Here is a 57,671-nt window from a genome sequence, read left to right on the forward strand (position 1 = left end):
AATTTGAAGAAGCCCACTCGAAAGAGTGGGCTTTTTTGCATTTGGAGCAAAGTAAATTTGAGAACGCCTCTATAAAGGCACATCACTTTCTAAAGTCTGTATATCTTTCCTGTTTACTATATTTATCATGAGATAGTGCTAACGCACTACCTAGTCTCTCACAATGTCACCACCTTCCACGCCTCTAGAACAGCCTTAAGCTCGTTGTTAAAACATATTGGGCATGCCTAGCCTCATACTAGATGTAGGTATAAGAGCTAAGTGTGAGCGTTTTAAGGGAGACGTGGGACGTTGGGTAGTATGGATGATAAAGCTGAGGGGTTAAGAAACTTTTTGGATTCTTAAGTTGGTAGAGTGCTGAAGTTTGACGTCAGGAATATTGCCATGATACAGAGTGACTTGATTACGTCCGGAGTGTTTTGAGTAATACATGGCTTTATCTGCGTTAACCATTAACTCTTTTGCGCTCAATACTTGCCCGTCATACTCCGCGACACCAATGCTAACCGTTGTACTGATTTCGATACCATCTATTTTGCATGGCGCGTTTTGGATCGCTTGTCTGATCCTTTCTGCTATCTCGTAGGCTTGTATTGCGCTGGTGTTGGTTAGGATCACGGCAAATTCTTCCCCTCCTAAACGACCAATAAAATCAGTTCCACGGATTGCACGTTGGCAAATCTTGGCCACATGATTGATCACTTGATCGCCGGAGAAGTGCCCAACCTGATCGTTGATCTCTTTGAAGTGATCAATATCAATCATAACGCAAGTTAGGGTTTGAGATGGATGCGAATGCGAGCTCAGAGACCTATCTAGGCTTGTTAGGAATGCTCGGCGATTCAACACACCTGTTAATTCATCTGTCTCTGAGAGCTCTTTGAGGCGCCTTTCTAGCAGATGCGTTTTGGTGACATCACGCACGGACCAAATCACCAAGTCTTCATCACCTTGAATGCTTTCTACGGGTTTAATGATCGCTTCAAACCACGTTTCTTCTGGGTTCTCTAATGCTTCTAGTTCTTCTATTGGCATTAAAAGGTGGTCTTGCAGAGCGATACTGTATTTGACGACCTTAGGCTCGTTAGAGTGAAGCACATCGTTAATATAACCGATTAACTCAGCGGCTTTACTCGGCGATAAAACATCGTTTAACGTGAGGTTGGTGTAGCTTTGTGCATTGAAGTGTTTTGAATGGTAAGTACCACCGAAACTTTCGATATAGCGGCCTTGCTCATTGAGGATAAAGACATGATCAGGGAGGGTATTCAAAATGGCATGAAGCCAATCGTCCCTTTCTTTGTAAATCATGAGGTTAGTTCCTTTATCCAATGTAAGTTGTTGATTATATCTGTTTGTATTGAGTTCACAATCAATACTGATCACAGTTCAAAGCATCAGACTTGACTAATGTTTGTACAAAGGTGAGGGAGAAGCGTTTGGAAGAGTTGAAGTGTCAGGAGCTTGAAGCTAATAAAAAAGGCTTAGCCATTGCTGACTAAGCCTTTTTTACAAAATTACTGTATGAACTGATATTAGTTCATGCCGTACTTTTTAAGTTTTTTGCGAAGAGTACCGCGGTTGATGCCCATCATAGTTGCTGCGCGAGTTTGGTTACCGCGAGTGTACTGCATGATGGTATCTAATAGTGGCTGTTCAACTTCAGCTAGAACTAATTCGTATAGTTCAGTTACTTCCTGGCCGTTTAGTTGAGCTAGGTAGTTTTTAAGAGACGCTTTAACAGAGTCACGTAAAGGCTTCTGAGTAATCTGGTCTTGTGACGTTACTGTAGTTACTGTTAATGCTTCTGAAGTCAGATTTTGTTCGAACATATTCGGTCTAGCTCTTCTCTTAATTATGATGCAACGTTATCAAAATAACCCTCTAATGCCTCAAGCTGCAGCTCAGCTGCATCGATAGCATTGAAGGTACGGCGAAACTCACTCGCTTGTTCATGCTCTTTTAGGTACCAACCAACGTGCTTACGCGCGATACGTGGACCTAAGAACTCTCCATAAAAATCATGCAGAGCGTTAACATGACCAAGCATAATGGTTTTCACTTCCTCACTTGGAAGCTCATCCATTGTGGTGCCGTTTTCCAAATAGTGATGGATTTCCTGGAAAATCCAAGGACGACCTTGGGCAGGGCGTCCAATCATTAAAGCGTCTGCACCGGTGTACTCCAGTACAAACTTCGCTTTCTCCGGGCTATCGATATCACCGTTTGCGATAACCGGAATGGATATAGCGTGTTTAACCGCTTTAATGCTGTCGTATTCGGCCTCACCTTTGTACATACACGCTTTTGTTCTGCCATGCAGTGCAAGAGCCTGTATGCCGCAGTCTTCGGCTAATTTAGCGATGTGAACACAGTTTTTATTTTCTGTGTTCCAGCCAGTACGGGTCTTTAACGTTACAGGAACGTCTACCGCGTCCACTACCGCAGTCAAAATCTCTTTGATGATGTCTGGATATTGAAGCAGTGCAGAACCCGCCAGCTTCTTATTCACTTTCTTTGCTGGGCAGCCCATGTTGATGTCGATGATTTGCGCACCGTTTTCAACACTGAATTGAGCCGCATCGGCCATAAGCTGTGGATCGGAACCGGCAATCTGTACAGAGCGAATGCCCGATTCGCCTTCATGCACCATGCGCTGTTTCGACTTTGACGTTCCCCATAGTTTCGGGTTAGCAGACATCATTTCACTGACGGCCATTCCCGCACCATAGCGAAGACACAACTCGCGAAACGGTCTATCCGTTACACCAGCCATAGGGGCTACGATTAGATTGTTCTTAAGTTGATAGTTTCCGATTTTCAAAACGTCATCACAGTTCTGTACCAGCAAGGGCGCGCATTTTACGCATTTTTTTACTGCGTGAAAAGACTAATATTTGAGCATTTACAAATTGTTTTTGTAATTTGTATGAAATTCAAACAATTAGCCCTGAAAACCTTGTCTAGCCTTGCTTACGACCGGAGATACGACACCATTCGCTTTGCTCTGCGATTGGATCAATGTGAAGCTCATCACGGTAATAGTTCGCCACGTCTTCTGCTTGAGTGTCTAAAACACCAGACATAGCTAGGTCACCATTTGGTTTAACCAAACCTTTAATGATAGGTGCAAGTTCACGTAATGGACCAGCAAGAATGTTAGCAACAACCACGTCAGCGATTAGGCCTTCAGGTTGGTTTTGAGGAAGGTACACTTCTAATTGGTCAGCAACACCATTGCGCTCTGCGTTATCGCGAGAAGCTTGAAGAGCTTGAGGATCAATATCGATCCCGATAACTTTGCCTGCGCCAAGTTTGATCGCTGCGATCGCAAGGATGCCTGAGCCACAACCAAAGTCGATAACTGTTTTACCAGATAGATCTAAACTCTCTAGCCATTCAAGACAAAGTGCTGTTGTAGGGTGAGTGCCCGTACCGAAAGCCAGACCAGGATCAAGCATAACGTTAACTGCGTCTGGTTCAGGAACATCACGCCAACTTGGACAAATCCATAGACGTTCGCCGAACTTCATTGGGTGGAAGTTTTCCATCCATTCGCGTTCCCAGTCTTTGTCTTCTAGCTGTTCTACTTTGTAAGCAAAATCGTCCGCTAGCATGCCGCTTGCTTTGATTTGAGTGATGATGAAGTTTGTATCTGCTTCTGCATCGTACAGTGCCAGAATGTCAGTATCGCCCCATAAGCGAGTCTCGCCTGGTAGAGGTTCGAATACGGGCGTATCCTGCGCGTCTAGGAATGTTACAGACAGCGCACCAGTCTCTTCCATTAGCATGTCGCCGATTTGCTCAGCGTTTTCATTGGTCGCGTTGAGTTTGATTTGAATCCAAGGCATTTGTTTTTGCTCTTAAAGTGAATGAAGTGGCGCAGAGTTTACCAGAACTCTACGATTTGTTTGAGTATAGACTTTATACAAAACAAAAATGCCCACAGATGTGGGCATTTATTATGAGGTTAGCGAAGGCTTATTGTAGGCCTAGCTTCTTCTCTAGGTAGTGAATGTTCGCACCACCGTGCTGGAAGTTCTCATCATTCATGATTGACTCTTGTAGAGTAACGTTAGTCTTGATGCCTTCAATTATCATCTCGCCTAGTGCGTTCTTCATACGTGCAATCGCTACATCACGGTTCTCACCGTAAGTGATCAGTTTACCAATCATTGAATCGTAATGAGGTGGTACTGTGTAGCCTGTGTAAATGTGAGATTCCCAACGAACACCCATGCCGCCTGGCGCGTGGAAGCGTTCAATCTTACCTGGTGAAGGTAGGAAACGCTCTGGGTCTTCTGCGTTAATACGACACTCAATCGCATGGCCGCGGATCTTGATGTCATCCTGAGTGAATGACAATGGCTGACCTGCTGCTACGCGTAGCTGTTCTTTAATTAGGTCAACACCAGTAACCATTTCTGTTACTGGGTGCTCAACCTGAATACGAGTGTTCATTTCGATGAAGTAGAACTCACCGTTCTCGTATAGGAATTCGAACGTACCTGCGCCGCGGTAACCGATTTCTAGACATGCACGTGTACAACGTTCACCGATGTACTTACGCATTTCTTCTGTGATACCTGGTGCTGGAGCTTCTTCAACAACCTTCTGGTGACGACGCTGCATAGAACAGTCACGTTCACCTAGGTGGATAGCGCCGCCTTGGCCATCAGCAATTACCTGAACTTCAACGTGACGAGGGTTTTCTAGGAATTTCTCCATGTAAACCATGTCGTTGTTGAATGCCGCTTTTGCTTCTGCACGCGTCATAGCGATAGCTTGAACAAGTTCCGCTTCAGAACGTACAACACGCATACCACGACCACCGCCGCCACCAGAGGCTTTGATGATTACTGGGTAGCCGATACGTTTAGCGTGAGCTTTGTTTTTGTCTTCGTCGTTATCTAGTGGACCGTCAGAGCCTGGTACACAAGGAACGCCTGCTTTTTTCATTGCGTTGATTGCTGACACTTTGTCACCCATCATGCGGATGGTGTCTGCTTTAGGACCAACGAAGATGAAACCGCTGCGCTCTACTTGTTCAGCAAAGTCTGCGTTCTCAGATAGGAAGCCGTAACCCGGGTGAATCGCAATTGCACCCGTCACTTCTGCTGCAGAAATGATACGAGGGATGTTTAGGTAGCTGTCGATACCACGAGCAGGACCGATACATACTGTTTCGTCTGCAAGCAGTACGTGCTTAAGATCGCGGTCAGCTGTTGAGTGCACTGCCACAGTCTTAATGCCTAATTCTTTACAAGCGCGAAGGATACGAAGTGCAATTTCACCTCGGTTCGCGATGACTACTTTATCTAGCATAAGGCAAGCCCCGCTTATTCGATTACAACTAGTGGTTGGTCGAATTCAACTGGCTGGCCGTCTTCAACTAGGATTGCAGTTACAACACCTGATTTGTCCGCTTCGATTTGGTTCATCATTTTCATTGCTTCAACGATACATAGAGTGTCGCCAGCATTTACGCTCTGACCAACTTCAACGAATGACTTTGAATCTGGACTTGGAGAGCGGTAGAAAGTACCAACCATTGGAGAAAGAACTTGGTGACCTGCAGGAACTGCTGCTGGTGCTTCTGCTGCCATTGCTGGTGCGTCTGCTACTGGAGCTGCTACTGGCGCAGGTGCTGCTACTGGAGCTGCTGCGTAATGAACTGGTGCTGGAGCAGATGCAGGGCCATTACGGCTGATGCGTACTGACTCTTCACCTTCAGAGATTTCTAGCTCAGCAATGCCAGATTCTTCAACTAACTCGATTAGCTTCTTGATTTTACGAATATCCATCTTTTCTTTCTCTTTTATCTTGTGATTAAGACAACCCCAAAGGGCTGCAGAGTGTTTGGTTTACTTTGCCTGCAATTTCGCGATTGCTGCAGACAGAGCGAATTCATAACCTTGTGCGCCTAAGCCACAAATCACCCCTTCTGCTTTATCAGACAGATAAGAATGATGACGGAACGGCTCACGAGCGTGAACGTTCGATAGGTGCACTTCGATAAATGGGATGGCTACGCCAAGTAATGCATCACGCAGCGCCACACTGGTATGAGTGAAAGCTGCTGGGTTGATGATGATGAAGTCCACTTTGCCGTACGCAGCGTGGATAGCTTCAATCAGTTCGTACTCACGATTCGATTGCAGGTGTTCAAGTTCCACCCCAGAGTTGTGAGCTTGTTCAGTCAATGCATCAACAATCTGTGCTAGGGTGTTGTTACCGTAATGTGTCGGTTCACGCAGACCTAATAGGTTAAGATTTGGTCCGTTTAGAACTAGAATCCGTGACTTTGCAGACATTATGTTGCTATCTTCCTTTATCGTGAGTGGAACGTTTATATTCCCAAATATACGATAATTCAGCACGATTTTTTTGTTAAAACCGAGCAAATTTTAAAAAATCGACCAAGATTATAGCTAATTCACAGCAATTAGCAGCAATTTACTGGTCTAATCTCCCAATAGCCCCCGCCGTTTCTGTAACCAAGTTAACAAAAACAACATAATTGCCACGTGCTTTCTGTGGTTTATTTTGCGTCCACGCACAAAAAAGCCACCATATGCAATGGTGGCTTTTAGGGCTAGCGTTTAAAACAGGGGCTGGGTGTTATGCCAGTTCTGCCTTCTCTGCAATTAGCTTGTCTACAACGCTTGGATCGGCCAGTGTCGAGGTATCACCTAGGTTGCTGGTATCACCCGTTGCAATCTTACGTAGGATGCGGCGCATGATCTTACCAGAGCGAGTTTTCGGTAGAGAGTCTGTCCAGTGCAGTACGTCTGGTGTCGCGATTGGACCAATCTCTTTACGTACCCAGTCTTTCACCTCTTTGTGCAGCTCGGCTGATGGGAATTCACCGTCATTAAGCGTGACGTATGCGTAAATTGCCTGACCTTTGATATCATGAGGAATACCGACAATCGCCGCTTCCGCAATCTTATCGTGTGCAACCAATGCTGACTCAATCTCTGCGGTACCCATACGGTGACCTGAAACGTTCAGCACATCATCTACACGACCTGTAATCCAGTAATAGCCGTCTTCGTCACGACGAGCACCATCACTGGTGAAGTACATGCCTTTGAAGGTAGAGAAGTAGGTTTGCTCAAAGCGCTCGTGGTCGCCGTAAACTGTACGCATCTGACCTGGCCATGAATCAAGGATCACCAAGTTACCTTCTGCTGCCGTTTCTTCGATGATGTTACCCATGTTATCTACTAGTGCAGGTTGTACGCCGAAGAATGGGCGAGTTGCTGAGCCTGGTTTTAGATCGGTTGCGCCTGGCAGTGGCGCAATCAAGATACCGCCTGTCTCTGTTTGCCACCAAGTATCAACGATAGGTGAGTTTTCATTACCAATGGTCTTGTAGTACCACTCCCATGCTTCAGGGTTGATAGGTTCACCTACTGAGCCCATTACACGCAAGCTTGAACGAGATGTTCCGGCTACCGCTTCGTTACCTTTTGCCATTAGTGCACGAATCGCAGTTGGTGCAGTATAGAGAATGTTTACTTGATGCTTATCAACCACTTCACTCATGCGAGCCGTGCTTGGGTAGTTTGGTACACCTTCGAACAGAATGGTTTTCGCACCGTTCGCCAGTGGGCCGTAAATTAAGTAAGTGTGACCTGTAATCCAACCCACATCCGCTGTACACCAGAACGTTTCGCCTTCTTGGTAATCGAACACGTATTTGAAGGTCATGGTTGCGTACACTAGGTAACCACCTGTGGTGTGCAGCACGCCTTTTGGTTTACCTGTTGAGCCTGAAGTGTAAAGAATGAATAGAGGGTCTTCCGCTTTCATCTCTTCTGGTGGGCACACATCAGAAACGACAGCCGTTGCTTCGTGCCACCAAACGTCACGGTGCTCGTGCCAATCAATGTCGCCGCCCGTGCGTTTTAGAACGACAACTTTGTCGATGGTCTTCACTTCTGGGTTCGTCAGTGCTTCATCAACGTTTTTCTTCAGTGGTACTGCACGGCCACCACGAACGCCTTCGTCAGCGGTGATAACGATTTTCGCATCTGAGTCGATGATACGACCGGACAGGGCTTCTGGTGAGAAACCACCAAATACCACGGTATGAACCGCACCAATACGGGTACATGCCAGCATTGCGATAGCCGCTTCTGGCACCATTGGCATGTAAAGACAAACCACGTCGCCTTTGTGCACGCCTTGCTCTTTTAGTGCGTTAGAGAACTTACACACTTCTTTGTGTAGTTCATTGAATGTGAGGGTTTTGTCGTCAGCAGGATCATCGCCTTCCCAGATGATCGCGACTTCATCGCCACGCTCGGCAAGGTGGCGGTCAATACAGTTTGCAGATACGTTCAGCGTGCCGTCTTCGAACCAACGAATGTCGACGTGACCAGTATCGAAAGAGGTGTTTTTAACTTGAGTGAATGGCTTAATCCAATCGACAACTTTACCGTGTTCGCTCCAGAAGCCTTCAGGGTCGCTTACCGACTGCTGATACATGGCTAGGTAAGTGTCATTATCCGCATGCGTATGGTTTTTAATATTTTCTTTTACCGGATAAACGTGGGCTTCGCTCATGGCTTCTCTCCTTGTGCCTTTAATTCTTGACCTTCGTCTTTTGTAGGGCTGTTTCCGTTCTTTAGTCTGTGATTCATCAAGAACGTTGCTGTGCATATAACTGTCAGTCACAGCGCGTATTTCCACAATTAGACTTTAGGATGAGAGTGAGGAATGCGCCGCGATATTGCTGAATTTAAAGCGAATGTGGGAGGTGGATCGAAAGCTGAGTCTTAAGCCTATTGGGTATAAGGCACACTCAGGTTTGGTAAATCGCCTTTGGTTAGACGCACATACACCAAAGCCGCGGATTTTGCGTCTTGCAGGGCATCGTGTTTGTCTTGAATCGGTAGCTCGAGGTGCTTACAAATTGCATCAAGACTTAAGTCGAAGTAGGCGTTAGGCAAATGACGTTCGAGCTTGTCGTGATAAATCTGGCTCACTTCGATAAGCGGGTTAGGGAGTGGGAAGCCTAAATGCCTCAGACAAGCGAGGTCGAGGATTTTTTTGTCATAGCGAATGTGGTAGCCAACCAAAGGGCGATTACCGATAAAGTCGAGTAACTTGATGAGCGCTTCTTTTTCGCTGATACCATCCACCAAATCTTGGTGGCGGATATGGTGAATTTTTACCGAGCCTGAATCGAGTGATTGTGGGGCGCGCAGTCGAACTTCGAACGGTTTGCTGGTGATGATGCGATTGTCGATGATTTTTGTCGCAGCGATGGTGACCAGCTCGGCTCGATTTGGGTCCAAGCTGGTGGTTTCGCAATCGAGAGAGATAAATTCGCCTTTTTGCGGCGAACAAAACAGTGGCTGATAAGGTGAGCCCTTCAGCTTGTAATGCCAGTATTTCCTTTGTAGCCAATTCATCCCTGTTACCTCTCGTCTTATTTGCCTAAAAGACTCTAATCACGGATTTGATAATGGAAGCCTAAGAACTGCTTAAACTTCTTCACCACATGTAAGCTGTGGCGTAGCAAGTCTCGTTCTGTCCTGTCTAACTGTTTGATGTCGATGTTGTTCAATGCTTCTTGCTTACTCAATTGCTGGTTCAAACGAATCTTAAAGAACAGCTTCAGTGCCTCATTGAGGTTATCTGCGGTTTCTGGTTCTAAGATGCGCTTGTTTCTCAGTGCTTCGATACGTTCGAAGGTGTTCTTCTCTTCAATTGCGTATTCCAATGCCAAGGTGCGAATACCATGCACGATTGGGAAAATGCCACCACGCTTAATATCCAGCCCGTCTTTAGCACTTTTTACGTTACCAAATAGAGTAAGAGGCACGGAAAACTGCAGAGCGGGGCGAGTGAAATCGGACAGAATCAACATGCGATCTTCCATGCTGTCTCTGAGGTGCTCGGCGATAGGTGTGAGCAACTCTCGATTGCCTGCGACCGCATGAGCGTCGCTGAAGATGGCTAAATCCATGATTTGTTCTGGCTGTGCTTTAGCAATCCAACCATCGAGCGTTTTAATCCAGTCTTGCTGCGTTCGGACCCACTTCGGATTGTTAACCATGACTTTGCCAGGGCAGAGTGGATAACCCAGTTGTTGCAAGGTATGGGTGAGGGTTTGCATCACTTCGGCGCAATGTTCCCATTCCAGCCCATCTTGGATGATCAATGCATTATCTTGATCCGTTTTAAGGATTTGCTCTCCACGACCTTCCGAGCCAAGCACAATCAGACAGCAGTGATCGTGCAGTGCTGGTGGCACCACAAGCTCAAACGCTTTTTCGATGATTTGTTCGTTTACGGCAGATATCAGCTCCATGATAAAGCGAGTACGGATGCCATTGGTTAGCAAGCTGTCCACCAACTGACGCTGTCGATTAGAAGCAAGGGCTAACTCTCCCACGCTGCTGGCTCGAGCAATACTGAGTGTCAGTACGTGTGAGTGAGTGGAAAACGCACTGAGGATTTGCGTCATGTCCAACATACCGACCGCTTGACTGCCTTCGCACACCATTAGACGCTTCATGCGATTGCGTGTCATGGTGATCATGGCGTTAAACAAGAAGTCACCATCATCCACGTGATAAACCGGGAAGGTGGCTATCTCACTTACTGGCGTATCGAGTGAGTGGTCGTCAAGCATTACGGCATGGAGCATATTGGTTCGCGTCACTATCGCGTAGGGATGCGCCGATGGATATTGCTCTAAGCGCGGGTCATCTTGGTTAAGCTGAACCAAAGCGGCATCAATGCCATTGTCTTTAAGTGTTTTGGTGACTTGATTAATTGGCATATCAGGTGCCAATAGCATCGGTGGATGATAGATGCTGCTATCGACTTTAGTCAGAATGAATTCCGCTAGGTTTTGCTGTTGTTGAGCGGCTTCAATGAGGGCTTGGCGTTTGGATAAGTTGTTATCGAAGTAGGCAGCGAACTGTCCGTTCTCGTTATACAGCTCAAGAAACACTTCTTTGGGCAGCAAGTACGAGAGGGTATCTTCCAGTGCCACATACTGATGGCGCACGCTTTCTTCAAACAAAGAGCGTACATCAAACATGTCGTCGTTAGCGTAGTGAGCAAACACTTCGTCTTGATCTTTTGAGCGCTCTTCTACAGCGCCTTTAATCAGCACGTGCAGGTGAGGGTTGTCTTGCCCACAAGCTAAGATGACATCTCGCGTTCGGTAGTACGCCACATCAAGAGACGAGCGCAGTCGATTTTGCTGTGCGTCAGTCAGGCGGTCGAACGGTTGAGATTGCATATTAAATTTGTCAGGCATTAGAGCACCTAAATTTGGTGGGAACACATTCTAAGTCTGACAAATTTCCCTGTCGAAGCCAGACGACTTTGGTCTAAATCGTCACAATCTAATTTTGCATTTCGAGACCCTGTGCCATTGAGGAAACGGTAAGTTGCCGATTCTTCCCTTTTTCTATTACGCATTGCGATCCATAATTCCGCGTCCCAAACGTTTACGTGGCGGAAGTCGTTAGTTTTTGTCGTTTTTTAGGATGTCAGTGATGTTGAAACCCTCTCCGTATGGCTGGATTTCCCAGTACTTTCTCGGATTCTTTTTTGCGTATGGCGTGTATCTGCCATTTTGGTCGTTGTGGTTTAAAGAGCAGGGCGTTTCTCCAACAGATATTGGTCTGTTAGTTGGTCTAGGTTTGGCGACGCGCTGTGTGGCGAACATGGTACTCACCCCACGTCTACATAAAGTCGAACACATCATGCCTGCCCTACGTTGGTTGAGCTTTGCTGCCCTCATTTTTGTTGGTTTCCACTTTTTCACTGGTGGCAACTTTTGGTTAATGGCACTCGCTACCATCTTGTTTAACTTGTGCTGTGGCCCGGTGGTACCTTTGTCGGATGCGATGGCGAACTACTACGCGCGTTTGAAAATGCTCGATTACGGTCGTACCCGTTTGTGGGGCTCGGTTGCCTTTATTGCAGGCTCGACTGTGGTGGGTTACTTGGTGGCAGAGTTTGGCTCTGACATGATTTTGTACACGGCGATGGTCGGTGTCTTTATCTCGCTCTTATTTGCAATGCGTAACACCAATCCAATGCCAGTGACACGCGAAGGTCAACATTCTGAGCGTCCAAAACTTTCTGCATTGCTTACGGATAAGCCGGTCGTGAAGTTCCTTGTGTTGATGGCGTTAATCCAAGGTAGCCACGCGGCGTACTACGGTTTTAGTGCGATTCACTGGAAAGCGGCTGGTCACTCAGAAGATGTGATTGGCTACTTATGGAGCTTGGGCGTGGCAGCTGAAGTTGCTGTGTTTGCTCTGAGTAAGCGTCTATTCGCTGGTTGGTCTTTACGCACTCTGTTTGTGGTTGCGGCTGGTGGTGTGATGCTACGTTGGGGCATGACTGCGTCTACGACCTCTATTTTGGCGTTGGTGGTAGTGCAAATGCTTCACGGCGTGACGTTTGCAATGGCGCACATTGCCGCGATTCAATACATCCAGAACTCAGCTGAGAACAAGATGGTGGCATTGCAGGCACTGTATAACGCAATCCCACTTGGTGCGTTTATCGCGTTGATGACGGTGATCAGTGGTTGGGGCTATGAGCACTGGGGGGCGAATATCTTCTGGTTGATGGCGGCGATGGGCTTTATTGCACTGTTTATCAAAGTTGAGCCTCAAAATGATGAAAGTAATGTGGTTGATCTCTCAGCTAATGCTTCCGAAGCACAGAATTAAGCTTCTGTGACAGAGATTAAAAACTAACCTTTGTCTCTGTTGTGAAAGCAGTGTTAAATGAAACCTCTCCCTTATGGAGAGGTTTTTTATTCCTTGCTTTAAAAACAGCAAGAAAGGCAAGAAAAGTAAGAAAGGATATCGGATGCAAGGATGGCTAGTGATTCCCGTTTCTTTGGCGTATTTGGGAATCCTGTTTTTAATCGCTTGGTACGGTGACAAACAAAAGAGATGGTTAGCGCGTTGGCGACCATGGATCTACAGTTTGTCGATTGCGGTGTACTGTACGTCATGGACCTTCTATGGCACGGTCGGACAGGCGAGCAACAACCCTTGGTCCTTCCTACCCATCTATATTGCGCCGATCATCGTGTTTACCATCGGCTGGCGCGTCCTCGCTCGGCTGATCTTGATTGCTAAACGCGAGCACATCACCTCCATTGCCGATTTCATTGCCGCCCGCTATGGCAAATCACAAGGCTTGGCGGTGGTTGTCACCTTAATCGCGGTGGCAGGCATCCTTCCATATATCGCTTTGCAATTGCGTGGCATCACCATGGGGTTGGAGATCATCGCGCCAGATTTAGCATCTGATCTCAGTTATCAAAACTACAGCGTATCTTGGTTTGTGGTCGGGGCGATGGCGATCTTCACCATGCTGTTTGGTACGCGTCATATCGATAACACCGAGCATCACCGCGGCATGATGATGGCGATTGCGTTTGAATCAGTGCTTAAGTTGGTGGCGTTTTTAGTGGTGGGCGTATTTATTGTTTGGCTCGCGATGGATACCGAGAGCTTCCTCCTCGCTGATATCGCCGCTGAAACCTATGAGTCCCCTAACATTCCGACCTTGCTGATTCATACCATTCTGACCATGCTGGCGATTGTCTGTTTGCCACGTCAATTCCATACCATGGTGGTCGAGAATGAACGCGCGCAAGACTTGCACGTTGCGCGTTGGTTGTTCCCGTTGTATCTGATTCTGATGGGCATTTTCGTTCTGCCAATCGCATGGGTAGGGCAAAGTCTACTGAGTGGCAGCCCTGCCGATACGTACGTGATCAGCGTGCCGATGGCGGTGGGCGCGAATGACATCGCCTTACTAGCATTTTTGGGCGGTACTTCCGCGGCAAGTGGCATGGTCATCGTCTCGACCATTGCCTTAGCGATCATGGTATCTAACGATTTGGTGATGCCGTTGATTCTGCGCAGAATGAAGTTATCAAAACGCAATCATCATCACTTCTCTACACTGTTATTACGTATACGCCGTGGGCTTATTCTGCTTCTTTTGATTGGTGCATGGGGCTTTTATCAGGCTTTAGATAGTATCCACTCACTCTCTGCGATAGGTTTTCTCTCGTTTGCAGCGATTACCCAATTTGCTCCGTCTCTGCTTGGCGGTATGTACTGGCGTCAGGGCAACAAGAAAGGCGTGTATGTCGGTCTGCTGGTGGGGTTCACCATTTGGTTGATTACTTTAATGAGCCAAACCGACATGCTGGCGGGCGATGCAAGTAACAACTTGCTGATTTGGTTGATCACTCCGCCTGATTTATTGGCAGGTTTTGGTATTGCTGTTTCTGACTGGGGCATGATCCTCAGCGTGGTGGCGAATACCGCGTGTTTTGTCGCGGTATCACTAGCTACGCGCCCAAGCATAAGTGAACGCTTACAATCGGCGTCATTCGTTGGTACGCCGTTGCCTGAGAGTGAAAACATCAGCTTGTATCAGAGCCGTGTGACGGTCAGTGAACTGGAGATGTTAGCCTCTCGATTTGTTGGACGCACGCGAGTGAAATCTGCCTTCCAAACCTATTGGAGTCAGCAACGCGAAGAGCTGCTTCCCAATCAACAAGCTCCTTCTACCTTGATTCGACATACCGAGCGCGTACTTGCTGGTGTGTTTGGTGCCTCTTCAGCTAAGTTAGTACTTACTTCTGCTTTGCAAGGCAGGAACATGCAACTTGAAGAAGTGGCGACCATCGTTGATGAAGCCTCAGAGCTGTACGATTTCAGCCGTGGTTTGCTGCAAGGTGCGATTGAACACATTGGGCAAGGCATCGCAGTGGTCGATAAGCAACTGAGGCTAGTGGCGTGGAACCAACGTTATCTGGAGTTGTTTGTCTTCCCGCCGGGATTGATTCAGGTCGGGCGTCCGATTGCGGATGTGATTCGTCATAATGCTGAGCAAGGTTTATGTGGTCCGGGTGACCCTGAAGACCACGTTCGTCGCCGTGTTTATCACCTTGAGCAAGGCACGCGACATACCTCTTCCCGTGTGCGCCCTGATGGTCGCGTAATTGAAGTGCAAGGGAACCCAATGCCCGGTGGCGGTTTCGTGATGAGCTTTACCGATATCACCGTGTTCCGCGATGCGGAGCAAGCTCTGAAAGACGCTAATGAGACACTAGAAGAGCGCGTTCGTGCTCGTACTCGTGAGTTGGAACAATTGAACAAACAACTGGTGGCAGCGACGCAGCGTTCTGAGCATGAGTCACAATCCAAGTCGCGCTTCTTAGCCGCGGTAAGTCATGACTTGATGCAACCGTTGAACGCCGCTCGCCTGTTTGCTTCTTCGCTGTCGGAAGTTGCCAAAGACAGTGAAACCCAAAAGTTGTCGACCCACATTGAGAGTGCGTTAGGGGCAGCGGAAGATTTGATTGGTGACTTGCTGGATATTTCGCGTTTGGAGTCAGGCAAGTTGGACGTTAATGTGCATGGTTTTGCGGTCAATGATGTGTTGGCAAACTTGAATGCGGAATTCAGCGCATTGGCGAAACAACAAGGCATTGAGTTCACCATGATCCCATCGTCTTTGATGGTGAAATCTGATCCGAAATTGCTACGCCGCGTGGTGCAGAACTTCCTTACCAATGCGTTCCGATATAGCCCGAATGGCAAAGTGGCGCTCGGTGTACGTCGCGTACAAGGGCGAGTGCGTATTGATGTATGGGACAACGGCATGGGCATCGAAGAAGAGAAGCAACAAGAGATCTTCGAAGAGTTTAATCGCGGTACTCAAGTTCGTTCTGACCAAGGTTTAGGGTTAGGCTTGGCTATTTCGAAAGGTATTGCTCAAGTACTAGGACATGAAATCTCGATGCGTTCTTGGTTTGGTCAAGGCAGCGTGTTCTCGATTACCTTAGATAAGGCAGAGAAGGTCCACATTCCGGCAGTCAAAGCTGTGAAGAGTGCACAATCCGATTTAAGTCATATTCGCGTACTGTGTGTCGATAATGAGCCAGACATTCTGGTTGGAATGGAAAATCTACTCTCACGCTGGGGCTGTGATATTCGCATTGCGACCGACATCGTTGAGAGTCTGAAAGCGATCGAAGACGATTGGCTGCCGGATGTTATTTTCTCCGATTATCGTTTAGATAATGGTCGAACAGGATTAGAAGTGTTGCAGCAATGCCGCTTGCGTCTGGGTAACCGCTTTGAAGGAGTGATCATCAGTGCCGATCGAACCGATGACATGATGGAAGGCATTAAAGCCAATGGGTTCAGTTTTATCGCCAAACCGGTGAAACCTTTGAAATTACGTTCGGTACTCAATCGAGTCGCCTAGAAAAAAAAGACCTCCGATTGGAGGTCTTTTGCTTTAAGGGGGTGATCGGTCGGTGGCTTATTCTGCAACGCCGCCTTGAGTCAGTTTGGCTGGATCGAGCAATCTTTCTAATGTGGCACGATCTAAGTCCGTTTCTTCTTCCGCTACATCAATGATAGCGTGACCTTGTTTGTAGGCTTTCTTCGCCACTTCCGCTGCTTTTAGGTAGCCAATCACAGGGTTAAGTGCGGTGACCAGAATCGGGTTCTTCGCCAGTGCAACATCAAGGTTGTCTTGGCGCACTTCAAACGTCGCAATGGCTTTGTTTGCCAAAGCAACGGCGCTGTTCGACAGCAGTTCAATGCTTTCTAATACATTGTGAGCTATCACTGGTAGCATCACGTTAAGTTGGAAGTTACCCGATTGACCTGCAACGGTAATGGTCGCGTCGTTCCCAATCACTTGTGCCGACGCCATGGTTGCTGCTTCTGGAATCACAGGGTTCACTTTGCCCGGCATGATAGAAGAGCCCGGTTGTAAGCCTTGCAGTTCGATTTCACCTAAGCCTGCTAGTGGACCTGAGTTCATCCAGCGAAGATCGTTTGCGATCTTCATGATCGCAACTGCTGCTGTTTTGAGCTGTCCTGATAGGGCAACGATCGCATCCTGACTGCTGAGATTGAAGAAGAAGTTTTTGCTTGAAGCAAACTCGATGCGCGTTGATTGCGTTAGGTTATCGGCAAAAAGATCGGCGAAGCGTGGATCGGCGTTGATCCCTGTCCCTACCGCTGTTCCGCCTTGGGCTAACGCTTTCACAACTGGCAGTGTTTGTTCGATGGCTTGTTTGGCGTGCTCGATTTGGAACTGCCAGCCACCAAGCTCTTGGGCGAAGGTAATTGGCATCGCATCCATGAGGTGCGTACGACCTGTTTTCACCACATCTTTAAGCGCTTGTTGCTTGCTCTTTAGTGTTTCACTTAAGTGAGAAAGTGCAGGCAGTAGCTGTTTTTCAATCGCAATTGCAGAGCTAACTTGAATCGCAGTAGGCACTACGTCGTTACTGCTTTGACCCATATTAACGTGATCATTTGGATTGACCGTTCCGCCTAGGTGCTCAGACGCCAATGTTGCAATCACTTCGTTGGCATTCATGTTGGAACTGGTGCCCGAGCCGGTTTGGAATACATCGATAGGGAATTGGTCGAGGTGTTTACCATCAATGATTGCTTGAGCGGCATCGGCGATGGCATTGGCAATATCACCTTCTAGCAAGCCAAGTTGAGCATTGGTGAGCGCTGCAGTTTGTTTGATGTGAGCAAGAGCTTGGATAAAGCCCGTCGGCATGGTGTGTGTGCTGAAAGCGAAGTTATCGACAGCACGTTGAGTTTGGGCTTGATACAAAGCGTTCACAGGGACTTTGACTTCGCCCATGCTATCCGCTTCGATACGGAATTCCGTGGTCATGGTAGGTTCCTTTTGTTTAATCGAGTGGCGTCTGTATCAGACGTAATTGTTGTTGTAATGAGAGAAATTTCACATCGCCATCCTCAAACTGGTAGTAGTAGCGTTTGAGACAAAGTAGCGGAGTGTGAATGGAATCGAGGCAGACTCGGCGGAAGATACGACTACGAGTAGGGTCTTGAATCGCGTCGAGAAGATGGAAGTAGACTTGGCGCAAATACAGCTCGCACAACAACAGGTTTTCGTGCTCTGCATCGTGATCGTAGATGGACGACAGCACCATACCCCAATGGATGTAATCATGAATCACATCGGGTTCGAATCCGCTTGGCGCATACACATGAAGGAATCGGTCTTGCGCTTTAAAAAAGGCGTTGTAGATGGCTTGGCTGCTGTCCATAGTTACCTCGATACTTAGGATAATGATAATTATTATCAATTAATTGTCGATTAGCAACCACAGCTTTTTTGAGGAAATAACACAACAAAAAAAGCCGATACTCGGACTCAGTATCGGCTGAAGTGGGAGAGCTCAATCCCTACAATTAAGCTCGGTATTCTTTCGCGAGATAAGGTCGGCTCAAATGCGTCTTCAAGCCTTATGGAGCAGGTAAGTTATTTATCCGTAAACAGGGTTTCGTATTTTACAAATGCCGTTTGCGTTTCACCGTAGTAGAACGTGCCTTCAGATTGAATCGCAACACGTAACCAACTCTCTGCTGATGCAGGCTTAGGCAAAGTGATGGTCCAGTTTTGTCCGGCTTGATCCGCTGGTTTCATGTCAATCGGCTGTGCGTTTTGCTCTTGGCTATCCACGACTGAAAGCTTAACCCCTTCGAGTGGGTAAGCAGCATGTAAAGACAACTCTAAGCTATCTGGCGTCAGCTTTTCTGAGCGAAACTTCACTTTAAAGTCGCCATTCTCCATATCACACAAGCCACTGGTGTAACGGCAATTCGACTTGCTGGCCAGCTTGTAGCTTTCCCCTTCTTTGGCGGCATGAGGTTTCTCACTCAGAGCCATGTCTGTACCGAAATAAGCGATTAAAGACAAAATTGGGGCGATCAACAAGGCGATAATAAAGTGTTTGTTTTTGAACATAAAATACTAATCCCATCAATTATCTGTTCATTTTTACTGGCTAAAATCGCTAATAACTTCGTTAAAGATTTTGAAGTTAGAGCAACTAGCTTGCTGCAATCTTTGCCTTGTTCTAAGCGATTTTTTCCGCGTAACCCCTGAACATATAATCAATGGCATTGGTATGCTTCCTTGCTACGGTTCAGGTAATATCTAATTATTAGAATAAGTTAAGTGAATAAAAAAGCCCCATGCGGGGCTTTTGTGGTTTGCGTTATATTTTAGTGGTCTACCGCACCGCCAGCGCCTGCTGGTACACGTACGTGCTCGACTAGGTCTTTTACTTCTTGTGGTGTTTCTGCTGTCACTCTTGATACAGCGAACGCCACAATAAAGTTAAATACCGCACCGATTGCACCAAATGCGTTTGGTTCAATACCTAGGAACCAGTTCTGCCCCCAACTTTGTAGGTACGTCCAGTCAGCAACAAATAGAATGCCTTTATGCTGGAATACGTAGAATAGCGTGATACTGATACCTGCAATCATACCTGCGATTGCGCCTTCTTTGTTGATGCTCTTACTGAAGATACCCATCATCAACGCAGGGAAGATGGAGGATGCCGCCAGACCGAAGGCGAGGGCTACCGTTCCGGCTGCAAATCCTGGCGGATTCAAGCCCAAGTAGCCGGCGACTGCGATGGCGACCGCCATAGAGATTCGACTCGCAAGCAGCTCTTTCTTCTCGGATATATTTGGATTGATCACGCCTTTGATTAAGTCATGTGATATCGCGGACGAGATAGCCAATAGTAGACCCGCTGCCGTCGATAGTGCCGCTGCGAGACCACCTGCTGCAACCAAAGCGATGACCCAGTTTGGTAGCTTAGCAATCTCTGGGTTTGCTAGTACCATTATGTCACGGTCAACTTTTAGCTCGTTAGTCGCTGGGCTTGATGTGTACTCAATCAGACCATCGCCATTCTTATCATCAAAGCCTAGCAGACCTGTTTTCTCCCAGTTCTTGAACCAGTCAGGGCGCTCGTCATAAGCAAGATGCTGACCAGGAGCTGGGTTAACCGTATCCATTAGGTTTAGACGTGCCATTGCAGATACTGCCGGCGCTGTTGTGTAAAGGATCGCAATGAAAAGTAATGCCCAACCTGCTGATGTACGCGCATCACGCACCTTAGGTACAGTAAAGAAACGAATGATGACGTGTGGCAGACCCGCAGTACCGATCATTAGTGACATGGTGTAAACGAACATGTTTAACGTATCGCCACGAACTTGAGTAGTGTATTCACTAAAGCCGAGTTCGGTCACCACCTGGTCGAGCCTATCGAGCAGATAGACATCGGTGCCTTGTATGGTACTGCCTAAGCCGATTTGAGGTAGTGGGTTACCCGTAAGTTGCAGAGAGATAAAGATTGCAGGAATAGTGTAAGCCAAAATGAGTACGCAATACTGAGCAATCTGCGTGTAGGTAATGCCCTTCATACCGCCCATTACGGCGTACATGAATACGATACACATACCAATCAATAGACCGGTTGAGTAATCCACCTCAAGGAAGCGACCGAACGCCACGCCTACACCTTTCATCTGACCGATAACGTAAGTCACCGATGCGATGATCAGACACACAACCGCTACGATACGCGCTGCGTTAGAGTAGAAACGCTCACCTACGAATTCTGGCACGGTAAACTTACCGAACTTACGTAGGTATGGTGCAAGCAGAAGTGCAAGCAGTACGTAACCGCCAGTCCAGCCCATTAGGAATACCGAACCGCCGTAACCCATGAAGGCTATCAAGCCTGCCATTGAGATGAACGATGCTGCTGACATCCAGTCTGCTGCGGTTGCCATGCCATTAGCGATAGGGTTTACACCGCCGCCTGCTACATAGAATTCTTTGGTTGAGCCCGCACGTGCCCAAATCGCAATACCGATGTAGAGGACGAATGTCGCGCCAACTACAAGATAGGTAATAGTTTTCAAATCCATCTGAGTTACTCCTTACTCATCCACGCCGAATTCACGGTCGATTTGGCGCATCTTCCACGCGTAGTAGAAAATAATACCGAGGAAGGCATAGATGGAGCCTTGCTGAGCAAACCAGAAGCCTAGTTTGTATCCACCTAATTGAAATTGATTAAGTACGTCGACAAATAAGATGCCGCAGCCGAAAGACACTACGAACCAAATGACCATTAGGGTAATCATGAGTTTCACGTTCTTGTCCCAGTAGGCTTTGGCTCTTTCTTCGCTTTCAAATGCCATTGCCGTCTCCTTACGATTGGTATTGTTGTTAAAAAAATGTTTCAACATGTACATTAGCAAGGCACTGGCAAGAACTCTTTTCAACTTTAGTCGGGACGCTAAAAAGCAAAAACGCCCATTTTTAGGGCGTTTGAGAAGAAGTAGGAATAAAAGTGTGATGTTAATTTGATGTTAAATTAGCCAAAGGTCTAAGAGTTTTATCAATTAACATAGAAATCTTTTATACCAAGCAGCAAATTATTCAGTGCAACAGCGGCAAGGATAAGCCCCATTACGCGGCTGATGATGGCTGCACCTACGTTACCAATCACTTTTTGAATTGTGTTTGCACCCAGTAACAAGAAGAGGGTAACCAGAAGTACCGCAATCATCACGCCTGCGGTCATTGCTTGGTCGACGAAAGAGTAGCGATTGTTATCGGTGAGCATCACGATGGCCATCATTGCACCCGGCGACGCAATCGAAGGAATCGCAAGAGGGTAAACGGCTAAGTCAGCGAGATCCGAGTGGCTGACTTCTTCGCCCAGTTTTTGCTCTTGTTCTGGCTTGCTTTCACCAAAGATCATCGACAATGCAAACAGTAATAGCACTAAACCACCAGCGGCTTGGAAGGCCGGTAATGGGATTTGCATTGCTTCCAGTAACAACTGACCGGCAATAAGAAAGAACAGCAACACACCCATTGAAATGGCAATGGCTTTTAATGCGACGAGACGACGCTGTTTTGCCGTAAGGTGCTGAGTCTGCGATAGATAAACGGGTACTGAACCAATCGGGTCGATGACGGCCCAGAGTACGACGAATTGAGTGACGAGAATACTTAACAAAGTATGACCTCCCAGAGTTAGCGGTTTAACAGAGGGATTAAGAGGCTGTGTGTGACAGCCTGTTTATTTTAACGTCTGTTGTTCTTTTTGCGTCATATAAATGTGAATTAGATATATTTACTAACACATTACTGCTCGGGTTCCATTTGCTGCAGTAGGATGACGGCTTGAGTTCGGTTCTTCACGCCCAGCTTGCGGAAAATTGCCGTCATGTGCGCTTTGATGGTGGCTTCTGAGACATTGAGCTCGTAAGCGATTTGCTTGTTGAGTAAGCCATCCGATAGCATGCCGAGCACCTTGTATTGTTGAGGTGTCAACGCAGCAATCTTTTCTGCTAAGTCATTACATGCTGCGTTATTGGTGATCAAGCCTTCAGGGAAGAATGGGTCGCCGTTCAGCACTTGGTTAAGGGCACTGACAAGTTCACGCATGTCGCTTGATTTAGGAATAAAGCCAAATGCGCCGTGGCTTTTTACTTGGCTAACCACTGCGGGTTCTTCGCTGGCAGAAACCACGACGATTGGTAGGTCTGGGTATTCTGCACGTAAGTGAATCAGACCGGACATGCCGTTTGCACCTGGCATTTTGAGATCCAGCAGCACTAGGTCGGGCTCTTCTTCTTTTTTAAGGAGTGTCAGGAGTGCATCTAAAGAGTCAGCTTCGAGGAGGTTAGCACCACTCACCGCCATATGTACCGATTGGAACAAGGCGTTGCGGAACAATGGGTGATCATCAGCGATGATAATGGTGTAGGTCGAATCCATGACGTTAAACACTTTTGACTATTTCGTTAATGGAATTATTGTCCACCTTTAACAGGGGGGACAATGTTTATGCGCTAAAAGTCTGAACCAAATCGACTTTTATTAGAAAAATTGCATATAAACGCAAGTTTCGAGATTTTATTGAGACAATAAAAAACGCCAGCGAGGTATCACTGGCGTTTGAATTATTCACAATCAAAATTGGTTGATGTGTGCCAAGAAAGGCTCGGCCTGCATAAAACCGGTCAAACGAGCGTTTGAAACATGTTTACCATTCGCATCCCAAAATTCAATCGTCGGTAAACCTAATACATTCATATGCTTAAGAAGTTCGATGTCTTGTACTTGGTTCTTGGTTACATCGGCCTGTAGCAGTACAAAACCTTGCAGTTTTACTTCGACACTTGGGTCATGGAAAGTGTACTTTTCAAACTCTTTACATGCGACACACCAATCAGCATAGAAGTCGAGCATCACGGGTTTACCGGCTTGCTTAGCCAATGCCAATTGTTGTTCGAGCTCTGTTACATTGGAGACGCGCGTAAAGCTTACTGTCACTTGTTGAGTTTGCGTTGTTGTGTGGCCACCAAACCAGTAATTAAGTGCTGGTTGAGCTGACGCAAACAAACCAAGCACAGCGATAATGCCTACTGCACTTTGTTTCCAACCACCAAACTCAAGGCTGTTCTTGATGTGGTATAGCCAACCAAATGCAGCGATACCTAGTGCTGACCACAATGCCGTTGCCCATATTTCTGGCATGATGCGCTCAAGTAGGAAGATAGGCGCTGCCAGCAGAATGAAGCCGAATAGGGTCTTAACGCGATCCATCCAACCCCCTGCTTTTGGTAGAAGTTTGTTGCCGAATACAGCAACAAGAATGAGTGGGATTCCCATACCCATCGCCAGTGCGTAAAGTGCGATACCACCAGTCAGCAAGTCACCGCTTTGTGCAACGTAAAGTAGCGCACCAGACAGTGGCGCCGTGGTACATGGTGAGCACACTAGACCTGAAATCGCGCCCATGGCGAATACGCCTGCGCTGCTTCCGCCTTGTTGTTTGTTGCTTAGGTTGTTTAACCACGTTTGCACGCCACTTGGCAGTTGCAGGTTATAAACGCCAAACATCGACAGTGCGAGTGTCACGAACAGCACACTCAAACCAATCAACACATAAGGGTGTTGCATCGCAGCTTGGAACTGCATGCCCGCAGATGCCACCACAAGGCCAAGTAGGGTGTAAGTCAGCGCCATGCCTTGCACGTAGACAAACGACAAGCCTAGCGCACGGCGTTGGCTTAGTTTGCCACTGCCAAGCACGATGCTGGTCAGAATTGGGTACATCGGCAGTACACATGGTGTAAACGCCAAACCCACACCAAGCGCTAAGAACAGAAGTGGTGTCCACCAGTTATCAGCAAGGTTGGCGGCAAGGCTATCTTGCTGTGTTACTGGAGCCGATGGTGTGTCGCTAGAAGTAGATGATTGCACCGCTGGTGGCGTTGCTGTTGGTACTTGTTCTGCTTTTGGTGCAGTCGTCGCCGCTGTTGAATCTGAGTTCGATGAAGTAAACGCGCTGATAGGAATTACGCGAGTTTCTGGCGGGTAACAGAAGCCAGCTTTGGCACAGCCTTGGTATTGCACCACCACGCGTGCACCGTCTTGCCAGTCATGCATTGGCACGTTAACAAACAGTGGCTGGGTGTAGATATGCACGTCACCAAAGAATTCATCTTTATGCGGCGTGCCGTCTTCCATTTGCAGTTCGCCTAGCGACACATTTTCGCCCGCAACGGACAAGCGCTCTTGATACAGGTAGTAACCATCACGTACCTGCCAGTCCAGCATGAGCTTACCGTCCTGCTGGTAATAGTTGAATTGGAAAGCCTGATCGACAGGCACAAACGTATCGTTGCTGTTGCCAAAAGTGTTGCTTTGGCTGTTCCCTAACTGATCATTGCCAAACAGAGCAAAAGAAGGCGCAGAAAAGGTAATAAGCCCTAAGAGTAAGACGGAGAGTAATGCACGCATAAAAGGTTCAATTCATCTTAGATAATTGCCGTTAGTGTAACTCAATCAGACCTGCTGGCTAGCCAATAAGTTTCATGGAAGTGAAGATTTGTTAACCGTTGTCCAATACAACAGGCAATAAAAAAGGGAGCCGAAGCTCCCCCGAGTAAGACTCTGTTTCTGCTAGATCAGTAGCCCACCGAACGCGAATCCAAGTGCAACTGCTGAAGCGATAGTTGCTACGCCTGGTACGAAGAATGGGTGGTTGAATACGTACTTACCGATACGAGTTGAACCCGTGTCGTCCATCTCAACCGCAGCCAGTAGCGTTGGGTAAGTTGGTAGTACGAATAGCGCACTTACTGCTGCGAAAGACGCAACTGCGGTAAGTGGTGCCACACCGATTGCTAGTGCTGCTGGCATAAGCGCAACGGTAGTTGCACCTTGCGAGTAAAGCAGCATTGAAGCGAAGAATAGAACAAGTGCTAGCATCCATGGGTAGTCAGCTAGTAGCGCACCAGCCACTTCTTTGATGCCGTCAACGTGCGCGTTAACGAACGTAGAACCTAGCCATGCCACACCAAGAACACACACACACGCTGTCATACCAGAGCGGAATGTTGCTGCAGCTGGGATTTTGCCTGCGTCGATTTTACAGCTCAATACGATTGCTGCGGCTGCCGCTAGCATGACTGCCATGATCGCTTCGTTACGACCAAGTGCTGGGTTTTCGATAAGACCAATTGAACCAGAGATCGCTGCTGCGTAGCAGACTACGAATGCGATAGCGCCTAGGAAGATGAATGTTGCTTTCTTCGCTGTTGGCAAGATTTCGCGTTTCGATTCTGTGTTTAGCTTGATAAGGCCTTTTGCTAGACGGTCTTGGTATTCAGGATCATCTTTAAGCTCGCTGCCCATGAAGTTCGCAACAAATGCACCGATCATACAAGCGATGAAGGTGGTTGGGATACAAACCGCTAGTAGCGTTAGGTAATCAACGCCAAATGGATGCAACATTGCAGCAAATGCCACAACTGCCGCTGAGATAGGCGATGCTGTGATAGCGATTTGCGAGGCAACTACCGCGATAGACAGTGGACGAGAAGGACGAACACCTTGGCCTTTCGCTACTTCTGCAATAACTGGCAAAGTAGAGAATGCTGTGTGACCTGTACCTGCTAGTAGTGTCATCAAAAATGTCACGATAGGTGCGTAAAAGGTGATGCGTTCGGGATGTTTACGCAAAAAGTCTTCCGCAACCTGAACCATCCAATCTAAACCACCAGCTACCTGCATTGCAGCGATAGCAGTAATAACAGACATGATGATCAGGATTACATCGACAGGGATGAAAGACTGGCTTGTCGGGACGCCTAGGATTAAAGACAATGCAATTACCCCAGCACCACCGGCAAAGCCAATGCCGATACCACCGATTCTTGCCCCCAAATAAATGAAGAGCAGAACCACGAAGAGTTCGACCATTACCATATTGATACCTCTTTTAGTTTTTAATGATTCTGATTTTTTGAACACTCAGGAACAGGTGTAAATGCTCAGAAAATCAGAACCCGAGCGGCTTACGGCAATAAAAAGCGCATAAAAATTGTGGTTAACCGTATCAGAGCCTAAAAAAGGGCCCCGTTTGGGACCCCTTTCACCAGCGATTACTCGTAGCGTTTCGCTTTATAAGTCGGATGCATGAAGTTTTCAACCGATAAGATGTCATCTAGCTCTTCTGCGGTTAATAAACCACGTTCTAGAACCACATCACGTACGCTCTTACCTGTTTCAGCACAGATCTTACCAACAATGTCGCCCTCGTGGTGACCGATGTATGGGTTTAGATAAGTCACGATACCGATAGAGTTGTAAACGTAGTTTTCACAAACTTCTTTGTTCACCGTGATGCCATCGATACATTTGTCACGTAGGTTCACACATGCGTTGTGTAGTAGAGAAATAGACTCAAACACGCTTTGTGCGATTACTGGCTCCATTACGTTTAGCTGTAACTGACCGCCTTCTGCTGCGAAAGATACCGTGTTGTCGTTACCTAGAACCTTGAAGCAAACTTGGTTTACGACTTCTGGGATAACTGGGTTTACTTTAGCTGGCATGATAGAAGAGCCCGCTTGCATTTCTGGTAGGTTCAACTCGTTTAGACCAGAGCGAGGGCCAGAAGAAAGTAGGCGAAGGTCGTTACAGATCTTCGATAGTTTCACTGCTAGACGTTTGAGCGCGCCGTGCGTCATTACGTAAGCACCACAGTCAGATGTTGCTTCGATTAGATCTTCTGCTGCAACCACTTCTACACCCGTAACTTCAGCTAGGTGTTTTACGGCTAGTGCTTGGTAGCCTGTTGGTGCGTTTAGACCAGTGCCGATAGCTGTTGCACCTAGGTTGATTTCTAGTAGTAGCTTAGACGTGTAGTCTAGGGCGCGAATCTCTTCGTTTAGTGTCACTGCCCATGCGTGGAACTCTTGACCCACAGTCATAGGAACCGCGTCTTGAAGCTGAGTACGACCCATCTTCAAGATGTCTTTGAATTCTTGTGCTTTAAGTTCGAACGCACCTTTTAGGTATTCGATCGCTTCCATCAACTGATGAACACTGTTGTAAACCGCGATTCGGAAACCGGTAGGGTACGCACAGTTTGTTGATTGGCTCTTGTTTACGTGATCGTTCGGGTTGATGAACTCATATTGGCCTTTTTCTTTGCCCATCAGTTCAAGCGCAACGTTCGCAATAACTTCGTTAGTGTTCATGTTCACTGACGTGCCTGCACCGCCTTGGAACACGTCTGAAGGGAACTGATCCATGCACTTACCTGTTTCAAGGATCAAATCACACGCTTCTAGAATGTAGTTAGCAACGTCTTTTGGAATTGCACCTAGCTCTTTGTTTGCTAGTGCAGCGGCTTTTTTCGTCATTACCATACCGCGTACAAACTCAGGTACGTCAGAAATGGTAGTGCTTGAAATATTAAAGTTTTCGATAGCGCGAAGGGTGTGGATGCCGTAGTAAGCATCAGCAGGAACATGACGTTGACCTAATAGATCTTCTTCAATACGAGTGGCTTGGTTTGCTGTCTTTGGAGCATCAGATAGTGTAGCCATAACAGGATCCTTAGATAATAATTCTGATATTTAAGTTATTTATTAGCCATTTCTGCAATCTAGAATCCGTTCATCAGAGTTTTTGGCTGGAAAAACCGTCCTGACTTATGTGGCACATCATACTGCACCTAGCGCATAAAAATAGTAAGTGGATCACCTTTTTCGCTTTTAATGCGTCAATAATTTGCAAAGTATGAACGGGATATTAATAACCCTTTATGGGTAGGTGTTTTTCCTCGACAAACTTGGATTTTAAGAGTGCGAAAATAGCACTTTTCAACGATCAAATTTTATATATGCACCTTTATTCAAAGGGCGTTTTTTGTACAACGCATTCTCCCTATGATGAACACGCTTTTTTACAACGATTCGTTTGAGCTTAGTAGGCTTTTGCCATTACACTGAAATCAACAAAGGAGGGCATGTGTTTCCTATCTTATTATTGGCGTTTATTTTCGTCCCGATCATCGAAATCGGCCTATTTATTCAGGTGGGAGGCTTTTTAGGTCTTTGGCCTACGATTGCTTTAGTTCTGATCACCGCATTTGTTGGCGCGTCTTTGGTACGCAGCCAAGGCCTCCAGACGTTGATGTCAGTGCAAGGTCGCTTAGAGCAAGGTGAGCTTCCGGCTCAACAGATTTTTGAAGGTGTGATGCTGGCAGTTGCAGGCGTATTGCTGTTAACACCAGGTTTCATGACCGACGCATTGGGTATGTTGGTATTGCTTCCCGCGCCACGCGCTGCGATTGCGAAATACTTAATGAGCAAGATGGTGGTGAAGACCATGAATGGTGGCGGCTTCCAAGGTGGCTTCTCAAATCAAGGTCCCTATGAACAAGACCCGTTTCGTCGTGACCCATTCGATTCTCAATCGGACAACGGCAATACCTTCGAAGGTGAGTACGAGCGTAAAGACGACAATAATCGTAACAAGCTCAACTGATTTAATCGGTAAGTAAGAAAAGCAAAAGGGCGCATTCAGCGCCCTTTTTAGTATCCGTGATTTGGTGCGCTTACATTGCGCCTTCAAAACCCATTTGACGCCATGCTTCAAACGCGATGATCGCAACGGCATTAGAAAGGTTCAGGCTACGGGCATCTGGCATCATCGGGATGCGGATGCGCTGCTCCATTGGCAAGCTATCAATCACATCTGCTGGTAGTCCGCGAGTTTCTGGACCAAACATCAATACATCGCCTTCTTGATACTTCGCATCCACATGATGGCCTGTGGTTTTGGTCGTACACGCAAATAGGCGGTAGTTGCCTTGTTTCTCTTTCTCTAAGTATTCCAAGAATGCTTGATAATCTTTATGACGCGTTACACGAGCCAAATCGTGGTAATCCAAACCTGCACGGCGGACTTTCTTCTCTTCTAGATCGAAACCCAGTGGCTCAATCAGGTGGAGATTCGCACCACAGTTAGCACACAGGCGAATGATGTTGCCGGTGTTCGGCGCGATTTCTGGTTCGTATAGAGCGATATCAAACATGGTATTGAATTAGGTTGGTCAAAAACAGACGGGCAGTATATACCCAAGTCACCTTGAGAAGCGAGATTCAACACAATGACTTGGGGGCATAAGGGCGTGTAGGTAAACCTTGTCGCCCAGATGTTGAAAGGTTTAACTGAGTGCGCGAGCGTAGTTTTCTTCCACTGCGCGCCAGTTGACCACATTCCACCATGCGTCGATGTATTCGGGACGACGGTTTTGGTAGCTGATGTAGTATGCGTGTTCCCACACATCCAATGCTAGGACTGGTTCACCTTGTACCGCGGCAACATCCATTAGAGGGTTGTCTTGGTTGCTCGTGGAGGTAATGTGAATCTCACCATCTTTTACGACTAACCAAGCGAAGCCAGAACCAAACGTATTGATAGCCGCTTGTGCGAATTCGTCTTTGAATTTTTCGAAGTCACCAAACTTATCGTTGATGGCTTGAGCGAGTGCACCTTGAGGCTCACCGCCACCATCCGGTGACATACAATTCCAATAAATGATGTGATTGTAGTATCCGCCACCGTTGTTTCGAATAGCTGGGCTGTGTTGAGAGATGCAAGCGAAGATGTCATCGAGGCTTTGGGTCTCGAGAGCGCTGCCTTTTGCGGCAGCCATAAATTTATCGTAATACGTTTTATGGTGTTTGCTGTAATGAACTTCCATGGTTTTCGCATCGATGTATGGTTCTAGTGCATCGTAGCGGTACGGAAGCTCTGGAAAAATATGCGACATTGTAAATCCTCCTTTATGAAGGATTTACTTTAATGTTAATGAAAATCATTATCAACTTTGATCTTTGTAAGGTTATTTGCCTACTTTGAGTAATGGAAGAGTAATCGTGACTCGTAACCCACCCAATGGGCTGCGACTTGCGATAATCGAACCGCTGTGTTGGCGGATGGCACTTTCGGTAATGGTTAAACCAAGACCGGTACCGCCAGAATGACGATCACGGGCTGTCGAGACTCGGTAAAATGGGCGGAAGATGGCTTCTAATTCTTCTTCAGGCACACCTTCACCATTGTCATCTACAATGATGCTCAAGGTGTCTGCGCTGTCTTGAATGTCGATCTTCACTTCATCTTTGCCATAGTAAATCGCATTACGAATGATGTTTTCTACCGCACTCATCAGTAGTTTTGGATTGCCAGAAATGCTGCGTTCAGGAAGGTTAGAGTAGTTCAGTACTTTGCCCATTTGTTCGGCTTCAAACTGCGCATCCTTAATAATCTCTTCCCACAAACTTACTATTGGCTGAGTCTCGCGCGTCATGTGACTGTTCACTTGCATGCGTGAAAGTTCGAGTAGTTCGGCGATCATCTGCTCTAAACGTTGCGCTTCGGTGTCGATTCGGGTCAGCTCTGGACTTTCCCCTTGCTTACGAGTCGCCAGCGCACTTGCCATACGCAAGCGAGTCAAAGGCGAACGTAACTCATGTGAAATGTCTGAGAGTAAACGCTGCTGGCCAGAAATCATCTGATTCACAGCCTCGACCATTTGGTTGAAGCTGGTTCCGGCTTGACGAAACTCGGTGGTGCCTTTCTCTAGGTTCGGATCGATGACAAACTCACCTTTCGCGACGCGTTGCGCTGCACTTTCCAAGCGTCGAGCGGGTTGGCTCAATGCCCATGCTAACCATAATAATAGCGGTGTACTCACCAACATAACGGCAAGCAGCAATTGCAATGGGTGATCGAACAGGCGCAACATGATTGGTGGCGGCTCATTCCATTTAAAGCCGACGTACATCAACAGATCCGAATTGGCGATTTTGATTGGCACGGGGCCTGCGATCATGTAGCGACCGTAAAGCTTTTGCTTCGGTTGGGACTGATCTTCAATACTAGTGACAAAGTTTTGTAGCGCACGTAGCTTAAAATCTCTGTGACCTGATGAAGTTGTCAGTACGTTGCCTTCGTGATCGGAAAAGAAGATACGTGGACGCGGATCATGTTTACTGCGTCGCTGACCTTCGATGCTGAACAAAATCTTGCCGAGGTTATCTTGTTTGCGATACTTCTTCTCGATACCGTCACGTATTTCAATCATACGCTGATAGTGGTCTTGCGGGATGTCGCGTGCTTTCCGTGGGTCAAGGTGTGGTAATGACAGCACTGCCATCAGAACCAAAAACATGGTGAACCAAAAGATGGCAAAGATGCGTCCATACAAGCTGTTTATCTTCGGCAGTTTGAAGCGTGGTGCTCGCATTAATCCTCCTCAATCAGCATGTAGCCGCGCCCGCGTAGCGTCTTAATACGAGGCTTACCGTTACTTTGGTCTGGCAATTTTTTACGTAGGTTGGATACGTGCATATCGATCGCACGATCAAACGCGGCTAAGCGCTTGCCAAGTACATCTAAGCTCAAGGCTTCTTTAGTTAGCACTTGCCCAGGGTTTTGCACAAAGTGTGTCAGAAGAGCAAACTCTGTCGTCGTTAAATCTAACAACGTCTGTTCGCAGTATGCTTCTTGTTTGCCAGGGAAGAGTTTGATTTCTTGGTACTCAATGCAGTCACTGTTTTTCGCGCTCTTCTGGGTGCTGCTGGTACGGCGCAAAATCGCCCGGATCCGAGCGAGTAATTCGCGGTCGCTAAACGGTTTTGGCAGGTAATCATCTGCGCCCAGTTCTAGGCCGATAACGCGGTCTATCTCTTCGCCTTTCGCCGTTAGCATAAGCACTGGCGTCTCCCAGTTTTCGCGCAGGCGTTTTAGGGTTTCCATTCCATTGAGTTTTGGCATCATGACATCGAGCAAAATAAGGTCAATTTCATCAGTGACAGCCGCGAGGCCTGCTTCTCCATCGTTGGCTTCACTGACGTTAAAACCTTCAAAGCTCAGTACCTCTTTAAGCAGACTGGTTAGCTCGGTATCATCATCAATCAAAAGAATGTTCGCCATTTGAGTACCTATTTATGATTCGTGGTTGCTTTAATATTACATGGGAATGATAGGTAACGAAGAGTGTAAAAATCACTCTTTACGATTCTTTACGGTCTCTATACGTCGCTTTACCTAGTAGGTCGTATTCTACACTCAAGCGCTGTGAGAACAGCTCAGAAGAATCACTAACCTGTGTAAGGAATCAAATTATGAAAACTGCAAAGAAACTAGTACTGGCTGCTGTTGTTCTACCACTAACTCTAGGTACAGCGAGCGCATTCGCATTTGGTGGTAAAGATCATAAAGGCCATCGCGGTGAATGCGGCAAAGGTATGGACCGTGGCATCATGCGTCAACTAGACCTGACTGATGCACAGAAAGACCAGCTAAAAGAAATGCGTGAAGCGAACAAAGCGGCGATGAAAGCAAAATTCGCAGATGGTCACGAAGCACACATGGCAGAGCGTCAAGCGCACCACGATAAAGTTCAAGCACTTCTATTGGCTGATAACTTCGATGAAGCCGCAGCAAACGACCTAGCAAAAGAGATGGTTGAGAAGCAAACTGAGCGTCGCGTTAAGATGCTAGAGAAGAAACACCAAATGCTGAGCGTGCTGACTCCTGAGCAAAAAACAAAATATGTTGAGCTACAAAAAGAGCGTCACCAAGAGTGTGGCGAAAAAATGCAAAAACGCATGCACAAGCACCACAACAGCTAATCGCTGAAAGATAAAGTAAAAGAGGTAGCCTGAGTGCTGCCTCTTTTTGATCTTGGCGATTTCATACTCATTCAATAATTCTCAAGGTATACTCAAAGTACGGTTTGAGTTAACTCTTTGATTATGAAACACGAATATGCACGTTTAGTCACGACCGCTGCTTGGACGGCGACCATTGTTGCGACGATTCTTTTAATAGTAAAAGTCATTACTTGGTGGGTGACGGGCTCTGTCAGTCTGCTTGCTTCCTTGATTGACTCGATGCTGGATATCGCCGCATCGGTCGTGAACCTTATTGTTGTACGCTATTCACTACAACCCGCTGATAGAGAACATACTTTTGGCCATGGTAAAGCGGAGTCGCTAGCAGCACTGGCGCAGGCAATGTTTATTTCTGGTTCTGCTGTCTTCTTGATTCTTAATGGTATTGAGCGATTTTTCCGTCCACATGAGCTGAATTCACCTGAGCTAGGGGTTTATGTTTCTCTATTCGCTATGGTCGTGACTTTTGGACTCGTGATGTTCCAAAAGCATGTGGTGCGTAAAACGGGTAGCCAAGCGATTGCTGCTGACTCACTGCATTATCAAACCGATTTATACATGAATGGCGCCATCATGGTGGCTTTAGGATTGAGCTATTTTGGGGTAACGCAAGCCGATGCAGTGTTTGCGGTGGGGATTGGTATCTTCATTTTGTACAGCGCATTCAAGATGGTCAGCGAAGCGATTCAGACGTTGCTCGATAGAAAGCTACCAGATGAAGAACTGGAGCAGATCCGTGAAGCCTGCATCAATGTTGAAGGTGTGTTAGGAGTCCATCAGCTAAGAACTCGCATGTCTGGGCCGACGCGCTTTATTCAATTGCATTTAGAGTTGGATGATCATCTACCTTTAATAAAAGCCCATCATATTGCCGATAAAGTTGAAGATAATTTGTTGGCGCTTTTCCCGGAAGCGGACGTCTTGATCCATCAGGATCCGTTGTCGGTCGTCTTTGGACCAGAGAAAGAACAAAAGGCGCAAGATTGGTAGCGGTCGAAAAATCAGACCAAGCGTAACGACAAATAGGCGCTTATTGGCTATCTTTCCATCACTACTTACTAAGAATCGTGATCCTGATGTGAATCAACGAAGTTGCAAAGAGAAACTGTAATACTCTTACATAAGTAGAAAAGTTACATAAAAAAGTGTGTTTTCATTGGTATTCCTGTAGAGGAAATGTAACATAACGCACAGTTCTGGATTATGCAGGTTGCTTGGTAACAAGGGGCCTAGAAGAAAATTAAATAAATTGATTGCCAAAGATCGAGGGTGAGCATGATTAAGAAGATCGGTGTTTTAACAAGTGGCGGTGACGCACCTGGTATGAACGCAGCAGTACGCGGCGTAGTTCGTACAGCACTATCTGAGGGATTGGAAGTTTACGGTGTTTACGATGGCTACCTAGGTCTTTACGAAGGCCGCATCGAGAAGCTAGATCGTTCTAGCGTTTCAGATGTGATCAACAAGGGTGGTACATTCCTAGGCTCTGCACGTTTCCCTGAATTCAAAGAAGTGGAAGTTCGTGAACAAGCGATTGAGAACCTGAAAAAGCACGGTATCGATGCACTTGTTGTTATCGGTGGTGACGGCTCTTACATGGGTGCTAAGAAACTGACTGAAATGGGCTACCCATGTATCGGTCTACCAGGCACAATCGATAACGATATCGCAGGTACGGATTACACCATCGGTTACCTAACTGCACTAAACACAGTTATCGATGCAATTGACCGTCTACGTGACACGTCTTCTTCTCACCAACGTATTTCTATCGTAGAAATCATGGGGCGTCACTGTGGTGACCTTACTCTGATGTCTGCAATTGCTGGTGGTTGTGAATACATCATCACGCCAGAAACTGGCCTAGATAAAGACAAGCTAATCAGCAACATCCAAGATGGCATCTCAAAAGGTAAGAAGCATGCGATCATCGCACTTACTGAGCTGATGATGGATGCAAACGAACTAGCGAAAGAGATCGAAACTGCGACAGGTCGTGAGACTCGTGCGACGGTTCTTGGTCACATCCAACGTGGTGGCCGCCCAACAGCGTTCGACCGTGTTTTAGCATCTCGCATGGGTAACTACGCGGTTCATCTACTAATGGAAGGCCATGGCGGTCGTTGTGTTGGTATCGTGAAGGAGCAGCTAGTTCACCACGACATCATCGATGCAATCGAGAACATGAAGCGTCCAGTACGTAACGACCTATACCAAGTTGCTGAAGAGCTATTCTAAGCAACTGGTTAAAGTCAGAATAAAAAAAACCGCGGTTATCCGCGGTTTTTTATTATCTAACGTTTACGCTGATGGTTGGTGTTCTGCCAATGTTATTCTTCGCTCACGCAGTGCAAACCAATACCCTAATAGTCCGCCCATCGTATTCCCCAGCGCAATACCAATAAACAAACCTTCAATGCCATAAACGTGGCTACCAATCCAAGCTGCAGGCAAGGTAAATACGAATAAACGCATGAAGCTCCATTGGAAGGCACGCATTGGTTTGTGCATTGCGTTGTAGCCACTGACTAGCATCATCACAATCCCTTGGAAGCCATAACTAAATGGCACCACCAATAGGTAATGCCAAAGCAGATCTTTTACGGCGGCTTCCTGAGAGAACAAGGCTGCAAGAGGAATACTGAGTGGCACCATCATCAAGAAGATAAACCCTTGAAAGAGAACTGCAAACCGCATGCTGAGGAACCAACCGGAAAAGGCTCGAGCAGGATTATTTGCCCCAAAGTTCTGTGCCATAAATGGGGTGAGAGCGGAAGTGAGAGACATTAAAACCAACAACAGAATCGATTCAATTCGCTGAGCTGCGCCATAAGCTGCTACTGCAGCTGTACCATGGCTTGAAAGCAACATCATCAGGATTGCGCCCGATAATGGGTTCATTGCATTGGAGAGCGCTGCAGGAGTGCCGATTTTTAACGTTTGTTGCCAGTCTTGTTTGATGAATTGCCATTGCGGCGGGGCAAGTAGCTTCTCACGTTTGACCAGTAGGTAAAGCGAACCGCATAACGCGCCAAACCAACTGAAGGCACTAGCAATCGCCGCGCCTTGGATGCCCAATTCAGGGAAGGGCCCGTAACCAAAGATAAGCAATGGATCGAGAACACCGTTGATAAGCCCTGCCAGCATCATGATTTTAGCTGGAGTTTTGGTATCGCCGGTTGCGCGAATCGCACTATTGCCCGCCATTGGAATTACCAACAGAGGAATGGTGAGATACCAAACCTGCATATACTGTGCGATCAGCGGAATAGAATCTTCTTTCGCGCCCAAGAAGCTGAACAGCGGCTCGATAGTAAAAAAGCCTAGTGTTGAGGCGATCATCACCAGCACAACTGCCAGCAATAACCCGTGGCTGGTAAAGCGAGCAGCTTGAGGAGCATAGCCTTGACCTAACAGTCTACCAATATTGGTAGAAAGCCCCATGCCGATGCCCATGGTGATGCAGTTCACTGCAAAGGTGACGGGAAAGGTGTAACTGATTGCTGCTAGGGCTTCTGTACCCAGCAACGAGATAAAAAAAGTATCGACCAAGTTAAACATCAAAATGGCAATCATGCCCATCGTCATCGGGATGGTCATTTTGCGTAAGGTGTCAGGAATGGGCGCGGTCAACAAACCATGCTTATCTTCGGCCTGATTGTCCGGCTTGTTTTTTTCCAACATTTTTGATGTCTATCTGGTGAGGGAAACGCAAGGATACAAGAAAGCGAGATAGTGGGCGAGTGAGCATTTCGCACGCAAACCGTTGCCTAGCTGCTGGTTATTTTAACTAAGTCACAAAAAATTCACGTCTACCCCTTGGGATCGTTAGGTTTGCCCCTTATATAGTGATCACGTGCCCTACGCGGGCAATTATCAAATAAACATGAAAACTTTCAGGAGAGACGACCGATGAACATTCGTCCATTACATGACCGAGTTATCGTAGAACGTAAAGAAGTTGAATCAAAGTCAGCGGGTGGCATCGTTCTAACTGGTTCTGCTGCGGAAAAATCGACACGTGGTGTTGTTCTAGCTGTAGGTAAAGGCCGCATTCTAGAAAACGGCACAGTGTTACCGTTGGACGTTAAAGTTGGTGATACCGTTATCTTCGCTGAAGGTTACGGCACAAAGACTGAAAAAATCGACGGCAAAGAAGTGCTAGTAATGTCTGAAAACGACATTATGGCAATCGTTGAGTAATAGCAATCATTGAGTAATTTTTTGCTCTGATTCAAAAACGAAATCGAAAACAGAATTTAGAAAGGAAATCAAAGATGGCTGCTAAAGACGTTAAATTTGGTAATGACGCACGAGTTAAAATGCTAGAAGGTGTAAACGTTCTAGCGGACGCAGTAAAAGTAACACTGGGTCCTAAAGGTCGTAACGTTGTTCTAGACAAATCTTTTGGTGCACCAACGATCACTAAAGATGGTGTATCAGTAGCGCGTGAAATTGAACTGGAAGATAAATTCCAGAACATGGGCGCACAAATGGTTAAAGAAGTTGCGTCTAAAGCAAACGACGCAGCGGGTGACGGTACTACAACAGCAACGGTTCTTGCTCAAGCTATCATTACCGAAGGGTTAAAAGCGGTTGCTGCTGGTATGAACCCAATGGACCTTAAGCGTGGTATCGATAAAGCAGTTATCGCAGCGGTTGAGCAACTAAAAGAACTATCTGTTGAATGTAACGACACCAAAGCTATCGCACAGGTAGGTACTATCTCTGCAAACTCCGATGCAACAGTGGGTAACATCATTGCTGAAGCGATGGAAAAAGTAGGCCGTGATGGCGTGATTACAGTTGAAGAAGGTCAGGCTCTACAAGATGAGCTAGACGTAGTAGAAGGCATGCAGTTCGACCGCGGTTACCTATCTCCTTACTTCATCAACAACCAAGAAGCAGGCTCTGTTGATCTAGAAAGCCCATTCATCCTTCTAGTTGATAAGAAAATCTCGAACATTCGTGAGCTTCTTCCAACGCTAGAAGCCGTTGCTAAAGCGTCTCGTCCACTGCTTATCATCGCTGAAGATGTAGAAGGCGAAGCACTAGCAACGCTAGTAGTAAACAACATGCGTGGTATCGTGAAAGTCGCTGCTGTTAAAGCTCCTGGTTTCGGCGACCGTCGTAAAGCAATGCTACAAGACATCGCTATCCTAACTGGCGGTATCGTGATTTCTGAAGAGATCGGTCTAGAGCTTGAAAAAGTAACGCTAGAAGATCTAGGTCAAGCTAAACGTGTAACTATCACTAAAGAAAACTCAACCATCATCGATGGTGCGGGTGAAGAAGCGATGATCCAAGGTCGCGTTGCTCAAATTCGTCAACAAATCGAAGACGCAACATCAGACTACGACAAAGAAAAGCTTCAAGAACGTGTTGCTAAGCTAGCAGGCGGCGTTGCAGTCATCAAAGTTGGTGCAGCAACTGAAGTTGAAATGAAAGAGAAGAAAGACCGCGTAGAAGATGCACTTCACGCAACTCGCGCAGCGGTTGAAGAAGGTGTCGTTGCTGGTGGTGGTGTTGCACTTATCCGCGCTGCATCTAAAGTTGCTGGTCTTGAAGGCGACAATGAAGAGCAAAACGTAGGTATCCGCGTTGCACTACGTGCAATGGAAGCGCCTATCCGTCAAATCACTAAGAACGCGGGTGATGAAGAATCTGTGGTTGCTAACAATGTTCGTGCTGGCGAAGGTAACTACGGTTACAACGCAGCAACGGGCGAATACGGCGACATGATTGCAATGGGTATCCTAGATCCAACGAAAGTAACTCGTTCTGCTCTACAATTCGCTGCATCAGTTGCTGGCCTAATGATCACGACTGAAGCGATGGTGACTGACCTACCACAAAAAGAAAGCGCAGGCATGCCTGACATGGGTGGTATGGGCGGTATGGGTGGTATGGGCGGCATGATGTAATAGCCAGCCTATCTCTTTGCTCTAAGGCTTGATAACAGCGTCGAGCATGCTCATTTACTAGCGTAAACTGCGCGTGCTTTCCTTGTTCTAAAACCTTATAGCGGTGAGCTAGACTACCGATAAATTTCGATAAGCCGAGGTGAATGCCTCGGTTTTTTTGTGCCGGTAACTTCGGTATTGAGCCTTTCTTGCGTGAGTTTGTAGGTCTATTCTTACTTTTTCTTTTTAATCTGATAATTAGCCAGTACTTATTACGCTTAATTTTTATCAGATTAACTGGTTTAAAAATGCGCAACTGTGCGGGTATTGTGCGTAATTCGTCAGGGAAAATGCAGATAAATAACTATGATGAATCAATTGCTTTATTTGTCAGATAGTTAAATATGACTTCCAGCTAACATTTATTGATTCAAAATGGCGCAAAATTTGTACATTACACTATGTTGTAAAATAACTATTCCCTCCATGGAGATGAAAATGAAAAAGCTTATGACGTCTTTGGCTGTTGCAGCCGTAATCGCTTCACCTGTTGCTCTTGCTGATAGCTCGCCAGTTATGTTCTCTACCATCGACAACACTAACGCGCCTTCTAATTCTTCTGTTGGTGGTGTTCGCCTTGCGGTATTACATGGCCAAGTAAACGAAGTAAAAGGTGTCGACTTTTCGGTTCTAGGTATGTCTGAAACAGACCGCACAACAGGTGTGAACTTCGGTTTGTTCTTTGGTGCTTCTAAAGTTAATCAAGAAATGACGGGTGCATCACTCGGTCTTCTTAACTGGAACGAAGGCCAAACTAATGGTGTTAACTTAGGTGCAGTGAACATCACGAACAATGTAAAAGGTCTAAACTGGAGTGCAGTGAACTACTCAGAAGGTTACACAATGGCAGACATCGGTTTGGCGAGCATCTCTAAAAAATCTAACTTCCAGTTAGGTTTCTTCAATATGACTGACCAAATCGACGGTGTTCAAATTGGTCTACTAAACTGTGCGGATAACGGCTTCTTCAAGTGTTTCCCTATCGTGAACTTTGCTAAATAAGTTAAGTTGTCGCCACGAACACACGGATAAAAAAGACCCCGAGGAATATCGGGGTCTTTTTTTGTCTGTGGATCTCATTCTGAAATGTGTTTAGGCATTTAGGACGAACAAGGCTACTTCATGATCCTGGTTGAGGTTTTTCGCTGCTGCATCCTTTGATGCACACCGCGGCGTAGAGCTTTAACGCGATTTTCTGCTCTATCCACGCCAAGCAAGACCGTCAATGCCAAAACAGTAATTACGACGGATTGCGTCAGATAGCCAAGGCCTATCATCAAGCCGAGACCTGCCAATACCCAAATCACTGCAGCGGATGTCACCCCATGGATCTTGCCGTCTTGTGTCATCATCACCCCTGCACCTAAAAAGCCCACACCAGTGATTATCTGGCCAAGTACACGCGCTTGGTCGAGCGTATTAGGTGAAAGCGAGACGGCCATCGACATAAATAAGTAAGTGCCAGAGATAACTAAAATAGCGGTACGAATACCAACAGGTTTACCCCGCGTTTGGCGCTCTATACCGATCATTAAGCCGTTGATGGCGCAACAGGCTAATGCAGGCCAACTGAATGGGCCAAGATCGAAAATGTGTTCAAAAGTTGCTTGCATCTTAACCTCCAAATTTGCGGAGTATGCATAGATAAGACCGCCTGAGCGAACAAAAGCTTTTACTCGTAACGACAATCTTTATACGGAAAGCAACTTACTCTAGATGCAGATCCAGTGGCGTTTTACTTGGTCGGCCGCCAATTTCACGAGTCAATTTAGGCACTAGGTAGCCCGAGACGCGAGTAATCAAGCCACGCATGATTTCTTTTGCTTCTTCATCAGAGACGAAGAAATGTGCCGCGCCTTGGACTTTATCTAACACGTGTAGGTAATAAGGTAATATTCCTGAGTCAAACAGGGCTTCATTGAGAGCAACTTGTGCTTCTATGCTGTCATTGACGCCTTTTAATAGCACGCCTTGGTTAAGCAAAGTAACGCCAGATTGCTTCAGTTTTGCCATTTGAGCAGTAAATTCAGCATTGATCTCGTTGGCGTGGTTGATGTGCGTTACCAAGATGATTTGCAAGCGAGATGCTCGCAGTAACTGACACAACTCGTCAGTAATACGTGCAGGGATTACCACAGGTAAACGGCTGTGAATACGCAGGCGCTTGATGTGAGGGATTTGTGCGATGTGTTCTAGTAGCCAGTGGATCTCATCGTCTTTTGCCATCAGAGGATCACCACCTGAGAAGATAACTTCATTCAGTTCTGGCTGCTTCGCCATGTATTCTAAGCACTGAGTCCAAGCTTGTTTACCGCTCTTGTTCTCTTGATAAGGAAAATGACGGCGGAAGCAATAACGGCAGTTCACGGCACAGCCACCTTTTACAATCATCAATGCGCGATTGCGGTATTTGTGTAACAGCCCAGGCACTTCGTTGTCTTGCTCTTCCAGAGGATCATTGGAGTAACCTTCGTGAACCTCGAACTCCTCGTTCAAAGGTAATACTTGGCGTAAAAGTGGATCGTAAGGATTGCCTTTTTCCATCCTATCGACAAAACTTTGCGGTACACGCTGTGCAAACAGCTTGCGCGCAGCAAACCCGTGTTGCCACGGCGAAGGATCAATTTCCAAACTTTCCAGCAACTTTGCAGGATCAGAGATCCCATTCGCTAACTGTTTGAGCCAGTTTTGCTCAACAGATTCGACTTTTCGGGTTATTATGTGCGGCATTGAATTTAGCTCTAAGAATGTAAGAGGAAAAAATGGCTACAGTTAGCACCAATGAATTTAAAGGCGGCCTTAAGTTAATGCTTGATAACGAGCCTTGTGTAATTCTGGAAAACGAATACGTTAAACCAGGTAAAGGCCAAGCGTTCAACCGCGTTAAAATTCGTAAACTTCTTTCTGGTAAAGTGCTAGAGAAAACATTCAAGTCTGGTGACACTTGTGAAGTGGCAGACGTAATGGATATCGACCTAGATTATCTATATTCAGACGGCGAATTCTACCACTTTATGAACAACGAAACTTTCGAGCAGATCGCTGCAGACGCGAAAGCGGTTGGTGACAACGCTAAGTGGTTGGTAGAAAACAACACTTGTATGATCACGCTTTGGAACGGTAACCCAATCACAGTTACTCCACCAAACTTCGTTGAACTAGAAGTTACTGACACAGACCCAGGTCTAAAAGGTGACACTCAAGGTACAGGTGGTAAGCCAGCAACACTATCAACTGGCGCTGTAGTACGTGTACCACTATTCATCGCAATTGGCGAAGTGATCAAAGTTGACACTCGTACTGCTGAATATGTAGGTCGTGTGAAGTAATTCACCTCAGACTTTCTGATTGAAAAGGTCGCTTCGGCGGCCTTTTTTATTATCTGTTGTTTTATCCTAACAGCTTCAAGCTCTAGCGTGATAGATACCAACAACAAACGTGATAGCTCATCAGCCGAGAAAGGGCGGTGATTGGCTTTAGTACTGCGGCTTAATGAACCAAGTAAGAAGATCAAACAGTAATATGATCATGGGTGGTCAAAAGCTTAAAAAGCAAAAAGATCATAGGTAACCCAAAGCTCTGGTAGCTGTACAAATCAGAGTAATGCAGAGGCTGATACGTGTTATCAGCCTCTCTTTTTTGTTGGTGAAACACGGCTGAATATTTGCGCTTTATCTCAATATCACATTGATTTTATGAAGATAAAAACGCAGATGGTGAAATTTGTGGCTATAGTAAATCGACACCCAACAAGCGCAAGGAAGCACTATGTCGACTCAAGAGCAACATCACCCACTCAATGATTTTGTGGAATACTCTCCGCAAGAAATGGCAGCAAGAGCTGTACAGAATCTTGAGCAACTTCAGCGCCGTCATTCCATTCGTAGCTTCTCTGATCGTCCTGTGGCGAAAGAAGTGATTGAGCACTGCATTCGAGCAGCAGGTACAGCTCCGAGTGGGGCAAACCATCAACCTTGGCATTTTGTTGCGATTAATAGTGCAGAAGTGAAAGGGCAGATCCGTCAAGCCGCTGAAGAATTAGAACGTTCTTTCTATGAAGGTCGAGCAGGGCAAGAATGGTTAGATGCACTGAAGCCACTCGGTACCAATGCCAGTAAGCCGTATTTAGAAAAAGCGCCGTGGCTGATCGCGGTGTTTTCGCAAAAGAAAGGCGGTATGAGCAACGACGGGGAACAAACCAACTATTACGTGCACGAGTCAGTCGGGATTGCTACAGGCTTTTTGCTTCAAGCATTACATAACGCCGGTTTGGGTACGCTGACTCATACACCAAAACCAATGAGTTTCTTGAGTAAGATTTGCGGACGAGACAATGATGTCGATCGTCCATATATGTTGATTGTGACCGGTTATCCGGAAGAGGATGCGACCATTCCGGAACATGCGATGCACAAAAAATCTTTGGATGACATCGCGACCTTTATTGAATAGCGGTTGTATTGATCAGCACTCGTTGAGAAAACATAAATAACAGGCAATAAAAAAGCTGGCGAGTTGCCAGCTTTTTCATTTTCGTCAGCGTCTTAAATCATGAAGATAAAGACAACGGCCAGCGCAGTGATTAAACCTGCAAACGCGTAACATGCGATTTTACCAATCAAGCCTGTGTGGAACTTAAGGTCGTGCATGCCGTGGTGTAGACGGTGCATCGCATGCCACATTGGCAATGCTAGCGTACCTATGATGAATAGCGCACCGATGATGCTGGTTGCGAATTCAGATACGCGTTCGTAACTCATTGCTTCTGCATCAATCACGCCAAGCGGTACCAAGATGCCCATAACCAGAACGGTAATCGGTGTGATCATCGCAAACCAAGTACCACCGGCACCAAATAGACCCCACCAGATTGGCTCATCAGAACGCTTCGGGGCTGTGTTAACACTATAATTCGGTTTCATTACTAAAGCTCCTTACACCACGATGAGAACGATCAGTGAGATGAACGCAACTGCGGCCCACTGAGTCAGAACGATGATTTTCTTATCCACTGGTTTGCCTTTCAAACGAATTGGCATTACTTGTGGCATCATGCTGAAGAAGGTTTGTGCATGGAACAAACTGCCTAGTAGAGCAACAATGTTGATTGCTACTACGATAGGGTTTGCCATGAACTCTAACCAACCTTGCCAAGCTTCTGGGCCTTTTACTAATGAACCTAGACCGAAAGTCAGGAAGATAGTGAATAGGATCAGAGGAAGCACAGTTGCTTCACGTACCATGTAGAAGCGGTAGAAAGGATGGTTCTTCCACCATGTGCGTTTTATTTCACGAACGTAAGGTTTACGGTTGCTCATCCTTATGCCTCCACTTTCTTTGGTGAACCATCAGGTTTCAACATCGCAATCACGAAGTCCATAGAAGACTCCACTTTGCCTTGGTTTACTGCCGCTGCTGGATCGACGCTCTTCGGACAAACTTCAGAACAGTAACCGACAAAGGTACAACCCCAAGCGCCGTTTTCACCATTGATCAGCTTCATGCGCTCAGCTTTACCGTTGTCACGGCTATCTAGGTTGTAACGGTGTGCCAGTGTTAGTGCCGCCGGACCGATGAACTCAGGGTTCAAACCGAACTGAGGACATGCCGCGTAGCAAAGACCACAGTTGATACAACCAGCAAACTGCTTGTACTTCGCCATTTGCTCTGGCGTTTGCAGGTTTGTGCCGTCTTCTGGCTTGCGATCGTTACCAATGATGTAAGGTTTGATTGCTTCTAGGCGCTCGATGAACGGCGTCATATCAACGATCAAGTCTTTCTCGATTGGGAAGTTTGCTAGTGGTTCGATAGTCACGCCATTCGGGTAATCACGTAGGAAGCTCTTACAAGCGAGCTTAGGTACGTTGTTTACCATGATGCCGCAAGAACCACAGATCGCCATACGACAAGACCAACGGTAAGACAGATCTTTATCTAGGTGATCTTTGATGTAGCCAAGTGCATCAAGTACGGACATGGTTTCATCAAATGGGACTTCGAATGTTTGCGTGTATGGTTCCGCGTCCTTCTCAGGGTCGTAACGCAGAATGTCTACTTTTTGAATGCGGTTTGCTGACATTATGCTTGCTCCTCTGCGCTCTTCGCTTCTGCTTCAGCGGCTTTTTCTGCTGCTGCTGCTTTCTCTGCTGCTTCACCGTATAGACGTGCTTTAGGCTGAGACTTGGTGATCTTCACGCCGCTGTAGTCAATACTTGGTGCTGCATCTTCTTTGAAGAAAGCAAGTGAGTGTTTCAGGAAGTTCACATCGTCACGTTCAGTACAACCATCGTCTAGACGCTGGTGCGCACCACGAGATTCTTTACGTAGGATGGCAGAGTGAACCATCGCTTCTGCGACTTCTAGGCCGTAACCAACTTCGATTGCGTATAAAAGATCAGTGTTGAACACTTTGCCTTTATCTTTGATGCTGATCTGTTTGTAACGAGCTTTAAGTTCAGTGATCTTATCAATCGTTGCTTGCATCAAATCTTCTTGGCGGTAGATACCACAACCTGCTTCCATGGTGTGACCCATTTCAGTACGGATATCTGCCCAGTTTTCTTCGCCTTCTTGGTTCATCAGAGCAGCAATGCGGTCTTCAACTGCTTTCACTTGAGTCGCGATAGACTCTTCGTTCCAGCCTTTGAATTCTGCTGCGCGTTTCACCGCTTGTTCACCCGCAACGCGACCGAATACTACGAACTCAGCCAGCGAGTTAGAACCTAGACGGTTTGCGCCGTGAAGACCAACTGATGCACATTCGCCTACCGCGAATAGACCTTTAATGCGAGTTTCACATTCGCCGTTGGTTTCAATACCACCCATGGTGTAGTGAACCGTAGGACGAATTGGAATTGGCTCTTTTGCAGGGTCTACGTTCACATAAGCTTTCGCTAGTTCACAGATGAACGGTAAACGCTCTTGTAGGTATTCTTCACCAAGGTGGCGAAGATCTAGGTGCACCACGTCACCAAGAGGGTGTTTGATAGTGTTGCCTTTCTGCTGTTCATGCCAGAACGCTTGAGAAACTTTGTCACGAGGACCCAGTTCCATGTATTTGTTTTTCGGCTCGCCCACTGGGGTTTCTGGGCCCATGCCGTAATCTTGCAGGTAACGGTAACCATCTTTGTTAACGATGATACCGCCTTCACCACGACAACCTTCGGTCATCAGGATACCTGTGCCAGGAAGACCTGTTGGGTGGTATTGAACGAATTCCATATCACGTAGAGGAACGCCGTGACGGTAAGCCATCGCCATGCCGTCGCCCGTTACGATACCGCCGTTGGTGTTACAGTGATAAACACGACCAGCACCACCTGTTGCTAACACAACCGATTTCGCTTTAATCGTAACTAACTCACCTTCAGACATGTGGATTGCAATCAGACCTTGTACTTCACCTTCATCAACAAGCAAATCGACAACAAAGTACTCATCAAAGCGTTTGATGTTGTCGTACTTCATTGACGTCTGGAATAGCGTGTGAAGCATGTGGAAGCCAGTTTTATCTGCAGCGAACCAAGTACGTTCAACCTTCATACCGCCAAAGCGGCGTACGTTGACTTCACCGTTCTCTTTACGACTCCATGGGCAACCCCATTGCTCCATTTGGATCATTTCGCGAGTCGCGTTCTCTACAAAGTATTCAACAACGTCCTGTTCACATAGCCAGTCACCACCGCCAACGGTATCGTTGAAGTGATTGTCTAAGCTATCTTCATCCTTGATAACTGCTGCTGAGCCACCTTCTGCAGCAACCGTGTGGGAGCGCATTGGGTAAACTTTAGAAATAAGTGCTACTTCTAAGTCCGGGTTTGCTTCAGCCGCTGCAATAGCAGTACGAAGACCAGCGCCGCCTGCGCCGATGACTGCGATATCTGTGGTGATAATTTGCACAGTTATCCTCCAGTGTGTGATTGCGGAAATCCGCTTGTTATTGTGAGTGTGAGGGCACCGTTTTAAGGCAATCCCTCAAAAGTAGTAGGGTTAGTGTAGGGGAGGCTTATGGCAGAAAAATTGATGTATTTGGGGTTTTTCTCCGGTAATGCACATGTGAGCATAGAAATTCTAGGTTATGTGACTGCTATCACGGCACGAAACGTTTGGTGCACAAACGTAATCGCTGTCAATGTTACATGACTGTTGCGCGACATTACCCTCATTGATAATAGGGTAAGTTGTGAGTGTTTTTTGTACTGTGGAACGTCAAATGCTTGCTTCAGTTTTAATCGATTTTTATTCGCGTTTGGGGGGCAAAAATTGGAGCCGATTCCCCCCTCGCTGAACTAGGCAAATCATGCCAAAATTGCTATTTTTCCTGCTCATCAACCTTTTAAGAGTTTTGTTATGCAAACGAACTGGCAACCTACCGCTTCTATGGAACAACTACGTCAACGTGCGATGTTGATTACCGCTATTCGTCAATTCTTCGCCGAGCGACAGGTGATGGAAGTCGACACGCCAGCGATGAGTCACGCGACGGTGACAGACATTCATTTGCATACCTTCCAGACTGAATTTGTAGGACCAGGCTATGCCGGTGGTAGCAAACTGTTCTTTATGACCAGTCCTGAATTCCATATGAAGCGCCTACTGGCTGCGGGCAGTGGTTGTATTTACCAAATCAACAAAGCTTTTCGTAATGAAGAGAATGGTCGTCACCACAATCCTGAATTCACCATGTTGGAGTGGTACCGTATCGGTTTTGATCATCATAAGCTGATGGACGAAATGGATGACCTGCTACAACTGGTATTGAAGTGCGGCGCTGCTGAGCGAATGACTTACCAGCAAGCTTTTATTGACGTACTTGGTGCGTGCCCGTTAGAAGGCTCGATGCAAGAGCTAAAAGCAGTCGCGGCAAAGCTGGGTTTGAGTGACATTGCAGAGCCAGAAGAAGATCGTGATACCTTGCTGCAACTGTTGTTCAGCATCGGTGTGGAAGCCAAGATTGGTCAGCAAGTCCCTGCGTTTGTTTATGACTTCCCAGCTTCACAAGCCGCGCTGGCAAAGATCAACCCACAAGATACCCGTGTCGCGGATCGCTTTGAGGTGTACTTCAAAGGTATTGAGCTTGCGAACGGCTTCCATGAACTCGATAACCCGAAAGAGCAATTAGCACGTTTCGAACAAGATAACGCTAAGCGTCTAGAAATGGGCTTGAAGCCACAACCTATCGATTTCCATCTTATTGGTGCATTAGAGGCGGGCTTGCCAGATTGTGCTGGTGTGGCATTAGGCATTGATCGTTTGATTATGTTGGCATTAGGTTGTGACCATATTGATCAAGTGACCGCTTTCCCATTCCCAATTGCTTAAGGATTGATGATGAACCTAACCGCTGCCCGTTTCGTTCTACTGAGCTATGCCGCTCTCATTGCTTATCTTTCTTTGAGTTCGGGTGAGTTGCAAGATTGGGGTGACATTGCGTACTTGGATAAGATGCAGCATGCGATGGCGTACAGTGGTTTTGGTTTCTTAGGTTGCTTTTGTGTTTCAAAGTGGCGTCAGCGTTGGACGATAGCAGTGAGTATTTTGTTATTTAGTGCCGTGATTGAAGTTCTGCAAGGGTATGTGGGTCGACAAACGTCATGGCATGATCTGATTGCAAACACCATTGGTATCGTAACTGGTCTGCTATGTTACCGTATTTGGAGCCTCTATCGACCTAGGTTGGTGAAGTCGTTATACTCAATTCGTTAATGAAGAGGGAATACGATAACCATGAAAACGCGCGACAAAATTGTCTATGCCGCACTGGAGTTGTTTAACCAACATGGTGAGCGCAATATCACAACCAATCACATTGCTGACCATATTGAAATTAGCCCAGGCAACCTTTACTACCACTTTCGTAATAAGCAAGAAATCGTGCGTGAGATCTTCGCACTTTACTCTGCGGAGTTGCTAGAAAGATTCACTCCAATTCAAGGTTCTCAAGAGAGCCTAACCATGCTGAAAAGCTACCTAGATTCCATTTTTACGCTAATGTGGAAGTACCGTTTCTTTTACGCAAACTTACCGGAAATCTTATCGCGCGATGAAAAGCTGCATGATGAGTACATTGATGTTCAGGAAAAGCTCCAAGCGAACCTGATTGCCATCATGCAAGAGTTCGTGTCGTTGAAGTTGTTGAACGTTGACCAAACACAATTGAAGCCCTTGGTTTGTACTCTGCATTTGATTGCGTGTAGCTGGCTAGCGTATCAATCAGCGATGTCTCCAAAAACAGAAATCACCGAAACAATGGTAAAACAAGGCATGCTACAAATGCTAAATGTGGTGAAGCCTGTTGCGACAGAGCAAGGCATGGAGCAGTTACTGCTACTCGAAGAGGCTTTAAGCACACTACACAGTTAGTACTATTTTCCCTCCTTATTAACATTAGAAAATGAGAGTATGGCTCAATGCTTAAGGTTTAGAGCGCAGCTCTCATTTTCAGTCCCTCCCTTGAGTTGACTTGCTGTGCTCATTTCGCACAATAGGATTCATACACCCCCCAATTATTTGTTGGGATATGACTCTCGATAAAGGAACTATCGTTCAATGAACTACGACATTTTTAATGGCGATGCCGATGGCATCATCGCATTGTTGCAATTGCGTTTGGCGGATCCCATCGAAGCTAAGTTGGTGACTGGTGTTAAACGTGATATTAAGCTGGTGGAAAAGGTCGATCTGCAAGCTGGCGATGAGCTGACGGTATTAGACATTTCAATGGAAAAGAACATGGTAGGTCTAGAGCAAGCATTGGCTCAAGGCGCGCATGTGTTTTACGCTGATCACCACAAAGCGGGTGAGATTCCTCAACATGGTAACTTAGATGCGCACATCGACCTTGATGCTAATATGTGTACCGCTTTGATTGTCGATAAACTGCTTGATGGCCGTTTTCATACATGGGCGATCACCGCTGCTTATGGTGATAACTTGATCGCTAAAGCGGATGCATTGGCGGACAAAGCTGGACTTAATCAAGAGCAGAAAGCACAGCTAAAAGAGCTCGGTACGTTGATTAACTACAACGGCTATGGCTCTAAAGTAGGCGACCTTCATTTTCACCCTGCGGACTTGTACCAAGCGTTAAAGCAATACGTTTCACCATTCGATGCGATTGCAGATAAAGCGTCACCTTACTATCAATTGCAATCGGCTTATCAACAAGATATGGATGCGGCGCAGGCGGTTCCTGCTACTCACGAAAGCGTGAAGCTCAAGCTCTTTGAGCTGCCAAACAACGCAGCATCACGTCGAATTAGTGGCGTTTACGGCAACTGGCTTGCAAACCAAAACCCAGACTCCGCGCATGCGGTATTAACTGAAAATGCAGACGGTACTTACACGGTTTCTCTTCGCGCTCCGCTGAATAACAAGCAAGGTGCCGTGGCTGTGTGTGGGCAGTTCCCAACTGGTGGTGGAAGAGAAGCGGCTGCGGGTATTAATGCGTTAAGTAAAGATGATGTAAGTGCCTTTATTGATGCGGTAGAGACCTATTACGCATAGCGCTTTCCCAAATATACATACAAAAAAGGAGCCGAGTGGCTCCTTTTTTATTGCGAAACAATAAGTTGAGTAGTTAACGTTTCAGCCAAGATTTCGGGTTTTGCGCTTCACTGTTACGGCGGATCTCGAAGTAGAGCGAGGCACGGTCTTGACCACCAGTATCCCCCGCGAGTGCAATGACTTCACCTGCTGTCACCTTATCGCCTTCTTTCTTAGTTAACGCTTGGTTGTAGCCATAAAGTGTCATATCGCCCTTACCATGGTCAAGCAAAACGACTAGACCATAACCACGTAAGTACTCCGCAAATACAACGGTACCTGGGTAAACCGCTTTCACTTGCTGGCCATAATTAGCTGAGAGCACCATGCCTTTCCAGTTTACTTGGCCGGTTTGTCTTGTGCCAAAGTTATGTAGGACGCGACCTTTTAATGGCCATGGCAATTTACCGCGCTGTTTCGCAATACCATCCATCGGCACTGCGTTACGTTTTGCGGCTTTCGCGATCTCGGCTTTTAGACGGGTTTCGTTGCGTTGTAGTTCAGAAAGGTAACGCTTGTCGTCTTTGATGCTTTTTTGAATCTTGCTCAGTGTCCCTTTACGTTTCGACTGGGTATTTGCCAACGAAGAACGTTTTTCGGATTGCTGTTTGAGCAGGGTTTCAATTTGTGCTTTTTCGAGCTCGAGTTGGTTCTTATTATGTGCCAACTCCTGCGTGGTCTTGGTGATGTCATCAATCACTTTTGCCCGTGCTTTTGCCAAATGCTGGAAGTACTGACTAATGCGATCTTCTTCTACACCTTGATTCAAAAGGTGACCATTGGCTTTGGCTCTTTCTGTCACGTAGTAGGTCTGAAGCAACTGCTTTAGCTCTTCTTCCTGCGCCTGACGCTGGCCTTCTTGCAGAGCAATCTTCTCTTCTAACTTATTAATGTTTTGATCAGCCTGCGCTAAGTCTGCTTTGGTTTGCTTGATTTCTCGTTCTAATTTAGAAATACCAAGCTCTTGGTTTTTTAGCGACTTTTGTAGATCGTTCAGTTGTTTTTCTTGAGAGGTGAGTGACTTACGCTGGCGGTTAATTTCGCTGGAAACGCCTTTCAGCTCTTGCTGGCTAGCAGCGGAAGAGGTGATGGGATATGTGGCAGATAAAGCACAAGTTAATAAAATAGCCGAGCGTAGCACTGGGTGATTTTTTTTTCGCACTTGAGAGTTACCTACCACATTATTGTCAAAAGATTAAATGACGATTAAATGCCATCCCCGTGGATAAAGCTTTGCGATTTGCCATTAAAGCCTTGATCCATATCGAGAGAAGGTTTGTCCGTTTTTGGACGACCAACAATTTTCGCAGGCACTCCCGCCACAGTTGTGTGCGGTGGCACTGCTTGCAATACCACAGAGCAAGAGCCGATTTTCGCGCCTTCACCCACTTCGATATTGCCAAGAATCTTTGCACCGGCGCCGATCATGACGCCTTCGCGAATTTTCGGGTGACGGTCACCGCATTCTTTGCCAGTACCACCAAGGGTAACATCCTGCAAAATAGACACATCGTTTTCTACGACAGCCGTTTCACCGATCACGATGCCTGTCGCATGGTCTAGCATGATACCACTACCGATGCGTGCCGCAGGGTGAATATCCACCTGACATGCCACAGAGATCTGGTTTTGTAGATAAGTCGCAAGTGCGTGACGCCCTTGCTTCCAGAGCCAGTTTGCTACGCGGTAGCCTTGCAGAGCATGATAGCCCTTTAGATAAAGCAGTGGCATTGAGTACATCGAAACCGCTGGGTCACGATTCACCGTTGCACAAATATCGCAGGCCGCGCCGTCCGTGATGGTTGGATCGGCCGCGAAGGCTTCTTCAACCACTTCACGTACTGCCATTGCAGGCATGGAAGCGGTGTTCAATTTGTTTGCCAGAATGTAGCTTAACGCAGCACACAAGCTTTCATGCTTGATGATAGTCGCATGGTAAAAGCTCGCCAACATGGGCTCTTGCTCTGACATCTCACGGGCTTCTGAGACAATTTTGTCCCAGACTTTTTGTTTTTCGCAGTGTTTCATTCTCAATGTCCTGAGTGGTTCTTCCGTGACCCGACAACTTCTATTCTTCTCAGATGAGGTGCAAAGGGGCGTAGAGTGCTACTTTCCTTCGGCTTTTTTGTCACGAGCAAGTAAATCTTGCGCTGCCAGGCGTGCATCCTTCCCTTGATACAATACTTGATAAATTTGGTCAACAATTGGCATTTCAACGTCCATGCGTTGAGAAAGCATCCACACTTCCTTCGTGTTACGGTAGCCTTCCACCACTTGGCCGATCTCTTCTTGAGCGGTGTCGACATCTTTACCTTTACCTAGTGCCAAACCAAAACGGCGGTTACGTGATTGGTTATCGGTACAAGTCAATACAAGATCACCCAAACCAGCCATGCCCATAAAGGTCTCTGGTTGTGCGCCCAGTGCAGCGCCAAGGCGGCTCATTTCCGCAAGGCCACGTGTGATGAGTGCTGTACGTGCGTTCGCACCAAAACCAATGCCGTCAGACATACCTGCACCAATGGCGATAACGTTTTTCACGGCGCCGCCAAGTTGCATGCCGATGAAGTCGTTGTTTGCGTAAACACGGAAAGTTTTACTGCAATGGATTTTTTCTTGCAGATCAGCAACGAAATCTGAGTCTGGAGAGGCAACGGAGATGGCTGTTGGCATGCCCATCGCAAGTTCTTTTGCGAAAGTAGGACCTGAAAGTACCGCGAGAGAGTAACTCTCACCAATAATGTCGAAAGCCACTTCTTTAAGTAGACGACCTGTTTCTGGTTCTAGGCCTTTGGTTGCCCAGCAAATACGAGAATCTTCACGTAGGAAAGGCTTGCAGCTATTCAGTACGATGCCAAAGACATGGCTAGGAACGACGACTAACAAGTCACGGCTTGCTTGAACGGCTTTTTCTAAATCCGATTCAATAATCAAGCTTTCAGGGAAATCAATACCAGGTAAGAATTCATGGTTGGCACGATCTGCCTCAAGGCGAGCCATGTGTGCTGGCTCATGACCCCAAAGAACCACGTTCGCACCGTTGCGAGCAAGGGAAATCGCCAAAGAAGTGCCGTATGAACCTGCGCCAATCACCGTCATTGCGATGTCTTTACCGTAAGCATTGTTGGTATTTGCTTGTGTCATGCTACCGCCTAATTGTCTTTCTACTAATAGAATCTAGTTCATAATCGCCAGATTTTACGCTCTCTAGCTGCTAGGAACTAGGATCTTTCAGAAATAAAAAATGCACATTGCATCACTGGTTAGACGCGTTGTGCATTTTCTTAAGGTATATGCCGTGTCGAATTAGAATCTACTATGACACGTCACTTACAAAACGTGAATTACGCTTCAGCTTCGCCTTGTTGAGCTTGCTGTTGTAGGTAGTTCATGAACAGCGCGTCGAAGTTAACTGGCGCTAGGTTCAGTTGAGGGAACGTACCTTTAACCACTAGGCTTGAGATAGTTTCACGAGCGTAAGGGAATAGGATGTTCGGGCAGAATGCGCCTAGGCAATGTGCTAGTTGGCCTGCTTCCATTTGCTCAGCTGTGAAGATACCACCTTGTTGAACTTCACATAGGAACGCTGTTTCTTCTTCGTTCTTTACAGTAACTGTTAGACGTAGAACTACTTCGTAAACGCCTTCACCAAGCTCACGGCTTTGAGTGTCTAGGTCTAGTTTAACGTCTGGGTTCCACTCTTTTTGGAACATTACTGGAGAGTTAGGCGCTTCAAAAGAAACGTCTTTTAGGAAGATGCGTTGAATTGCGAAGTTTTGTTGTGCGTCTTGTGGTGCTGCTTCAGCCATTTTTAAATCCTTAATAAACATTTGTTGAGCCTAGAACGATCTAAACCCAGAAATATGGTTTGTCCTGAGACTAACTGAGCAAATCTACATTGACTAGATGAAGCGCGTATTACGTGCAAAGCGTCACAACTTAGTGCTTCAACTGCTTTCTATTTGCTCAGTTTATATAAACGAGGCTTGGCAAAATTGGATTTTTACCGCGAACCTTATTTTTTACCACGTACTAGCGGTAGGTTCGCTTCGCTCCATGCAATCAAGCCATTTTTCAGTAGGCTTACGTTTTCGAAGCCTGCTTTAGCTAGTAGGTTTGCACTTTCTTGAGCAGTTTGGCCTGTCTTGCATACCACAATGATTGGGTCTGATTTACGGTTTTCAAGGCTACCAAAGTTACCAGCTTTGATATCTGACGGTAAAATGTGAAGTGCGTCGGTGATATGGCCTTGTTTGAACTCATCTTTAGAGCGGATATCGACCACAACGCCGTTTTCACGGTTCATTAGGTGAGTCAGTTGGTTTACGTTAATCTCTTTGTATGCGGCTGTCGCTGACTTCACGATGTTCATGATGAATGCGACAAGAAGACCTACCCAAACCAAAGATAGAATCATGTTCTGTTGGAAAAAATCAATGTACTCTTGCATGTCTTGAGCTCTTGCAATGTTGGCGGAAAAATAAAGCAGGAGTATAGCGGGGTTAGTCGCCTTAGGCGAGAGGGTTAAAATTTTCTAACGAATAATTGAGATCTACGCGCTTGCCTCAAGCCTTTTCTAATGTGCTATTCGTGCAATCTTAGTATCACTTCTTCCTATCAATCTAATTGGTGTAATTGACTTCACTTCTACATTGAAAAGCGCAGAATAGTTATCAACAAAAAGTTTTTCACCAAAGTATTTCGGTGGTCGTACAAAGCATCTTGAAAGTGACTATGCTTGTGGAACACGTTTGCTGACTAGGTCGGATTGCTTGCTAACTTGTAAGATAGCAACAATAAATCGCAAACATTATTTGATCTTAACCTACAGTTTTGGTTAAAAAGTGTAGTAAAATTACGCTAGTTTTGTTTCAAGGTTAGATGGAGCAATGAAGCTCTACGCCGAAAGTTACTTAAATTTGATGAGGTCATCACTATGTCTGCTAAGAAGCCATTGGCTCTAGTTATCCTTGACGGTTACGGTTACCGTGAAGACACAGCAAGTAACGCAATTGCAAATGCTAAAACACCAGTAATGGATGCACTGATTGCGAATAACCCTAACACTCTAATCTCTGCTTCAGGTATGGACGTTGGTCTTCCTGATGGTCAAATGGGTAACTCAGAAGTTGGTCATACCAACATCGGTGCAGGTCGCGTTGTATACCAAGATCTAACTCGTATCACTAAGTCTATCGCTGATGGTGAGTTTGCTGAGACAGCTGCGTTAGTTGAAGCTATCGATTCTGCAGTTGAAGCTGGTAAAGCGGTACACCTAATGGGCCTTATGTCTCCAGGTGGTGTTCACTCTCACGAAGATCACATCTACGCAGCAGTTGAAATGGCAGCCGCTCGTGGCGCTGAGAGAATTTACCTACACTGCTTCCTAGACGGCCGTGACACGCCACCACGCAGTGCTGAAAACTCACTACAACGTTTCCAAGACCTATTTGCGAAACTAGGTAAAGGCCGTGTTGCTTCTCTCGTAGGTCGTTACTACGCAATGGACCGTGACAACAACTGGGATCGCGTTCAAGTTGCATACGATCTTCTGACTCAAGCAAAAGCTGAGTTCACAGCAGAAACAGCAGTTGCTGGTCTAGAAGCGGCTTACGCTCGTGAAGAAAACGACGAGTTTGTTAAAGCTACAGCGATCAAAGCTGAAGGCCAAGAAGATGCAATCATGCAAGATGGCGACGCTGTTATCTTCATGAACTACCGTGCTGACCGTGCACGTCAAATCACTCGTGCATTCGTTCCTGCATTTGATGGCTTCGAGCGTGCGGCGTTCCCTGCGATCAACTTCGTGATGCTGACTCAATACGCAGCTGATATCCCGCTAGCTATTGCTTTCCCACCTGCGTCTCTAGAAAACACGTACGGTGAGTGGCTATCTAAGCAAGGTCAAACTCAGCTACGTATTTCTGAAACAGAGAAATACGCACACGTTACATTCTTCTTCAACGGTGGTGTTGAGAACGAATTTGAAGGTGAAGAGCGTCAACTTGTTGCTTCTCCAAAAGTAGCAACTTACGACATGCAACCAGAGATGAGCTCTCCAGAGCTAACTGAGAAAATGGTTGCAGCGATCAAATCTGGCAAATTCGACACTATCATTTGTAACTACCCGAACGCAGATATGGTTGGTCACACTGGCGTTTACGAAGCGGCTGAGCAAGCTATCGAAGCACTAGATGAAAGCGTAGGTAAAGTGGTTGAAGCAATCAAAGAAGTTGGCGGTCAGCTACTGATCACTGCGGACCACGGTAACGCGGAAATGATGATTGACCCAACAACGGGCGGAATTCACACTGCACACACTAACCTACCTGTACCTCTAATCTACGTAGGTGACAAAGCGGTTGAGTTCAAAGAAGGCGGTAAACTGTCTGACCTTGCACCAACCATGCTTTCTCTAGCGGGTCTAGAAATTCCTGCAGAAATGTCTGGTCAAATCCTAGTTAAGTAATTAACTAAGTAAAAGCCCGAGTTCGACTCGGGCTTTTTTGTGTCTGCGATTCTGTGTTTGGTAAGGCGGTGAGTTACTAAGCTCAACAGGCCCTAATTGAACCTGCTCTATTGTACTAAGATACCAGTACCAATCACGGCTAAGGCCGCGCCAAACCAGGCAAAGCGATTTGGACGTTTCTTGGTGTAAACCCACAACAGCGGCAGCAACATGATTGGTGTTGTTGAAGAAAGCAGAGCCACCATCCCGACATTTCCCTCACGTAGGGCATAGAGAATCAACGTCATACCTACTGCCATGGCCAAGAAACCGTTTAATGCAGTGATACCAAAAACTTTCCAGGTGATAGTTTGAGTCGCACGGGCTACCTTCGCGCCAATCAACCAAAGCGCGCAATGCGCGACAAAGGCACTGATCATGCGAATCGCAGAAGCGGCGACTGGATCGACACTCGTTTGCATGACTGGTTTAGCAATGATACCACCAAGCGCCTGACACATAGCGGCAGTTAAACCGAGCCCGACACCTATCCAAACATTACCTTTGATTTCTTCTAGCGTATTACTAGCTTGCCCGCGTCGGCCGTAGAAAATCGCCATCACGACACCGCTAAAAACTAAGGCTGCACCAATCAGCTCCGTTCCAGTCATGCTTTCGCTAAATAGGAAGTAACCTAAAATGGCAGAGAAGACGGCATGACAAGAAAACAGCAAGCCTGCTTGGCGTGGTCCC

53 protein-coding genes (1 of these 53 running past the window's edge) are annotated in these 57,671 nt (G+C 46.6%); 16 read left to right on the plus strand and 37 right to left on the minus strand.

What is annotated here, in order from left to right; translation table 11 throughout:
• Positions 1-321: 321 nt before the first annotated feature.
• The 10 genes from L1076_RS24905 to L1076_RS24950 form a co-directional block, all read right to left on the minus strand.
• Positions 322-1,311, minus strand: a complete 990-nt coding sequence (locus L1076_RS24905) for a sensor domain-containing diguanylate cyclase (RefSeq protein ID WP_039974234.1) — start codon at positions 1,309-1,311, stop codon at positions 322-324.
• A 224-nt stretch (positions 1,312-1,535) separates the two neighbouring features.
• Positions 1,536-1,832, minus strand: coding sequence for a DNA-binding transcriptional regulator Fis (gene fis / locus L1076_RS24910; RefSeq protein ID WP_000462885.1), 297 nt, complete (start codon positions 1,830-1,832; stop codon positions 1,536-1,538).
• 23 nt (positions 1,833-1,855) lie between these two features.
• Positions 1,856-2,824: a tRNA dihydrouridine synthase DusB gene (gene dusB, locus L1076_RS24915; RefSeq protein ID WP_032803127.1), complete on the minus strand. Its 969-nt coding sequence runs from the start codon at positions 2,822-2,824 to the stop codon at positions 1,856-1,858.
• 139 nt (positions 2,825-2,963) lie between these two features.
• Positions 2,964-3,851: a 50S ribosomal protein L11 methyltransferase gene (gene prmA / locus L1076_RS24920; RefSeq protein WP_005440399.1), complete on the minus strand. Its 888-nt coding sequence runs from the start codon at positions 3,849-3,851 to the stop codon at positions 2,964-2,966.
• Positions 3,852-3,981: 130 nt separating this feature from the next.
• Entirely contained in the window at positions 3,982-5,325 is a 1,344-nt protein-coding gene (gene accC / locus L1076_RS24925) for an acetyl-CoA carboxylase biotin carboxylase subunit (protein ID WP_005440401.1), read from the minus strand.
• A 14-nt stretch (positions 5,326-5,339) separates the two neighbouring features.
• Entirely contained in the window at positions 5,340-5,804 is a 465-nt protein-coding gene (gene accB / locus L1076_RS24930; RefSeq protein ID WP_038896819.1) for an acetyl-CoA carboxylase biotin carboxyl carrier protein, read from the minus strand.
• 60 nt (positions 5,805-5,864) lie between these two features.
• Positions 5,865-6,314 (minus strand): type II 3-dehydroquinate dehydratase, encoded by a 450-nt coding sequence (aroQ, locus tag L1076_RS24935; RefSeq protein WP_005428757.1) that lies wholly within the window; start codon positions 6,312-6,314, stop codon positions 5,865-5,867.
• 307 nt (positions 6,315-6,621) lie between these two features.
• Positions 6,622-8,574, minus strand: a complete 1,953-nt coding sequence (acs, locus tag L1076_RS24940; protein WP_005428764.1) for an acetate--CoA ligase — start codon at positions 8,572-8,574, stop codon at positions 6,622-6,624.
• A 218-nt stretch (positions 8,575-8,792) separates the two neighbouring features.
• Positions 8,793-9,425 (minus strand): 3'-5' exonuclease, encoded by a 633-nt coding sequence (locus tag L1076_RS24945; RefSeq protein WP_045409319.1) that lies wholly within the window; start codon positions 9,423-9,425, stop codon positions 8,793-8,795.
• Positions 9,426-9,460: 35 nt separating this feature from the next.
• Positions 9,461-11,287 carry a DUF294 nucleotidyltransferase-like domain-containing protein gene (locus tag L1076_RS24950; protein WP_045409322.1) on the minus strand — a complete coding sequence of 609 codons (1,827 nt, stop codon included), beginning with the start codon at positions 11,285-11,287 and terminating at the stop codon, positions 9,461-9,463.
• A 241-nt stretch (positions 11,288-11,528) separates the two neighbouring features.
• Between L1076_RS24950 and L1076_RS24955 the strand changes: the two genes are divergently transcribed.
• Complete coding sequence (locus L1076_RS24955; RefSeq protein WP_237304687.1) at positions 11,529-12,719, plus strand: 3-phenylpropionate MFS transporter; 1,191 nt, start codon at positions 11,529-11,531, stop codon at positions 12,717-12,719.
• Positions 12,720-12,861: 142 nt separating this feature from the next.
• On the plus strand, positions 12,862-16,293 hold the full coding sequence (locus L1076_RS24960; protein ID WP_042602258.1) for a PAS domain-containing hybrid sensor histidine kinase/response regulator: 3,432 nt from the start codon (positions 12,862-12,864) through the stop codon (positions 16,291-16,293).
• Between the two features lie 57 nt (positions 16,294-16,350).
• Here the strand turns inward: L1076_RS24960 and L1076_RS24965 are convergent, their stop codons facing one another.
• The 10 genes from L1076_RS24965 to aspA form a co-directional block, all read right to left on the minus strand.
• Positions 16,351-17,736, minus strand: a complete 1,386-nt coding sequence (locus tag L1076_RS24965) for a class II fumarate hydratase (protein WP_237304688.1) — start codon at positions 17,734-17,736, stop codon at positions 16,351-16,353.
• Between the two features lie 16 nt (positions 17,737-17,752).
• Positions 17,753-18,133, minus strand: a complete 381-nt coding sequence (locus L1076_RS24970; protein WP_005440416.1) for a hypothetical protein — start codon at positions 18,131-18,133, stop codon at positions 17,753-17,755.
• 215 nt (positions 18,134-18,348) lie between these two features.
• Positions 18,349-18,834, minus strand: coding sequence for a hypothetical protein (locus L1076_RS24975; RefSeq protein WP_042604415.1), 486 nt, complete (start codon positions 18,832-18,834; stop codon positions 18,349-18,351).
• 260 nt (positions 18,835-19,094) lie between these two features.
• Positions 19,095-20,822, minus strand: coding sequence for a sodium:solute symporter family protein (locus tag L1076_RS24980; RefSeq protein ID WP_038870957.1), 1,728 nt, complete (start codon positions 20,820-20,822; stop codon positions 19,095-19,097).
• A gap of 12 nt (positions 20,823-20,834) precedes the next feature.
• Positions 20,835-21,098, minus strand: a complete 264-nt coding sequence (locus L1076_RS24985; protein ID WP_005448273.1) for a DUF4212 domain-containing protein — start codon at positions 21,096-21,098, stop codon at positions 20,835-20,837.
• 200 nt (positions 21,099-21,298) lie between these two features.
• Positions 21,299-21,925, minus strand: coding sequence for a MarC family protein (locus L1076_RS24990; protein WP_005448274.1), 627 nt, complete (start codon positions 21,923-21,925; stop codon positions 21,299-21,301).
• 128 nt (positions 21,926-22,053) lie between these two features.
• The gene (locus L1076_RS24995; RefSeq protein WP_237304689.1) at positions 22,054-22,689 is read right to left on the minus strand and encodes a response regulator transcription factor; all 636 of its coding nucleotides are present in this window, start codon (positions 22,687-22,689) and stop codon (positions 22,054-22,056) included.
• A gap of 195 nt (positions 22,690-22,884) precedes the next feature.
• Positions 22,885-24,720 (minus strand): protein-disulfide reductase DsbD, encoded by a 1,836-nt coding sequence (locus L1076_RS25000; protein WP_237304690.1) that lies wholly within the window; start codon positions 24,718-24,720, stop codon positions 22,885-22,887.
• Positions 24,721-24,882: 162 nt separating this feature from the next.
• Complete coding sequence (locus L1076_RS25005; protein ID WP_038870965.1) at positions 24,883-26,190, minus strand: anaerobic C4-dicarboxylate transporter; 1,308 nt, start codon at positions 26,188-26,190, stop codon at positions 24,883-24,885.
• Positions 26,191-26,366: 176 nt separating this feature from the next.
• Positions 26,367-27,818 carry an aspartate ammonia-lyase gene (gene aspA / locus L1076_RS25010; protein ID WP_038870968.1) on the minus strand — a complete coding sequence of 484 codons (1,452 nt, stop codon included), beginning with the start codon at positions 27,816-27,818 and terminating at the stop codon, positions 26,367-26,369.
• Between the two features lie 424 nt (positions 27,819-28,242).
• Between aspA and L1076_RS25015 the strand changes: the two genes are divergently transcribed.
• Positions 28,243-28,761, plus strand: a complete 519-nt coding sequence (locus L1076_RS25015) for an FxsA family protein (RefSeq protein ID WP_237304691.1) — start codon at positions 28,243-28,245, stop codon at positions 28,759-28,761.
• Between the two features lie 70 nt (positions 28,762-28,831).
• Here the strand turns inward: L1076_RS25015 and trmL are convergent, their stop codons facing one another.
• The 4 genes from trmL to L1076_RS25035 form a co-directional block, all read right to left on the minus strand.
• Positions 28,832-29,311: a tRNA (uridine(34)/cytosine(34)/5-carboxymethylaminomethyluridine(34)-2'-O)-methyltransferase TrmL gene (gene trmL, locus L1076_RS25020; protein WP_012126507.1), complete on the minus strand. Its 480-nt coding sequence runs from the start codon at positions 29,309-29,311 to the stop codon at positions 28,832-28,834.
• Positions 29,312-29,443: 132 nt separating this feature from the next.
• Positions 29,444-30,052: a superoxide dismutase gene (locus L1076_RS25025; RefSeq protein WP_237304692.1), complete on the minus strand. Its 609-nt coding sequence runs from the start codon at positions 30,050-30,052 to the stop codon at positions 29,444-29,446.
• A gap of 72 nt (positions 30,053-30,124) precedes the next feature.
• Positions 30,125-31,531 carry an envelope stress sensor histidine kinase CpxA gene (gene cpxA, locus L1076_RS25030; protein ID WP_102388777.1) on the minus strand — a complete coding sequence of 469 codons (1,407 nt, stop codon included), beginning with the start codon at positions 31,529-31,531 and terminating at the stop codon, positions 30,125-30,127.
• The gene (locus L1076_RS25035; RefSeq protein ID WP_038870981.1) at positions 31,531-32,220 is read right to left on the minus strand and encodes a response regulator; all 690 of its coding nucleotides are present in this window, start codon (positions 32,218-32,220) and stop codon (positions 31,531-31,533) included. The genes cpxA and L1076_RS25035 overlap by 1 nt, the downstream gene beginning before the upstream one ends.
• A 191-nt stretch (positions 32,221-32,411) precedes the next feature.
• On the opposite strand from L1076_RS25035, the gene L1076_RS25040 reads away from it, so the two are divergent.
• The 3 genes from L1076_RS25040 to pfkA all read left to right on the plus strand — a co-directional run bounded on the left by L1076_RS25040 (position 32,412) and on the right by pfkA (position 35,201).
• Complete coding sequence (locus tag L1076_RS25040; protein WP_038870983.1) at positions 32,412-32,921, plus strand: CpxP family protein; 510 nt, start codon at positions 32,412-32,414, stop codon at positions 32,919-32,921.
• Positions 32,922-33,044: 123 nt separating this feature from the next.
• Positions 33,045-33,953, plus strand: coding sequence for a CDF family cation-efflux transporter FieF (gene fieF, locus L1076_RS25045; protein ID WP_038881483.1), 909 nt, complete (start codon positions 33,045-33,047; stop codon positions 33,951-33,953).
• A gap of 285 nt (positions 33,954-34,238) precedes the next feature.
• The gene (pfkA, locus tag L1076_RS25050; protein WP_237304693.1) at positions 34,239-35,201 is read left to right on the plus strand and encodes a 6-phosphofructokinase; all 963 of its coding nucleotides are present in this window, start codon (positions 34,239-34,241) and stop codon (positions 35,199-35,201) included.
• A gap of 63 nt (positions 35,202-35,264) precedes the next feature.
• On the opposite strand, the gene L1076_RS25055 is transcribed toward pfkA, so the two are convergent.
• Positions 35,265-36,647 (minus strand): MATE family efflux transporter, encoded by a 1,383-nt coding sequence (locus tag L1076_RS25055; RefSeq protein WP_237304694.1) that lies wholly within the window; start codon positions 36,645-36,647, stop codon positions 35,265-35,267.
• A 228-nt stretch (positions 36,648-36,875) separates the two neighbouring features.
• Here L1076_RS25055 and L1076_RS25060 point away from each other — a divergent pair, with 228 nt between their 5' ends.
• From L1076_RS25060 to L1076_RS25070, 3 genes are all read left to right on the plus strand, one after another.
• A complete protein-coding gene (locus L1076_RS25060) occupies positions 36,876-37,166 on the plus strand; it encodes a co-chaperone GroES (RefSeq protein WP_005381516.1) in 291 nt (96 codons plus the stop codon).
• Positions 37,167-37,240: 74 nt separating this feature from the next.
• Positions 37,241-38,887: a chaperonin GroEL gene (gene groL / locus L1076_RS25065; RefSeq protein ID WP_038870992.1), complete on the plus strand. Its 1,647-nt coding sequence runs from the start codon at positions 37,241-37,243 to the stop codon at positions 38,885-38,887.
• 477 nt (positions 38,888-39,364) lie between these two features.
• Positions 39,365-39,928, plus strand: a complete 564-nt coding sequence (locus L1076_RS25070; protein WP_038870994.1) for a hypothetical protein — start codon at positions 39,365-39,367, stop codon at positions 39,926-39,928.
• Positions 39,929-40,041: 113 nt separating this feature from the next.
• Here the strand turns inward: L1076_RS25070 and L1076_RS25075 are convergent, their stop codons facing one another.
• Together L1076_RS25075 and epmB are read right to left on the minus strand one after the other, a co-directional pair.
• Positions 40,042-40,539 (minus strand): MgtC/SapB family protein, encoded by a 498-nt coding sequence (locus tag L1076_RS25075; protein ID WP_038870997.1) that lies wholly within the window; start codon positions 40,537-40,539, stop codon positions 40,042-40,044.
• A gap of 94 nt (positions 40,540-40,633) precedes the next feature.
• Complete coding sequence (gene epmB / locus L1076_RS25080; protein ID WP_237304695.1) at positions 40,634-41,656, minus strand: EF-P beta-lysylation protein EpmB; 1,023 nt, start codon at positions 41,654-41,656, stop codon at positions 40,634-40,636.
• Between the two features lie 32 nt (positions 41,657-41,688).
• On the opposite strand from epmB, the gene efp reads away from it, so the two are divergent.
• Positions 41,689-42,255, plus strand: coding sequence for an elongation factor P (gene efp / locus L1076_RS25085; RefSeq protein WP_005425036.1), 567 nt, complete (start codon positions 41,689-41,691; stop codon positions 42,253-42,255).
• A 439-nt stretch (positions 42,256-42,694) separates the two neighbouring features.
• The gene (locus L1076_RS25090) at positions 42,695-43,378 is read left to right on the plus strand and encodes a nitroreductase family protein (protein WP_237304696.1); all 684 of its coding nucleotides are present in this window, start codon (positions 42,695-42,697) and stop codon (positions 43,376-43,378) included.
• Between the two features lie 92 nt (positions 43,379-43,470).
• On the opposite strand, the gene frdD is transcribed toward L1076_RS25090, so the two are convergent.
• The 4 genes from frdD to frdA are packed head-to-tail and all read right to left on the minus strand — an operon-like array spanning position 43,471 to position 46,825.
• Positions 43,471-43,848, minus strand: coding sequence for a fumarate reductase subunit FrdD (gene frdD / locus L1076_RS25095; protein WP_038871005.1), 378 nt, complete (start codon positions 43,846-43,848; stop codon positions 43,471-43,473).
• Positions 43,849-43,860: 12 nt separating this feature from the next.
• Positions 43,861-44,244 (minus strand): fumarate reductase subunit FrdC, encoded by a 384-nt coding sequence (frdC, locus tag L1076_RS25100; RefSeq protein WP_038871007.1) that lies wholly within the window; start codon positions 44,242-44,244, stop codon positions 43,861-43,863.
• Positions 44,245-44,246: 2 nt separating this feature from the next.
• Entirely contained in the window at positions 44,247-45,005 is a 759-nt protein-coding gene (locus L1076_RS25105) for a succinate dehydrogenase/fumarate reductase iron-sulfur subunit (RefSeq protein WP_038871009.1), read from the minus strand.
• A complete protein-coding gene (gene frdA / locus L1076_RS25110) occupies positions 45,005-46,825 on the minus strand; it encodes a fumarate reductase (quinol) flavoprotein subunit (RefSeq protein ID WP_038871011.1) in 1,821 nt (606 codons plus the stop codon). Before frdA ends, L1076_RS25105 begins: the two co-directional genes overlap by 1 nt.
• Positions 46,826-47,275: 450 nt before the next feature.
• Between frdA and epmA the strand changes: the two genes are divergently transcribed.
• From epmA to L1076_RS25130, 4 genes are all read left to right on the plus strand, one after another.
• Positions 47,276-48,247, plus strand: a complete 972-nt coding sequence (gene epmA, locus L1076_RS25115; protein WP_042604425.1) for an elongation factor P--(R)-beta-lysine ligase — start codon at positions 47,276-47,278, stop codon at positions 48,245-48,247.
• Positions 48,248-48,256: 9 nt separating this feature from the next.
• Positions 48,257-48,631 (plus strand): VanZ family protein, encoded by a 375-nt coding sequence (locus tag L1076_RS25120; RefSeq protein ID WP_038871015.1) that lies wholly within the window; start codon positions 48,257-48,259, stop codon positions 48,629-48,631.
• Between the two features lie 21 nt (positions 48,632-48,652).
• Positions 48,653-49,288, plus strand: coding sequence for a TetR/AcrR family transcriptional regulator (locus L1076_RS25125; RefSeq protein ID WP_038871017.1), 636 nt, complete (start codon positions 48,653-48,655; stop codon positions 49,286-49,288).
• Positions 49,289-49,474: 186 nt separating this feature from the next.
• Positions 49,475-50,431, plus strand: coding sequence for a DHH family phosphoesterase (locus L1076_RS25130; RefSeq protein WP_237304697.1), 957 nt, complete (start codon positions 49,475-49,477; stop codon positions 50,429-50,431).
• 73 nt (positions 50,432-50,504) lie between these two features.
• On the opposite strand, the gene L1076_RS25135 is transcribed toward L1076_RS25130, so the two are convergent.
• The 5 genes from L1076_RS25135 to L1076_RS25155 all read right to left on the minus strand — a co-directional run bounded on the left by L1076_RS25135 (position 50,505) and on the right by L1076_RS25155 (position 54,920).
• Positions 50,505-51,650, minus strand: coding sequence for a murein hydrolase activator EnvC (locus L1076_RS25135; RefSeq protein WP_045460314.1), 1,146 nt, complete (start codon positions 51,648-51,650; stop codon positions 50,505-50,507).
• Between the two features lie 26 nt (positions 51,651-51,676).
• On the minus strand, positions 51,677-52,498 hold the full coding sequence (gene cysE / locus L1076_RS25140; protein ID WP_038881492.1) for a serine O-acetyltransferase: 822 nt from the start codon (positions 52,496-52,498) through the stop codon (positions 51,677-51,679).
• 78 nt (positions 52,499-52,576) lie between these two features.
• Positions 52,577-53,614, minus strand: a complete 1,038-nt coding sequence (gene gpsA, locus L1076_RS25145) for an NAD(P)H-dependent glycerol-3-phosphate dehydrogenase (protein WP_038881493.1) — start codon at positions 53,612-53,614, stop codon at positions 52,577-52,579.
• A gap of 200 nt (positions 53,615-53,814) precedes the next feature.
• Positions 53,815-54,279 (minus strand): protein-export chaperone SecB, encoded by a 465-nt coding sequence (gene secB, locus L1076_RS25150; protein ID WP_005530940.1) that lies wholly within the window; start codon positions 54,277-54,279, stop codon positions 53,815-53,817.
• A 206-nt stretch (positions 54,280-54,485) separates the two neighbouring features.
• Positions 54,486-54,920: a rhodanese-like domain-containing protein gene (locus L1076_RS25155; protein ID WP_038871024.1), complete on the minus strand. Its 435-nt coding sequence runs from the start codon at positions 54,918-54,920 to the stop codon at positions 54,486-54,488.
• Between the two features lie 486 nt (positions 54,921-55,406).
• On the opposite strand from L1076_RS25155, the gene gpmM reads away from it, so the two are divergent.
• Positions 55,407-56,939 (plus strand): 2,3-bisphosphoglycerate-independent phosphoglycerate mutase, encoded by a 1,533-nt coding sequence (gene gpmM, locus L1076_RS25160; RefSeq protein ID WP_061036242.1) that lies wholly within the window; start codon positions 55,407-55,409, stop codon positions 56,937-56,939.
• A 107-nt stretch (positions 56,940-57,046) separates the two neighbouring features.
• Here gpmM and L1076_RS25165 read toward each other — a convergent pair whose 3' ends face one another.
• On the minus strand, positions 57,047-57,671 hold the 3' portion of the coding sequence (locus tag L1076_RS25165) for a DMT family transporter (protein ID WP_237304698.1). The gene runs 263 nt beyond the window's last position; only the last 625 of its 888 coding nucleotides appear in the window; its start codon lies off the right edge, out of view — the gene reads right to left on this strand; it ends in the stop codon at positions 57,047-57,049.

Origin of the sequence: Vibrio sp. MMG023, from assembly GCF_021654215.1 — a bacterium.
GTDB classification, from domain to species: domain Bacteria; phylum Pseudomonadota; class Gammaproteobacteria; order Enterobacterales; family Vibrionaceae; genus Vibrio; species Vibrio jasicida.

Coding starts and splice junctions, on each gene's coding strand:
- L1076_RS24905 (WP_039974234.1), bottom strand. CDS start 1,311: ATGATTTACAAAGAAAGGGACGATTGGCTTCATGCCATTTTGAATACC.
- fis (WP_000462885.1), bottom strand. CDS start 1,832: ATGTTCGAACAAAATCTGACTTCAGAAGCATTAACAGTAACTACAGTA.
- prmA (WP_005440399.1), bottom strand. CDS start 3,851: ATGCCTTGGATTCAAATCAAACTCAACGCGACCAATGAAAACGCTGAG.
- accC (WP_005440401.1), bottom strand. CDS start 5,325: ATGCTAGATAAAGTAGTCATCGCGAACCGAGGTGAAATTGCACTTCGT.
- accB (WP_038896819.1), bottom strand. CDS start 5,804: ATGGATATTCGTAAAATCAAGAAGCTAATCGAGTTAGTTGAAGAATCT.
- aroQ (WP_005428757.1), bottom strand. CDS start 6,314: ATGTCTGCAAAGTCACGGATTCTAGTTCTAAACGGACCAAATCTTAAC.
- acs (WP_005428764.1), bottom strand. CDS start 8,574: ATGAGCGAAGCCCACGTTTATCCGGTAAAAGAAAATATTAAAAACCAT.
- L1076_RS24945 (WP_045409319.1), bottom strand. CDS start 9,425: ATGAATTGGCTACAAAGGAAATACTGGCATTACAAGCTGAAGGGCTCA.
- L1076_RS24950 (WP_045409322.1), bottom strand. CDS start 11,287: ATGCCTGACAAATTTAATATGCAATCTCAACCGTTCGACCGCCTGACT.
- L1076_RS24955 (WP_237304687.1), top strand. CDS start 11,529: ATGTTGAAACCCTCTCCGTATGGCTGGATTTCCCAGTACTTTCTCGGA.
- L1076_RS24960 (WP_042602258.1), top strand. CDS start 12,862: ATGCAAGGATGGCTAGTGATTCCCGTTTCTTTGGCGTATTTGGGAATC.
- L1076_RS24965 (WP_237304688.1), bottom strand. CDS start 17,736: ATGACCACGGAATTCCGTATCGAAGCGGATAGCATGGGCGAAGTCAAA.
- L1076_RS24970 (WP_005440416.1), bottom strand. CDS start 18,133: ATGGACAGCAGCCAAGCCATCTACAACGCCTTTTTTAAAGCGCAAGAC.
- L1076_RS24975 (WP_042604415.1), bottom strand. CDS start 18,834: ATGTTCAAAAACAAACACTTTATTATCGCCTTGTTGATCGCCCCAATT.
- L1076_RS24980 (WP_038870957.1), bottom strand. CDS start 20,822: ATGGATTTGAAAACTATTACCTATCTTGTAGTTGGCGCGACATTCGTC.
- L1076_RS24985 (WP_005448273.1), bottom strand. CDS start 21,098: ATGGCATTTGAAAGCGAAGAAAGAGCCAAAGCCTACTGGGACAAGAAC.
- L1076_RS24995 (WP_237304689.1), bottom strand. CDS start 22,689: ATGGATTCGACCTACACCATTATCATCGCTGATGATCACCCATTGTTC.
- L1076_RS25000 (WP_237304690.1), bottom strand. CDS start 24,720: ATGCGTGCATTACTCTCCGTCTTACTCTTAGGGCTTATTACCTTTTCT.
- L1076_RS25005 (WP_038870965.1), bottom strand. CDS start 26,190: ATGGTAATGGTCGAACTCTTCGTGGTTCTGCTCTTCATTTATTTGGGG.
- aspA (WP_038870968.1), bottom strand. CDS start 27,818: ATGGCTACACTATCTGATGCTCCAAAGACAGCAAACCAAGCCACTCGT.
- trmL (WP_012126507.1), bottom strand. CDS start 29,311: ATGTTTGATATCGCTCTATACGAACCAGAAATCGCGCCGAACACCGGC.
- L1076_RS25025 (WP_237304692.1), bottom strand. CDS start 30,052: ATGTCGCATATTTTTCCAGAGCTTCCGTACCGCTACGATGCACTAGAA.
- cpxA (WP_102388777.1), bottom strand. CDS start 31,531: ATGCGAGCACCACGCTTCAAACTGCCGAAGATAAACAGCTTGTATGGA.
- L1076_RS25035 (WP_038870981.1), bottom strand. CDS start 32,220: ATGGCGAACATTCTTTTGATTGATGATGATACCGAGCTAACCAGTCTG.
- L1076_RS25040 (WP_038870983.1), top strand. CDS start 32,412: ATGAAAACTGCAAAGAAACTAGTACTGGCTGCTGTTGTTCTACCACTA.
- fieF (WP_038881483.1), top strand. CDS start 33,045: ATGAAACACGAATATGCACGTTTAGTCACGACCGCTGCTTGGACGGCG.
- pfkA (WP_237304693.1), top strand. CDS start 34,239: ATGATTAAGAAGATCGGTGTTTTAACAAGTGGCGGTGACGCACCTGGT.
- L1076_RS25055 (WP_237304694.1), bottom strand. CDS start 36,647: ATGTTGGAAAAAAACAAGCCGGACAATCAGGCCGAAGATAAGCATGGT.
- L1076_RS25060 (WP_005381516.1), top strand. CDS start 36,876: ATGAACATTCGTCCATTACATGACCGAGTTATCGTAGAACGTAAAGAA.
- groL (WP_038870992.1), top strand. CDS start 37,241: ATGGCTGCTAAAGACGTTAAATTTGGTAATGACGCACGAGTTAAAATG.
- L1076_RS25070 (WP_038870994.1), top strand. CDS start 39,365: ATGAAAAAGCTTATGACGTCTTTGGCTGTTGCAGCCGTAATCGCTTCA.
- L1076_RS25075 (WP_038870997.1), bottom strand. CDS start 40,539: ATGCAAGCAACTTTTGAACACATTTTCGATCTTGGCCCATTCAGTTGG.
- epmB (WP_237304695.1), bottom strand. CDS start 41,656: ATGCCGCACATAATAACCCGAAAAGTCGAATCTGTTGAGCAAAACTGG.
- efp (WP_005425036.1), top strand. CDS start 41,689: ATGGCTACAGTTAGCACCAATGAATTTAAAGGCGGCCTTAAGTTAATG.
- L1076_RS25090 (WP_237304696.1), top strand. CDS start 42,695: ATGTCGACTCAAGAGCAACATCACCCACTCAATGATTTTGTGGAATAC.
- frdD (WP_038871005.1), bottom strand. CDS start 43,848: ATGAAACCGAATTATAGTGTTAACACAGCCCCGAAGCGTTCTGATGAG.
- frdC (WP_038871007.1), bottom strand. CDS start 44,244: ATGAGCAACCGTAAACCTTACGTTCGTGAAATAAAACGCACATGGTGG.
- L1076_RS25105 (WP_038871009.1), bottom strand. CDS start 45,005: ATGTCAGCAAACCGCATTCAAAAAGTAGACATTCTGCGTTACGACCCT.
- epmA (WP_042604425.1), top strand. CDS start 47,276: ATGCAAACGAACTGGCAACCTACCGCTTCTATGGAACAACTACGTCAA.
- L1076_RS25120 (WP_038871015.1), top strand. CDS start 48,257: ATGAACCTAACCGCTGCCCGTTTCGTTCTACTGAGCTATGCCGCTCTC.
- L1076_RS25125 (WP_038871017.1), top strand. CDS start 48,653: ATGAAAACGCGCGACAAAATTGTCTATGCCGCACTGGAGTTGTTTAAC.
- L1076_RS25130 (WP_237304697.1), top strand. CDS start 49,475: ATGAACTACGACATTTTTAATGGCGATGCCGATGGCATCATCGCATTG.
- cysE (WP_038881492.1), bottom strand. CDS start 52,498: ATGAAACACTGCGAAAAACAAAAAGTCTGGGACAAAATTGTCTCAGAA.
- gpsA (WP_038881493.1), bottom strand. CDS start 53,614: ATGACACAAGCAAATACCAACAATGCTTACGGTAAAGACATCGCAATG.
- secB (WP_005530940.1), bottom strand. CDS start 54,279: ATGGCTGAAGCAGCACCACAAGACGCACAACAAAACTTCGCAATTCAA.
- L1076_RS25155 (WP_038871024.1), bottom strand. CDS start 54,920: ATGCAAGAGTACATTGATTTTTTCCAACAGAACATGATTCTATCTTTG.
- gpmM (WP_061036242.1), top strand. CDS start 55,407: ATGTCTGCTAAGAAGCCATTGGCTCTAGTTATCCTTGACGGTTACGGT.